Annotated in this window: 43 protein-coding genes and 1 pseudogene (1 of these 44 cut by a window edge); 17 read left to right on the forward strand and 27 right to left on the reverse strand. The window is 67.3% G+C overall.

The features are described from left to right. Positions 1 to 99 carry the 5' portion of a non-homologous end joining protein Ku gene (ku, locus tag J0F76_RS04400; protein WP_207466145.1) on the reverse strand. The gene continues 708 nt to the left of window position 1, outside the view, so only the first 99 of its 807 coding nucleotides appear in the window; its start codon is at positions 97 to 99; the stop codon falls past the left edge of the window. A gap of 162 nt (positions 100 to 261) precedes the next feature. Here ku and J0F76_RS04405 point away from each other — a divergent pair, with 162 nt between their 5' ends. Beyond that, entirely contained in the window at positions 262 to 1014 is a 753-nt protein-coding gene (locus tag J0F76_RS04405) for an SDR family NAD(P)-dependent oxidoreductase (RefSeq protein ID WP_207466147.1), read from the forward strand. A 38-nt stretch (positions 1015 to 1052) separates the two neighbouring features. Here the strand turns inward: J0F76_RS04405 and J0F76_RS04410 are convergent, their stop codons facing one another. From J0F76_RS04410 to J0F76_RS04465, 12 genes are all read right to left on the reverse strand, one after another. After that, positions 1053 to 1499 (reverse strand): DUF421 domain-containing protein, encoded by a 447-nt coding sequence (locus tag J0F76_RS04410; protein ID WP_207466149.1) that lies wholly within the window; start codon positions 1497 to 1499, stop codon positions 1053 to 1055. Positions 1500 to 1507: 8 nt separating this feature from the next. Then, entirely contained in the window at positions 1508 to 2023 is a 516-nt protein-coding gene (locus tag J0F76_RS04415) for a hypothetical protein (RefSeq protein ID WP_207466152.1), read from the reverse strand. A 69-nt stretch (positions 2024 to 2092) separates the two neighbouring features. Continuing rightward, complete coding sequence (locus J0F76_RS04420; protein WP_207466154.1) at positions 2093 to 2260, reverse strand: hypothetical protein; 168 nt, start codon at positions 2258 to 2260, stop codon at positions 2093 to 2095. Continuing rightward, positions 2257 to 2460 carry a hypothetical protein gene (locus tag J0F76_RS04425; protein WP_207466156.1) on the reverse strand — a complete coding sequence of 68 codons (204 nt, stop codon included), beginning with the start codon at positions 2458 to 2460 and terminating at the stop codon, positions 2257 to 2259. Before J0F76_RS04425 ends, J0F76_RS04420 begins: the two co-directional genes overlap by 4 nt. Before the next feature lie 4 nt (positions 2461 to 2464). Beyond that, a complete protein-coding gene (locus J0F76_RS04430) occupies positions 2465 to 3652 on the reverse strand; it encodes a zinc-dependent alcohol dehydrogenase (RefSeq protein ID WP_207466158.1) in 1188 nt (395 codons plus the stop codon). Further along, complete coding sequence (locus J0F76_RS04435; protein WP_207466160.1) at positions 3652 to 4269, reverse strand: SRPBCC family protein; 618 nt, start codon at positions 4267 to 4269, stop codon at positions 3652 to 3654. The genes J0F76_RS04430 and J0F76_RS04435 overlap by 1 nt, the downstream gene beginning before the upstream one ends. Before the next feature lie 52 nt (positions 4270 to 4321). Then, positions 4322 to 5257: a manganese catalase family protein gene (locus J0F76_RS04440; protein WP_207466162.1), complete on the reverse strand. Its 936-nt coding sequence runs from the start codon at positions 5255 to 5257 to the stop codon at positions 4322 to 4324. Positions 5258 to 5358: 101 nt separating this feature from the next. After that, positions 5359 to 6333 (reverse strand): LysR substrate-binding domain-containing protein, encoded by a 975-nt coding sequence (locus J0F76_RS04445; RefSeq protein ID WP_207466164.1) that lies wholly within the window; start codon positions 6331 to 6333, stop codon positions 5359 to 5361. Positions 6334 to 6394: 61 nt separating this feature from the next. Next, positions 6395 to 7282: an NAD(P)-dependent oxidoreductase gene (locus J0F76_RS04450; RefSeq protein ID WP_207466167.1), complete on the reverse strand. Its 888-nt coding sequence runs from the start codon at positions 7280 to 7282 to the stop codon at positions 6395 to 6397. 7 nt (positions 7283 to 7289) lie between these two features. Beyond that, a complete protein-coding gene (locus J0F76_RS04455) occupies positions 7290 to 8549 on the reverse strand; it encodes a TRAP transporter large permease (protein ID WP_207466169.1) in 1260 nt (419 codons plus the stop codon). Continuing rightward, positions 8546 to 9112, reverse strand: a complete 567-nt coding sequence (locus J0F76_RS04460) for a TRAP transporter small permease (RefSeq protein WP_207466171.1) — start codon at positions 9110 to 9112, stop codon at positions 8546 to 8548. Before J0F76_RS04460 ends, J0F76_RS04455 begins: the two co-directional genes overlap by 4 nt. A 1-nt stretch (position 9113) precedes the next feature. Next, entirely contained in the window at positions 9114 to 10088 is a 975-nt protein-coding gene (locus tag J0F76_RS04465) for a TRAP transporter substrate-binding protein (RefSeq protein ID WP_207466174.1), read from the reverse strand. Between the two features lie 296 nt (positions 10089 to 10384). On the opposite strand from J0F76_RS04465, the gene J0F76_RS04470 reads away from it, so the two are divergent. Genes J0F76_RS04470 through uvsE form a run of 6 tightly spaced genes read left to right on the forward strand, consistent with a single transcriptional unit; the run spans position 10385 to position 16155 of the window. Then, positions 10385 to 11239 (forward strand): transketolase, encoded by an 855-nt coding sequence (locus tag J0F76_RS04470; protein WP_207466176.1) that lies wholly within the window; start codon positions 10385 to 10387, stop codon positions 11237 to 11239. 5 nt (positions 11240 to 11244) lie between these two features. Next, positions 11245 to 12285: a transketolase family protein gene (locus J0F76_RS04475; RefSeq protein ID WP_207466178.1), complete on the forward strand. Its 1041-nt coding sequence runs from the start codon at positions 11245 to 11247 to the stop codon at positions 12283 to 12285. A 23-nt stretch (positions 12286 to 12308) separates the two neighbouring features. Next, on the forward strand, positions 12309 to 13067 hold the full coding sequence (locus J0F76_RS04480) for an SDR family NAD(P)-dependent oxidoreductase (protein WP_207466180.1): 759 nt from the start codon (positions 12309 to 12311) through the stop codon (positions 13065 to 13067). A gap of 47 nt (positions 13068 to 13114) precedes the next feature. Further along, positions 13115 to 13930 (forward strand): sugar phosphate isomerase/epimerase family protein, encoded by an 816-nt coding sequence (locus tag J0F76_RS04485; RefSeq protein WP_207466183.1) that lies wholly within the window; start codon positions 13115 to 13117, stop codon positions 13928 to 13930. A gap of 57 nt (positions 13931 to 13987) precedes the next feature. Continuing rightward, positions 13988 to 15046: a DHH family phosphoesterase gene (locus tag J0F76_RS04490; RefSeq protein ID WP_207466185.1), complete on the forward strand. Its 1059-nt coding sequence runs from the start codon at positions 13988 to 13990 to the stop codon at positions 15044 to 15046. Then, positions 15043 to 16155, forward strand: coding sequence for a UV DNA damage repair endonuclease UvsE (gene uvsE, locus J0F76_RS04495; RefSeq protein ID WP_207466186.1), 1113 nt, complete (start codon positions 15043 to 15045; stop codon positions 16153 to 16155). The genes J0F76_RS04490 and uvsE overlap by 4 nt, the downstream gene beginning before the upstream one ends. A 331-nt stretch (positions 16156 to 16486) precedes the next feature. On the opposite strand, the gene J0F76_RS04500 is transcribed toward uvsE, so the two are convergent. Both J0F76_RS04500 and J0F76_RS04505 read right to left on the reverse strand, forming a co-directional pair. Then, the gene (locus J0F76_RS04500; protein WP_377707155.1) at positions 16487 to 17449 is read right to left on the reverse strand and encodes a helix-turn-helix domain-containing protein; all 963 of its coding nucleotides are present in this window, start codon (positions 17447 to 17449) and stop codon (positions 16487 to 16489) included. Positions 17450 to 17541: 92 nt separating this feature from the next. Continuing rightward, complete coding sequence (locus tag J0F76_RS04505; protein WP_207466189.1) at positions 17542 to 18555, reverse strand: IS30 family transposase; 1014 nt, start codon at positions 18553 to 18555, stop codon at positions 17542 to 17544. A gap of 318 nt (positions 18556 to 18873) precedes the next feature. Here J0F76_RS04505 and J0F76_RS21135 point away from each other — a divergent pair, with 318 nt between their 5' ends. Beyond that, the gene (locus J0F76_RS21135; RefSeq protein ID WP_278250397.1) at positions 18874 to 19122 is read left to right on the forward strand and encodes a hypothetical protein; all 249 of its coding nucleotides are present in this window, start codon (positions 18874 to 18876) and stop codon (positions 19120 to 19122) included. Between the two features lie 303 nt (positions 19123 to 19425). Here the strand turns inward: J0F76_RS21135 and J0F76_RS20840 are convergent. Beyond that, positions 19426 to 20536 (reverse strand): annotated as a pseudogene (locus J0F76_RS20840) (IS21 family transposase); the annotation flags it as partial. A gap of 196 nt (positions 20537 to 20732) precedes the next feature. On the opposite strand from J0F76_RS20840, the gene J0F76_RS21340 reads away from it, so the two are divergent. Beyond that, entirely contained in the window at positions 20733 to 20852 is a 120-nt protein-coding gene (locus J0F76_RS21340) for an IS3 family transposase (protein ID WP_207466193.1), read from the forward strand. Between the two features lie 109 nt (positions 20853 to 20961). After that, positions 20962 to 21576 (forward strand): DDE-type integrase/transposase/recombinase, encoded by a 615-nt coding sequence (locus J0F76_RS04525; RefSeq protein WP_207466195.1) that lies wholly within the window; start codon positions 20962 to 20964, stop codon positions 21574 to 21576. Here the strand turns inward: J0F76_RS04525 and J0F76_RS04530 are convergent. The 6 genes from J0F76_RS04530 to J0F76_RS04555 form a co-directional block, all read right to left on the reverse strand. Beyond that, complete coding sequence (locus J0F76_RS04530) at positions 21570 to 23831, reverse strand: FdhF/YdeP family oxidoreductase (protein ID WP_207466204.1); 2262 nt, start codon at positions 23829 to 23831, stop codon at positions 21570 to 21572. The two genes, J0F76_RS04525 and J0F76_RS04530, sit on opposite strands and share 7 nt — an antisense overlap. After that, positions 23828 to 24916, reverse strand: coding sequence for a catalase family protein (locus tag J0F76_RS04535; RefSeq protein ID WP_207466206.1), 1089 nt, complete (start codon positions 24914 to 24916; stop codon positions 23828 to 23830). The genes J0F76_RS04530 and J0F76_RS04535 overlap by 4 nt, the downstream gene beginning before the upstream one ends. Before the next feature lie 89 nt (positions 24917 to 25005). Next, positions 25006 to 27207, reverse strand: coding sequence for a hybrid sensor histidine kinase/response regulator (locus J0F76_RS04540; RefSeq protein ID WP_242689981.1), 2202 nt, complete (start codon positions 27205 to 27207; stop codon positions 25006 to 25008). 3 nt (positions 27208 to 27210) lie between these two features. After that, positions 27211 to 28347, reverse strand: coding sequence for an FIST N-terminal domain-containing protein (locus J0F76_RS04545; protein ID WP_207466211.1), 1137 nt, complete (start codon positions 28345 to 28347; stop codon positions 27211 to 27213). 81 nt (positions 28348 to 28428) lie between these two features. Continuing rightward, positions 28429 to 29103: a LuxR C-terminal-related transcriptional regulator gene (locus J0F76_RS04550; RefSeq protein ID WP_207466214.1), complete on the reverse strand. Its 675-nt coding sequence runs from the start codon at positions 29101 to 29103 to the stop codon at positions 28429 to 28431. Between the two features lie 25 nt (positions 29104 to 29128). Continuing rightward, positions 29129 to 29710 (reverse strand): rhodanese-like domain-containing protein, encoded by a 582-nt coding sequence (locus J0F76_RS04555; RefSeq protein ID WP_207466216.1) that lies wholly within the window; start codon positions 29708 to 29710, stop codon positions 29129 to 29131. A 142-nt stretch (positions 29711 to 29852) separates the two neighbouring features. Here J0F76_RS04555 and pedF point away from each other — a divergent pair, with 142 nt between their 5' ends. Genes pedF through J0F76_RS04585 form a run of 6 tightly spaced genes read left to right on the forward strand, consistent with a single transcriptional unit; the run spans position 29853 to position 35179 of the window. Next, on the forward strand, positions 29853 to 30524 hold the full coding sequence (gene pedF / locus J0F76_RS04560) for a cytochrome c-550 PedF (RefSeq protein ID WP_207466218.1): 672 nt from the start codon (positions 29853 to 29855) through the stop codon (positions 30522 to 30524). 14 nt (positions 30525 to 30538) lie between these two features. Beyond that, positions 30539 to 31297, forward strand: coding sequence for a quinoprotein dehydrogenase-associated SoxYZ-like carrier (locus J0F76_RS04565; RefSeq protein WP_207466220.1), 759 nt, complete (start codon positions 30539 to 30541; stop codon positions 31295 to 31297). Continuing rightward, positions 31294 to 32235: a quinoprotein relay system zinc metallohydrolase 1 gene (locus J0F76_RS04570; RefSeq protein ID WP_207466222.1), complete on the forward strand. Its 942-nt coding sequence runs from the start codon at positions 31294 to 31296 to the stop codon at positions 32233 to 32235. The genes J0F76_RS04565 and J0F76_RS04570 overlap by 4 nt, the downstream gene beginning before the upstream one ends. Before the next feature lie 42 nt (positions 32236 to 32277). Next, positions 32278 to 34146 (forward strand): PQQ-dependent methanol/ethanol family dehydrogenase, encoded by a 1869-nt coding sequence (locus tag J0F76_RS04575; protein WP_207466224.1) that lies wholly within the window; start codon positions 32278 to 32280, stop codon positions 34144 to 34146. 47 nt (positions 34147 to 34193) lie between these two features. After that, positions 34194 to 34817, forward strand: coding sequence for a pentapeptide repeat-containing protein (locus tag J0F76_RS04580; protein ID WP_242689982.1), 624 nt, complete (start codon positions 34194 to 34196; stop codon positions 34815 to 34817). Continuing rightward, positions 34799 to 35179, forward strand: coding sequence for a hypothetical protein (locus tag J0F76_RS04585; RefSeq protein WP_207466227.1), 381 nt, complete (start codon positions 34799 to 34801; stop codon positions 35177 to 35179). The genes J0F76_RS04580 and J0F76_RS04585 overlap by 19 nt, the downstream gene beginning before the upstream one ends. Before the next feature lie 3 nt (positions 35180 to 35182). Here J0F76_RS04585 and J0F76_RS04590 read toward each other — a convergent pair whose 3' ends face one another. Genes J0F76_RS04590 through J0F76_RS04610 form a run of 5 tightly spaced genes read right to left on the reverse strand, consistent with a single transcriptional unit; the run spans position 35183 to position 40494 of the window. Further along, a complete protein-coding gene (locus J0F76_RS04590; RefSeq protein WP_207466229.1) occupies positions 35183 to 36040 on the reverse strand; it encodes a formate/nitrite transporter family protein in 858 nt (285 codons plus the stop codon). A 24-nt stretch (positions 36041 to 36064) separates the two neighbouring features. Next, positions 36065 to 36496 carry a cyanase gene (locus J0F76_RS04595; RefSeq protein WP_207466231.1) on the reverse strand — a complete coding sequence of 144 codons (432 nt, stop codon included), beginning with the start codon at positions 36494 to 36496 and terminating at the stop codon, positions 36065 to 36067. 12 nt (positions 36497 to 36508) lie between these two features. Then, the gene (nirD, locus tag J0F76_RS04600) at positions 36509 to 36838 is read right to left on the reverse strand and encodes a nitrite reductase small subunit NirD (protein ID WP_207466233.1); all 330 of its coding nucleotides are present in this window, start codon (positions 36836 to 36838) and stop codon (positions 36509 to 36511) included. Further along, positions 36835 to 39264: a nitrite reductase large subunit NirB gene (gene nirB / locus J0F76_RS04605; RefSeq protein ID WP_207466235.1), complete on the reverse strand. Its 2430-nt coding sequence runs from the start codon at positions 39262 to 39264 to the stop codon at positions 36835 to 36837. The genes nirD and nirB overlap by 4 nt, the downstream gene beginning before the upstream one ends. 15 nt (positions 39265 to 39279) lie before the next feature. Further along, complete coding sequence (locus J0F76_RS04610) at positions 39280 to 40494, reverse strand: MFS transporter (protein ID WP_207466237.1); 1215 nt, start codon at positions 40492 to 40494, stop codon at positions 39280 to 39282. Positions 40495 to 41088: 594 nt separating this feature from the next. Between J0F76_RS04610 and J0F76_RS04615 the strand changes: the two genes are divergently transcribed. After that, positions 41089 to 41724 carry a cytochrome b gene (locus tag J0F76_RS04615; protein WP_207466238.1) on the forward strand — a complete coding sequence of 212 codons (636 nt, stop codon included), beginning with the start codon at positions 41089 to 41091 and terminating at the stop codon, positions 41722 to 41724. The last annotated feature ends 6 nt before the right edge of the window (positions 41725 to 41730 follow it).

Below are 41730 nucleotides of genomic sequence, written 5' to 3' on the forward strand. Positions count from 1 at the left end.
GCGGACCTTCTCGCCCTCGGTCGTGGCCGGCATCAGGGTGACGGGGCAGGTCACCAGGGACAGCTTCAGATAGCCTTTCCAGAACGTGCGCGGGGCCATGGCGGATTCCTTCACCGGATGAAAGGCAACGGCGGCAGCCGGGCTTTGTTCCGCAGCGCCACACGCCCGGCCCGGCATGACAAATGTCAACCGGGGCAGGGGCAAAGGAACTGCCGGGCAGCCACGCTGTTGAGGCAGGTCATCAACACGAAGGAAGCCGCCATGAGCGTTGCGCTTGTTACCGGCGCGTCGACGGGGATCGGGTACGAACTGGCCCGCCTGTGCGTCGCCGACGGTCACGACACCATCATCGTCGCCAATGAGCCCGCCATCCACACCGCCGCGGCCGAATTGGGCGCCCGCCCGGTCGAGGCCGACCTGGCGACACGAAACGGGGCGCAGGCGGTGGTCGCGGCCCTGGGCGGGCAGGATGTGGACTACCTGTTCCTGAACGCGGGCACGGGGCTTGGCCACGGCTTCCTGGACCAGGACCTCGGCAGGGTCGAGAATATCGTGATGACGAACATCCTGGGGGTGCTGCGCCTGGCCCATCCGCTGGGCAGGCGCATGGTCGCGCGGGGAAAGGGGCGCATCCTGATCACCGGGTCCATCGTGGGCTACATGCCGGGCGCCTATCAGGCAGTCTACAGCGGGTCCAAGGCGTTTCTCAACAGCTTCTCCATCGCCTTGGCCGAGGAGCTGAAGGACACGGGCGTGACCGTCACCTGCCTGATGCCCGGCGCCACGGAGACCCGGTTCTTCGAACGCGCGGACATGCTGGACACGCCTGTGGGCCAGGCCAGGAAGGACGATCCCGCCGACGTCGCGAAGACCGGCTACCAGGCGATGATGGACGGACGGGCGCAGGTGACGCATGGCCTGAAGAACAAGGCCCAGGCCGCCGCCGCCGAAATTCTTCCGGCCGAGATGGTTGCCAAGCTGAGCACAAGGATGTCCAAGCCCGAGGACGAGTGAGGCCAGTCCACGGCACCGGCAATGGCGCGGGTCCGCGCCTAGCCTTCCTTCGGGATGATGCTGATGCCGCCGCTGACTTCCAGCACCGCCGCGTCGATGTCGCCCAGCGTCCTGAGGCCGTGCTGCGCCCGCGCGGCTTCCAGCAGGTCGCCCACGCCGACCCGGGCGCGGTCCATCGCCTCCTCGTCGATCTTCCCGTTGCTGATGAGCACGGTGGGGTTGCCGTCCAGAATCGACGCCGCCCTGTCCGAGCGCGACTTGACGAAGGCCAGCAGCACATCGGTCGCAAACAGCGTGATGATCAGGATCGCCGCGTTGGTGATGGAGAAATCGTCGCCCAGCAGCGCCTGCTGCGTCGTCTCGGCGATGATCAGCAGCAGGACGAAGTCGAAAGGCGTCATCTGCGCCAGGGTGCGGCGGCCCGACAGCCGGGTCGCGATCAGCAGGACGACGTAGATTGCGATGCCGCGGATGACTGAATCCATGATGGCCCTCAGGGAAGAACGACAAGGTTGATCCGGCGGGTTTCGCCTTCGATGCTCATCTCGAAGCTGGTCCAGCCGAAATGCATGGCGCGCAGGTTGATCGTGACCTCGTGCGGGGCAGGGCCCCGGGCGGGAAAGGTCATCGTCTGCGCGCCTTCGGTCAGGCGGCTGTGGTCGGGTTCGGGCTGGATGCGCTCGATCGAGAAGCGGTCGAAGAAGGGCTGCGAGATTTGCACCTCGTGGCTGTCGGCGGGATTGTCGAAGATGATCGCCACGTCGTCCGAGCCTTCCCACCGGGACACCCGCGGCACCTCGGCCGTGGCATGGGCGAACCGGATCGTCTGCTTCTGGAAGACGCCGCCGCTGCCCGTCATGCCCAGGATCGCCAGCAGCATGATGCCGCCAAAGCACCACCAGGCGATCCGCTGCAGCCGCCAATAGCGACGCTGCCTGTCGCGCGGCTCGTCAAGCTGCAGCCCGTCGGGGCGTATCTCCGGAATGGTAAGTCTTGTCCCCTGGCCCATGGCCGGTCTCCGCAAGCTCTTGCTTCTCAAGCAAAAGCAAGCAGGACGGCTTGCGGTTCCATGCCGGGTTCACGGCCGGCCTTGTTCCGTTTCCGGCGGATCGTCGTGAACCTCGGTGGCGTGCCAAAGATTGCGGCCCAGGAACATCACCAGGACGATGGCGACGATGATCGCCACCGCCGCGATGCCCGCGCGGCCAAGGCGCCGGGGGCCGGGCTTGGGCTCGCGGTTCGTCATGACAGCGCCCAGATCGCGCCCAGGATCACCAGCAGGATCATCGCCACGGGCCAGACCAGCACCTGCCAGGCCAGCCTGCTGCGCACGGGCGCCGTGGCGCGGACGTAATCGGTGTCCGACGGTTCGCCCGCCGCCCCGGCGGACCGGTCGATGGGACCGGCCTCGGTCGTCTTCTCGCCGTCTTCGGTCGTGCCGGGCATGATCCTAGCTCCCTTGTGCCATGCCGGGCTTCAGGACCACCTTGGTCCATTCGTCCTGCTTGCCGTGGAAGTTCCTGTAGCCGGTCGGCGCGTCCTCCAGCGACAGGCGATGCGAGATCAGGAAGGTCGTGTCGATCTCGCCCTCCAGGATGCGGTGCAGCAATTCCTTGCTGTAGCGCTGCACATGGGTCTGGCCGGTACGGATCTGCAGGCCCTTTTCCATCAGCGCGCCGATCGGGAACTTGTCGGCCAGACCGCCATAGACGCCGGGGATCGACACCCGCCCACCCTTGCGCACCGCCATCAGCGCCATGCGCAGGGCATGGACATTGTCGGCGCCGATGCCGACCTTCTGCTTCAGCGCGTCCATCAGCGCATCCGGCGAAAAGCCGTGGCTTTCCATGCCCACGGCGTCGATGACCGCGTCGGGGCCGATGCCGCCGCTCATCTCCATCAGGGCTTCCAGCACATGGGTCTGCTTGAAGTCGATGACCTTGGCGCCCAGCTTGCGGGCCAGATCCAGACGATGGGGGTAATGGTCGATGGCGATGACCTGTCCCGCGCCCATCAGCAGCGCTGACTGGATCGCGAACAGCCCCACGGGGCCGCAGCCCCAGACGGCCACGTTGTCCCCGGGCTGGATGTCGGCGTTTTCCGCGGCCATCCAGCCGGTCGGCAGGATGTCGGACAGGAACAGTACCTCTTCGTCGGACGGCCCTTCGGGGATCACGATCGGGCCGACATCGGAAAACGGCACGCGCACGTATTCCGCCTGCCCGCCGGGATAGCCGCCGGTCATGTGCGAGTATCCGAAGAGCCCGCTCATGGCATGGCCATACAGCAGTTCGGACGCTTCCTGCTTTTCCACCGGATTCGAGTTGTCGCAGGCCGAGAACTGCTGCTGCTGGCAGAAGAAGCACGCCCCGCAGGAAATGGTGAAGGGCACCACCACGCGGTCGCCCTTCTTCAGCGTCGATTTCGGGCCGGTTTCCACCACGCGACCCATGAATTCATGGCCCAGGATGTCGCCCGGCATCAGGCCGGGGATCACCGCGTCGTAAAGATGCAGATCCGATCCGCAGATGGCGGTCGCCGTGATCTCGATGATGGCGTCGCGCGGGTTGACGATCTGGGGATCGGGAACGGTGTCCACGCGGACGTCGTGCTTGCCGTGCCAGGTGAGTGCGCGCATCAGTCTGCCTTTCTGTTGGACGAGGTGGCGATCTCGCCGGTTTCGAGAAGCATCTTCAGGCGCTTCAGTTCCTGCTTGCCGCGCATCTTGGGGTCGGCGCCCCTCAGCCTGGCCGCCCATTGCCCGACGATGCCCGCCCGCGGGCGCCAGGCGATATGCGCCTCGACCTCGGTACCCCGTCCGACGGGCGCGTCGCGCAACTGGACCTTGGCCTCGATGTCGATCTCGGCGCCTTCGACGGACCGCCAGGCCAGGGCCTCGTTCTCGCGGTCCTCGACCAGACGGGTTTCCACGGCCAGATGCCCGTCGGGCGTGTCGATGACCCAGGTCACGTCCTCGCCGCTGACCTGAACGGCGGCAAGGCCCTCCATGAAGTCGGTCAGATGGTCCGGCTTGCGCCACATCTCGTAGATGCGGCTGCGCGGCGCGGCGATGGTGACGGTGCGGCCCGCGACCTGGTAGCCGCCGAAGCCGGAACGGCGCGCGGTGCGGCCCGGCGCGCTGTCCGGCGGGCGCTTGGGGCCGGTCTTCAGGATCGCGCTTGCGGCAAGGCCCGCGCCCACGGTCAGGGCAAGCACGGCGGCGGCAAGGGGCAGGTCGGTCTGGCGACGGTGCATCGGAAAACTCCGTGAAACAGGGCGGCCGCCGGAGGACGGCCGCCGTCCTTTGTCAGCGTGATTTCTGGTAAAGCTTGCTGGCGATCTCGAACATCTCCTCGGGCGCGTAGTCCGGGGTGAAGGCCGAGGGGACGCCCGTCAGGTCATGGATCTTGCCGCCCTCGGGCAGGCCGTCCACCACCTCCAGCTCGCCCGGCGGATCGTCGGGCAGGGCGGTTTCCCCGCCGCCGCCCCAGATGCCGCGCATCTCCTCGTAGTCCGAGGGGCTGAAGGTATAAAGCCGGCGGTGCGAGCCTTCGGCCAGATACTTCTGGCATTCCGGAATGTTGCCCAAGGGGATGTTCGGCGTGGGCAGGAACTTGTCCAGATCCACACCCGTCAGCTTCTTCAGCGCCAGGGCATAGGCATGGGCATGGACCGATCCGCGCACCAGCAGATAGCCGCAGACCTCGCGCCCGGTAATGTTGGCGTCGGTCAGCGATTCATAGACCCGCAGCTTGTGCAGCCGCGCGCCGCATTCCAGGTGGAAATTGTGCAGAAGGTCCACGATCACGTTGCCGGTCGTCGTGACCATGTCCGCGTTCCAGGACATCGAGTTCGAGTTGACCGGAACCGCGCCCCCCGCATGGCTGAAGAACGAGGCGGCGGACCGGATGTCCTTCATCTCCTCGAACGGCGCTTTTGAGATGTCGCCGCCGTCGCCCTCGTCACCGCCGGGCTTGTCGGGGCCGTTGGCCAGCATCGCCACCCCGTTCGAGACCAGTTCCACATGGCCCAGTTCCTCGGCCGTGATGGCGGCGACCAGGCTGTAGAAGGGGCGCAGCTTGGATTTGCTGCGGAAGTTGAAGCTTTGGAACATGTAGTTCCCCAGCGTCGACATCTCGCCATACTTGCCGCCAAGCAGTTCCTGCAGGGCGGCGGCGGCGTTCGGGTCTTGTCGCTTGGGGGCAGGCAATTCGACTTGCAGCTTATCGACGCGCAGGAACATGGCTGTTCTCCGGGTGTGGGATGCGAGACAGAAACCCGTGCTGTCTCTTTCCGTTCCCCCGGAGGACCTGAACAAAGGTTAATCGCGCCAGATACCGCCTGTCACAGCAGGCCCGGTTCCCCCGGGGTGGCGGGACGGATGGCGCAGCCCGCGTCCTCGACGGATCGCCGCGACGCGGCCTGGAAAAGGGCGCCGCGGTCGCGAAGCCAGTCGATGAACAGCCGCACGATGCGGCGGTTCATGTGCCGCGTGGGGCAGACGATCCAATAGGCCGGGAACTCGACCGCGGGAAAGCTGGACGACAGGGGCACCAGCGTTCCGCGCTGCAATTCGTCATGGGCCAGCGTCACCGAATCCAGCACCACGCCCGCCCCGTCCCGCGCAAGCTGGATCGCCATCGAGGATCGGTCGAACCGCAAGGGCGCCTGCTCGACCGGCATGTCGATGCCCTGGACGGCCAGCCACAAGTCCCATTGGTAAAGCGCCTTCACGGAATGGATCAGCCGCGACGCCGCAAGCTGCCGCGCGGGGTCATCCGAGACATCCCGCATCCGGTCGCGGTAATCCGGGCTGCAGAGCGGGATGACATAGTCGTTGATGACGCATTCGGAATGCAGCCCCGGCCAGTTGCCCGATCCATAGCGCAGGTCCAGATCCATCGCCTCGGTCTCGAAATCCGAGAAGTCGGGCGAGGCATCGACCCGCACGCCCCATTCCGGGTTGAGATCCAGGAAATCCTTGAGTCGGGGCGTCAGCCAGCGCACGGCAAAGCTGGGGCTGCAGCGCATCGACAACTGGCGGCTGTCGCTTTGGCGCAGGACGGCGGACCTGGCGCCCCGGATCATGCGAAAGGCGGCGGTGGTTGTCTGGAACAGCATCTCGCCGTCCAACGTCAGGGACAGGCGACGGTCCTGGCGGCGGAACAGCTTGACGCCCCATTGCTCCTCAAGCTGCTTCAACTGCTGGCTGACGGCGGCGGTGGACACGCCAAGCTCGGCGGCGGCGTCGGTGACGCGCCCGGTGCGGGCCACGGCCTCGAAATAGGCCAGCGAGTTCAGGTTGGGGTTCAGCGGCATCGGGTCCTCCGACGCCACAGGACCGATTGCGGGGGCGCCCGTCAAGACGCCCCCGCCTGTTTCACGCGATGCCGTTCAGGCGGCGATAGGCGGCGATGACCTGGCTGTCGTCGGCCAGGCCGTTGCCCCACCCGCTTTCGGCCAGGAACATCTGGTGCGCGGCGGCAGCCAGGGGCAGGGCCATGCCGGAGGCACGACCGGCGGCAAGGGCGATACCCAGGTCCTTGACGAAGATGTCCACCGCGCTTGTCACGGGCGGGCTGTCCTGCAACATGCGCGGGCCGCGATCCTTCAGCATCCAGCTTGACGCGGCTGACCCCGACACGATCTCCAGCAGGGTCGCGCCATCGACCCCGGCCTTGCGGCCAAGGGCCAGCGCCTCGCCCGCGGCGGCCAGATGGACGCCGCAGAGAAGCTGGTTGATGGCCTTGACCGTCGCGCCCTGGCCGGGGGTCTGGCCCACGTGGTACAGCTTGTCGCCCATGATGCGCAGCACCGGCGCCACGGCGTCGAAGCTGGCCTGGGGGGCGGCGGCCATGATGGTCAGCGTGCCGCCCTGCGCACCGACCACCCCGCCGGAGACGGGGCAGTCGATCAACTCGCGCCCCTGCGCCGCCACGTCGGCAGCCAGACGCGTGACATCATCCGGCGGGCAGGTCGCCATCAGGCAGACCCGCGCGCCTTGGGGCAGGGCCGCCAGCGCCCCCGCGTCGAACAGCACCGACCGCGCCTGATCGGCATTGACCACCATCAGCACCAGCAGGTCGGCGCCCTCGCAAGCCCCGGCCAGATCGGCGGGGCGGGTGCCGCCCTGCGCGGCCAGCGTGTCCATGGCGGCGTCGCGCATGTCGAAGCCGCGCACCCGGTGCCCCGCCTTCACGAGGTTCCCCGCCATGGGCAGGCCCATCGAGCCCAGGCCCACGAAGGCGATTGTCTTGGTATCGGTCATCGGGGCCTCAGTAGATGGTGAAGGCAGGGACATAGGACATCAGGATCAGCACCACGAAGGCCACCAGGTAGAAGGGCCACAGCTCCTTCACCACGGCGCCGATCGGCACCCGGGCAATGGCCGCGCCGATGAACAGCGTGGTGCCGATGGGCGGCGTGAACAGGCCGATGGACAGGTTGATGCAGATCATCACGCCCATCTGGATCGGGTCCATGCCGATGGCCGCGCCGATGGCCACGAAGGTCGGACCCAACAGCAGGATCGCGGCCGGCAGGTCCAGGAACATACCGACGATCAGCATGATGATGTTCATCATCAGGATGATCAGCACGGCGGTGCCCAGCGTTTCCTGCGCCCAGGCGGCGACAAGGGCCGGGATGCGTTCCGTGATCAGGACATGGCCCACCAGGCTTGACGCGGTGATGACCAGCATCACGACGCCCGTGGTGATGACCGTGCCCACCAGCGCGTCCTTGATCCGCGCCAGCGTCAGGTCGCGATACAGGACCGCGCTGACCACCAGGGCGTAGAAGACGGCGATGACGCTCACCTCGGTCGGCGTGGCGATGCCCGCGCGCAGCAGCACGATGATGAAGAAGGGCATCGCCAGGGCAGGGGCCGCCGAGACCAGCGACTTGCCGAAGCCCATCATCTGCGACCGGTCGGTCAGGCGCGGAAAGCCCCGCAGCCGCCCCGAGAAGTAGCAGACCAGCATGAAGCCGAAGGCCAGCATCAGCCCCGGCAGGATCGCCGCCGAGAACAGCGACGCGATGGAGGCGTTCGACACCGTCGAATAGAGGATCAGCGGGATCGAGGGCGGGATCAGCCCGGCGATGGTCGAGGACGAGGCCGTGACGGCGGCGGCGAAGCCCGCCGGATAGCCCTCGCGCTTCTGCCAGGGGATCAGCATCGACCCTAGGGCCGATGCCTCGGCCACGGCGGAACCCGAGACGCCGCCGAAGATGGTCGAGCCCACAACCGTCACCTGGCCCATGCCGCCGTGATAGCGGCCGACAAGGTTGGCGGCAAAGGCCACCAGCTTCTGGCCCAGCGTGCCCGACATCATCAGCGAGCCCGACAGGATGAAGAAGGGGATCGCCAGCAGGGGAAAGCTTTGCGTGGGCTGGAACAGCTTGACCACGGCCAGGACCGTGGGCGTGCCGCCCTGCCACAGGATCGCGGTGCCCGACGCGATGATCAGCGCGTATCCGACCGGCACTGACAGCACCAGGAAGACGGCGAAAAGGGCGGTCATGACGAAGGTCATGTCATGTGCTCCATGTCAGTGTGGTCGAGGGCGCCGGGGTCGGCGGCATAGGCCACCCGCACCGCGTTCACCAGCGAGGCGATGGCGATGCCGCCAAAGCCGAACAGCATCGAGGTATAGGCCCATGCCTGCCCCAGCCCGGTGATCGGGAAGACCTGCGTCTTGGTGATGGAAATCACCCCCAGCGACAGCCAGGCCAGCGACGCGAAGACAACCGCGACCAGCAGGTGGATCGCCACCATCAGCAGGCGCAGTTGCGATTTCGACAGGTGCCCGCGGATGAATTCCGCCGCGATATGGGCGCCGCGATGCGCGCCGATCACGATGCCGCCCATGATCAGCCAGGGGAACAGCACGTTCGGCACCTCGTTCGGCCAGCCAAGCCCGGCGCTGGTGAAATAGCGCACGACGACCTCGGCCATCAGCGCCAGGAAGATGATCACGACCGCCGTGGTGGCGATCGCGACGGCGATGCGGTCGAGCACAAGCCCGACCGCATTGGCTGCGCGCAAGACGGTGGGGTCCGCCTTGCCGTTGCCCAGGGGAACGCCCACCGTCTGCATGTTACCGGCCCGCCGCCTGCGCGGCCGCGACGATCTCGTCCACCAGTTCGGGGAACTGGCCCCGCCACTTTTCATAGACAGGCTGCGTGGCCTCGATGAACGGTGCGGGATCGACGTCGTTGAAGGTGACGCCGGCCTTTTCCATTTCGCCCTTCAGCGACTCGGTCTGCTCGCGCACCATCTGGCGGTTCAGCGTGCCTGCCTCGGCGGCGGCGTCGCGGATGATCTGCTGGTCCTCGGGCGAGAGCGTGTCCATGATCATCTTCGATGCCAGAAGCGGGGTCGCCTCGTACTTGTGGGCGGTCATCGAGATGAAGGGCTGGACCTCGTGCAGCTTGGACGAGTGGATGTTGATCAGCGGGTTTTCCTGGCCGTCCACCACGCCCTGCTGCAACGCGATATACAGTTCCGAGAATGCCATCGGCGTGGGCGAGGCGCCAAGCGCGGTGAAGATGTCGATGGTCATGGGATCGGGCGGCGTGCGGATCTTCATGCCGGCCAGATCAGCGGGCGTGGTGATCGGCCCTTTGGAGTTCGACACCTCGCGGATGCCGTTGTTCCACCAGGACAGCACGACCAGGCCCTGCGCCTCGGCGGCGGCCTCGATCTTGTCGCCGACGGGGCCGTCCATCACGGCCTCGGCCTGGTCCAGGTTCTGGAACAGGAAGGGCAGGCCCAGCAGCGCCATTTCCGGCACCACGGCCGAGGTCGCGCCCTGAGAGTTGGCGGAAAACGCGATGGTGCCAAGGCGCATGTTGGTGATGGTTTCGGCGTCGTCGCCGAACTGGGCCGCGCCGCCCACGTCCACGTTCAGCCGGCCGCCGGACTTTTCCTTGACCAGTTCCGCGAATTTCTCGGATGCGACGTCCTTGGGATTGCCCGCCGCCGCGTTGTGCGACAACTGGAAGTTCTGGGCCGCGACCGGTCCCGCGCAAAGCGCGATCGCCGTGGCGGCAAGGAAATGACGAAGTTTCATGTGGCCCCTCCCAGAGCTGTTGCTGTCCGGCAAGAGGAAGGCAGGCCCCGGTGATGTGCAACGGTCCTGACATGAAGGCGCGAACGGCCCGCGACATTCAGGATCGGCTGCGTGCGATTGGGGGCCAAAGCGTCCTCCTCGCTCGGCTATCCGAAACCCTGTCCGATTTCCATCACTGCGTCATCTAAGTTTTGCTTAGCAAACCCGCAGGAAAACTTAATTGCAACCGCCGGGCTTTGGCGCTTCCTAAAAGACGCCGTGGGTCCCGACAGGGTCCACTGCTAGGGAGAGGAATCATGCAACATGAACGCTCGGCAGCCACGCTGTCGAACACCAGTCTTGCACGCCGCGCCTGGGAAATCCGCCGCAAGGCGGTCCGCATGGGCGAGGTGCAGGGGCAAGGCTACGTCGGACAGGCGTTGGGCGTCGCGGACGTTCTGGCGGTGTCCTATTTCCACGCGTTGAACTATCGCCCCGCCGACCCCGAATGGGAAGGCCGCGACCGGTTCCTTCTGTCCATCGGCCATTACGCCATCGCGCTCTATTCCGCGCTGATCGAGGCGGGCATCCTGCCCGAGGCAGAACTGGAAACCTATGGCGCCGACGATTCGCGCCTGCCCATGTCGGGCATGGCCGCCTATACGCCGGGGATGGAGATCACCGGCGGGTCGCTGGGCCAGGGCCTGGGCATCGGCGTCGGCATGGCGATGGGCCTGAAGGCCAAGAAGAACCCCGCCTTTGTCTATAACCTGATGTCGGACGGCGAGTTGGGCGAAGGATCGACCTGGGAAGCCGCGATGGCCGCCGCCCATCACAAGCTGTCAAACCTGATCTGCATCGTCGATTTCAACGACCAGCAGGCCGACGGGAAATCCACGGAAACCCTGTCCGCCGAACCCGTCCACGACAAGTGGGCCGCCTTCGGCTGGCACGTGCAGCGCGTGGACGGCAACGACATCGACGCGCTTGTCGCGGCCTTCGACACCGCCCGGAACCTGGCCGACGACCGCCCCCGCGCCATCGTCTGCGACACGGTGATGTGCAAGGGCGTGCCGTTCCTCGAAGCGCGCGAGATCACGCATTTCGTCCGGGTCGAGGCCGACGAATGGCAGAAAGCCCTGTCCGTCCTTGACGAAACCAAGCCGGAGTGACGCCCATGACCATCCAGCACCGCTATGACCCGCACCGCAAATGGGAACCGCGCCAGCCCGGCACCGGCGGGGGCAAGACCTCGGCCATGATCGCCTCCCTGGCGGCGGAAGGCTATGACGCCGTGCCCGCACCCTTCGGCCACGCCCTGGTCGAGGAAGCGAAGAAGAACGACCGCATCGTCGGGCTGACGGCGGACCTGGCGAAATACACCGACCTGCACGTCTTCGCAAAGGCATTTCCCGACCGCTTCTATCAGATGGGCATGGCCGAACAGGTGATGGTCTCCGCCGCCGCCGGCATGGCGCGCGAGGGCTTCATCCCCTTCGCCACCACCTATGCGGTCTTTGCGTCGCGCCGCGCCTACGACTTCATCGCCATGGCCATTGCCGAGGAATACCTGCCGGTCAAGATCGTCTGCGCCCTGCCGGGCCTGACCACCGGCTACGGCCCCAGCCACCAGGCGACCGAGGATCTGGCGATCTTCCGGGGCCTGCCCAACCTGACCATCGTGGACCCCTGCGACGCCATTGACGTGGCCGAGGCCGTGCCCGCGATCACCGCCCATCCTGGCCCGGTCTACATGCGCCTTCTGCGCGGCAACGTGCCGTCGGTCATCCACAAGCACTGCCCCGACTACAGGTTCGAACTGGGCAAGGCGAAGCTTCTGCGCGACGGGACGGATGCGCTGATCATCTCGTCCGGGTTCATGACCATGCGCGCCCTTGATGCGGCCGTGGCGATGGAAAAGGACGGCACCTCGGTCGCCGTGCTGCACTGCCCGACGATCAAGCCGCTGGACACCCGGACCATCCTGGCCGAGGCCGGAAAGGGCGGCCGCCTGATCGTCACCGCCGAAAACCACACCGTCGTCGGCGGCCTGGGCGAGGCGGTGGCATCCACGCTGCTGACCAACGGCGTCACGCCGCAGTTCCGCATGATCGGCCTGCCCGACCAGTTTCTTGACGCGGGCGCGCTGCCCTCGCTGCACGACCGCTATGGCATCTCGACCGAGGCGATCATCCGCCAGGTCCGCGGCTGGCTTTGACTGACACCCAAGGGAGGAAACCCATGACTACCGCTTTGCTCGACGGCAAGTTCGCCGTCATCACCGGCGCCGCATCCAAGCGCGGCCTGGGCCTTGCCACCGCGCGGCTGTTCGCCAAGCATGGCGCCACCGTCGCGATCCTGGATCTGGACGAGGCCGCCGCCAAGGAAGCCGCCGCCGAATTGGGCGAAAACCACGTCGGCATGGCCTGCAACGTCACCGATCAGGACAGCGTGAAGCAGGCGATGGACGCGCTGATCCAGAAATGGGGCCGCATCGACATTCTGGTCAACAATGCAGGGATCACGCAGCCTCTGAAGATCATGGAGATCGGGCCCAAGAATTACGAGGACGTTCTGGACGTGAACCTGCGCGGCACGCTGTATTGCAGCCAGGCGGTGATCCCGCACATGCGCGAGAACAAGTCGGGCAAGATCGTCAATATGTCCTCGGTTTCCGCGCAGCGCGGCGGCGGCATTTTCGGTGGACCGCATTACTCGGCGGCCAAAGCGGGCGTCCTGGGCCTGACCAAGGCGATGGCCCGCGAACTGGCGCCCGACAACGTGCGCGTCAACGCGATCTGCCCCGGCTTCATCGCCACTGACATCACCGCCGGCAAGCTGACCGACGAGATGCGTGCCTCCATCAACGCGGGCATCCCGATGGGCCGTCCCGGCACCGCCGACGAGGTCGCGGGCTGCGCGCTGTTTTTGGCCTCGGACATCTCGTCCTATGTCACCGGGTCCGAAGTCGATGTGAACGGCGGCTCGCTGATCCACTAAGCATTGCGGCGCCGGGCGACCGGCGCCGTTCTTATGGGGGGAAAGACATGAAACTCGGCCTTGGCAGCTATGCCTTCCGCTGGTCCATCGGCATCAAGGACAAGCAACCCGCCACGCCCATGACGGCAATGGAGGTGCTGGAGATCGCGCACGGCCACGGGTTGTCGGTCGTGCAATATGCCGACAACCTGCCGCTGGACCGCCTGTCCGCCGACGAACACCTGGCACTGAAGGCCCGCGCCGACGCATATGGCATGACGCTGGAACTGGGCACGCAATCCTTCAATGCCGACGAACTGGCCCGCTACATTCCCATCGGCCAGCGGATCGGCTCGAACATCCTCCGCGTCGCCCTGGATGCCGAGGACGCGCTGATCCCCGTCCCCGACCTCGCCGCGCAACTGCGCGAACTTCTGCCCGACGGCAAGGCGGCGGGCCTGCGCTTCGCCATCGAGAACCATTTCAACTATCCCTCCCCCCGGATGGTGCAGTTGCTGGACGCGGTGGCCGACGACGCGCTTGGCGTCTGCCTGGACGTCGCCAACTCGATCTGCGCGGGCGAATGGCCGATGGAGACGGTGCGGATGCTGGCGCCCTATGCCATCAACCTGCACTTCAAGGACTACCAGATCACGCCAGACCCCTACGGCGTGGGCTTCCGCATCCATGGCACGCCGCTGGGCGAGGGACGCGCCGAACTGGCCGAGGTCCTTGACGCCCTGTCCCACTGCGACCCGGACATGAGCGTCATCTTGGAGCACTGGCTGCCCCACTCTGACGACATGGAGGCCACGCGCGCCCTGGAGCATGACTGGCTGGACCGCACGGTCGCCGCGGCGAAGCGGATGGTTGCCGGACGATAGCCGCCATCAGGATTTCACGCGGCATGAAACCCGACGCCCCCCGCACCGTTGAGGAGCATGTCCCTTCGCCGCGCCGAGAACCCTGCCAGTGTCGGGCCCGTTTTCCGGGCGGCACTTGATCACTTCGACCCGGACCGGCGCCCGCTGATCCTGGGTCACTTCGATGCCGACGGGCTGTCGGCCGCGGCGATCCTGGCGCAAGCCATGGACCGCGCGGGACGTCCGGCCGACATCCGCATCATGGGCAAGGGCGAAAACCCCTGGTCCCCCCACATCCGCCGGCAACTGGAGGAACGCCAGCCCGGCGGCCTTGTCGTGACCGATCTGGGCATGCAGCAGGGCGACATCCTGCCGGGCGTGCCCACGATCCTGGTCGATCACCACGTCCCCACGGGCAAGCCGGGCGGGACGGTCGTGATCTCGGGCAACGGCTGGCTGCCCGAGCCGACCTCGTCCCTGCTGGCCTGGTGGTGCGCCAACGGGGTGGGGCAGGGCGACGACCTTCTGTGGCTTGCGGCCATGGGGCTGATCGGCGACATGGCGGACGGCGATTTTCCGGAACTGGCCGAGGCGCAGGCCCGCTATGGCAAGACCGCGCTGCGCGACGCCGTCTCGCTGGTGAATGCGCCGCGCCGGACCGCTGCGGCCGATGTCGGCCCGGCGCTGGCGCTGCTGATGAAATGCGACTCGCCCAAGGAACTGCTGCGGGGCGGGCATCCCGAAACGGCCGTGCTGCAGGCCGCCAAGGCCGAGGTCGCGGCGGAATTGGAAGGCGCCAAGCGCGTGGCCCCGAAGGTGCGGGGCGATATCGCCCTGATCCGCTTTTCATCGCCCTGCCAGATCCATCCGCTGGTGGCCCAGGCATGGCGCGGACGGCTGCGGGACAAGATCGTGCTGGCGGCCAATACGGGCTATCGCCCGGGCTGGGTGCACTTTGCCGCGCGCAGCGCCACCGGCACGAACCTGATCGGCTTTCTGGCAAGCCACCGTCCCGCCGGCGCGGGCACGGAATACGGCAGCGGCCATGCCCAAGCCACGGGCGGCGCGCTGCAACCTGCCGACTGGAACGACTTCGCCGTCCGGATCGGCTTTCCCGAGGAACAGGTGCCCTTATGAACGAACGCCCCCTGCGTCTGGGCTTTCCCGTCAAGGTGATGGGACGGCCCGGAATGAAAAGCAACGACACGCGGCGCTGGAGGCAGAACCCGCATCTCAAGACCTCGCTGGAATACGTCGACGCGATCCTGGACTACCTTGTCGAGGTCGGCATCGACATGTACCGCATGTCCTCGGACCTGGCGCCCTATGCGACCCATCCCGACATGCCGCAGTTCCATTCCATGGTGGCCGAAAGCGATGCCGAACTTGCGTCCCTGGGCCGCAAGGCACGAGCCCTCGACATGCGCCTGTCCTTTCATCCGTCGCAATTCGTGCTGCTGAACAGCCCGGACCAGGCGCTGACGACGAAAAGCATCTGGGATCTGGCCTCGCAGGCCGAGATTCTGGACCGCATGGGCATGGGGCCGGAAGGCGTCCTCGTGACCCATGTGGGCGGGGTCTATGACGATCGAGAGGCAAGCCGCGCCCGCTGGATCAAGGGATACGAGCAGTGCCCCGACCATGTCCGCCGCCGCCTGGTCCTGGAAAACGACGACATCCGCTTTTCCGCGGCCGACGTGCTTTGGATCCACGAGCGCTGCGGCGTACCGCTGATCTTCGACTACCAGCATTTCTGGTGCCTCAACCCCGAAGGATCGGCGCTGCGCCCGACCGTGGAACGCTTCATCAAGTCCTGGCCGGAAGGCGTGCGGCCCAAGATTCACTTCTCGTCCCCGCGCACCGAACTGCGCGAGATCAAGCGAAAGATCACGGACAAGGAACGCGCCACCCTGAAATCCGCCGCGCCCGCCAAGGGTGGCGCCCTGACCAAGGCCGTGGTCAAGCCCACGTCGCGCTTCAAGACCGTCCTGCTTCCCCCGATCTGGACGGGGCACGCGGATTTCACCAACCCGTTCGAATTAGCGACCTTCATGCGCGATGCGGAAGGCCTGGACTTCGACGTGATGCTGGAGGCAAAGACCAAGGACCTGTCCTTGCTGAAGCTGAGGGGGGACCTGTTCCGCTACGCCCCCGACGTCGCGACACGCTTCGGGATCGGCTCCGACGACACGGCGGAAGACATGCTGGATCAGGGCATGGAGGCAGAGGAAGCGTCATCAGATTAGGCTTCGTCTGTCTGCCGCCAGCGCTCGATCTTGCGGCGCTCGGAAAGGGAAAGGTGAGAGAACCGAACCTTCATTCCTATGATCCTTTCATGGCTCAACCCATTGTTGAGCACAGAAAGTCGCATTTCAGGATAGCGCGTCCCCCCTCTACAGGCTCTGTTGTCACCAAGTTAAAATGTCGCCTGGTGCCATTTAGAAATGTCGCATGGGGCTGGAGCGATAAGCCGGCCCCGGCCCGCTCTCCAGCACAAGGGCCGTAGGGACGGGGCCGGCGACAGCGCGCCGTTTGCAGGTTTCGGTTATCGTGGCTGAGGGCTATGTGAGCCCATCTTTATTGTGCAGGTGGTTGCAGGATCTGCGCAGCCTGAACTTCTGCCGCGCGTCGTTCGGCGCGCTTGTCGAGCCAGCTCTTCCGACCAGACCCGCGCTTGCCGGTCGGCGTGTAGCGCGTTCGCTGCTTGCCGATCGGGCCGATTTCGGGTGACGCGGCCTCTTGCCGGGCCATCACCCAGGACAGAACCTCGCACAGCCGCTTGTTCTCGGTGATGCTGGCATGGGTGGCGCGCTGCTGGCTTGGATCGAAGGCGCGATAGGGCAGAGAAACACCTTTCCAGCGGATCTCCAGCCCCCGGTCGGCATGAGCATAGGTCTCGACATAGTGGCCGATCGCACTGCGCGCGTGGGGGCTGTCTTCGAGGATGAACTTCCGGCGTTCATAATGCACGACGAGATTGTGGCCGACCTGGCGTTGGTCGCGGGCGCAGAGGATGTTCTTCAGCCGGGACGCGGCCATGTTCAGCGGCCGGTGCAGGTCATCGGACCGGGCAGGAGCATAAGCAAACCGCCCATTGTGGCGCGCCATGAAGCCGGGAAGAAAGGCGTTGGCGGCTTCCATGTCGGAAATGCCGGCAAGCCGCAACTCCTTGACCAGGCGATCCTGCAAGGTGCGGTTGGCCCGCTCGACACGACCCTTGGCCTGAGAGCTGTTGGCGCACAGGATCTCGATGTTCAGTTCGCAAAGTGCTCGGCCGCATTGCGTCATGCCATGGCCGGACTTCGCCTCATTGGGTGCACGGCCGCGTGCGCAATGTGTCAGACCAGCGACGCCTTCGGTGCCGAACCGGACCAGCAGCCGGTGCAGCTGACGACGGCTGAGGTTCAGCACAACCGCCGCGTCGCTGGCGCGCAACCGTCCAGCTACGACATCTCGCAAGACCGCTGCGCGGCTCAGGTCTCGTTCGCTCATCATCACCCATCCCATGTCCACGCTCCCAAGGATCGACACGATGCTCATCCGAAGGAGTGTGACATTCCTGAATTGCCAAGGTGAGACATTTTAGCTTTGCATGTGAACTCACGCCGAAGCGCAAACCCTAGCTTTTCTTTCTATTCCAGTCTGTTTCTGATGGCCATCAGGTTGCTTTCGAAGACCTCCGCAGGTGTCCGGTAGCCCAGGCACTTCCGGGGCGTGGCGTTCAGGCGCTGACACATCATCCTCATCGAACGCGGCGTCAACTGCAACACAGCAGTGTCTCGAGGCAGATAGCGGCGTAGCCGCCGGTTTATGTTCTCGACCGAGCCCTTTTGCCACGGCGCTTGCGGGTCGCAGAACCAGGCCTTCGTGCCCATGCCACTCTCCAACTCGCGCCAAGCCACGAACTCCAGGCCGCGGTCAAAGGTGATCGAGCGCCGCGCCTCGACGGGCAGGGGTGACATCTCATGAATCAGTCGGTTCATGAGAGGCTTGGACTTCCGGTCATTGTTGCGCAGCAGAACGGTGTAGCGGGTCTTGCGTTCGATCAGCGTCGCCACATTGGCGTCGCCCTGAGCCCGCTCAAAGATCATCAAGTCGCCCTCCCAGTTGCCGAACTGGCTACGATTGTTGATCTCGGGCGGCCGGTTGTGAATGCTCGTTTCCACAGGAAAAACCCGGTTGTGGGGGGTGCGGGCATAGCGCGGCTTCCGCTTACGGCGCCGCTCGGGCAGGAGGCGGGCCAGCTGCGCTGACTGTCCTTCGGCAGAATAGACATACTGGTAGATCGTCTCATGGCAGAGCCTGTGCGGGGCGCCGGGTTCAATCCTGAGCCGGCCTGCAATCTGTTCCGGCGACCAGCCTTCGTGCAGGCAGCGGATCACTTCGGCACGCAGATCCGGAAGACGCTCGAGCTTGCGCCGACGCGACCGCCTGCGGTCGGCTTGGGACTGAGCCGTCACATGCCAGTAGCCATCAGCCTGCGGCACGTCCTTGTCATGCCACCAGTTGCGTTTGACTTCGCGGGTGATGGTCGAGCGATCACGGCCGAGCATCGCCGCAATCTTCGTCTTCGGCACCTTGGCCTGCAACATACGCGCTATCACGCGGCGTTCATCGAGCGTCAGGTTGGTGAAAGGGCGCCTCATCACATCCTCCTGAATAGCTTCAGGAAACTATCGAGTGATGCATTCCAGAATGGAATGTGCCCGCCTACAAGCTCAGACATTTATAAGCATAGTTATGGAGCAAAAACAGCGCTGATCCTATATCAGCGTCACAGCTTTCAGTGTGTCCAGTAGTCTTGTTTTCGACACGCGTTCTCGGGTTCCGCAATCACTTGCAGCGCGCTTGGCTGTGGTGGCCGACGCAACCCCGATAGCGCACCAGCACGACCTCGTGCCGGTCGGCGCCGTTGAGGAAGTCGTGGTTCTGCGGAACCTATAGCGCGGCAATCCGGGTGTGACTTGCGCGACGGTCCGGATGAGCTTCCATGCCGCGGCGTCGCTGAGGTTGTCACGCTGGTTGTCGCCGGCAACGTCGCCGTCACATTCTGGTTGCCGCGCCGCGTCAGGCTTTGGGGTGTTCCTGATTGTCGCGCGGGCCGCCGGACGGCCCCGCTGGCGTTTGCCCTCGAGGGCCGAGCGGCGTCGATGGCGTTCGACGTTCATCCCGAAGATGGTGGCGTGGTGAACCAGGCGGTCGACGGCTGGTGAAGAGGACGCGCCAGCCGTTCTCGATCAGCGCAAGGCCGGGTGCGCCGCGAGATGCCTCCTGCCGCCTCCTGGCGGGCCGGACATCCGCCCGGCGGCCCCCTTGGCAAGCCGGCTGTCGCCGGCGGCCATGGCCATCGCCCGAGCCTTCGCGCTCATCGGGACCGCCTCGGCGGCGAAGCTGTCGAGCGTCCTTCCAAGGCGGCAGGCGAGCGTCCGCCAGGTGCCTCGTGATCCTGCGCCGCGAATGGATGACAAGGGGGGTCGTTCACCACCCGGCCAGGCTTGCCAGTGGCCCCCGCGCGTCCCCCGCGGCAGGGTCGGCAGATGCGTTGCGCCGATGAGGACCTCCAGCCGGTCATCGGACAGGCGCACCCGCAGCCGATGTCCGACCAGACGGGAGGGCACGGTGTGGAAGACCTTGCGCAAGGTGGAGCCGCCCGGGCCGGAGACGCTGACGATCACCTCCTCGAAATCGGTGCTGCGGCGGGCCGGAAGGTCCTGCAGGGGGGCCGTTCGGCCGCGATCCCCTTGCCGCGGGCGGCATTCCCGCGCCCGACGATCATCGTCGATGACGGCGCGGCAGTTGCCGAGGTCAGCGAAGTCGGAACTGCCGCGCATCAGCAGGGCATCCCGGATCGCCCCCCTGAAAGGGTCGTGGGCGCTTTCGACCGACCCGTTCTCATGGGCGGCGCCCTTGTTGTTGCGCGTCGGGACCATGCGGCCGGGGGTGCACGGAGCCTCGCATCGCGTCGCTAGGCCGGTCCGGGCCTCGGCGTCGGGAGTGCGGAAAGGGTGAGGAGGACCGGCGGAAGGTCCGGTGGACCCTGCCCGGCGCGCGAAAGGCTGACGGTGCGACGGGACGCCGGGGCGCCGCCTGCCGTCCACAAGACGTTCCGAAGCCCTTCGGCCAGGGCCACAAGGCGCTCGCCGCCGGGAAGGACATGGGCCTGCTCGAACCCCGGCCACGGCAGGCGGACGTGGGGGAGCAGATGATCAGGCCGTTCGCCCGCGACCGTGACCCCGAGCGCCCCTGTCGGTGAAATCCGGCCGGCCGAGCCGGCCCGGTCCGTGGACCTGCCGGAAGATCACCTCCCGGTCTTCCCCGTGCAGGGCCCGCCAGGCCCGGATCCGGCGCTCCGGCGTCCGGCGGATGCCCGGCCGCAACCCGGGATGACGGCGCAGCATCTCCTCGAAGATGGCGAGGGGCCGTAGCCCGGGTGCAGCCTGCAGCGGCGGCATCGCGACGGCGGCCACGGGGCGCCCCCTTCCGCGAGGGCAGACGCGTATCCTGCGCGATCCGGCAGCCCGTCGCCCGGCCCGGGCCCGCCTTTGCGGCGGCGGCCCCGATCGAATGGTCCCGTCCCGGCTTCATGACAGGCCTCGCCTGAGGATCGGTTGCAGGGCGCCCCGGCACAAAGGTGGTTCTCCAGTCCTGAAAAACCACCAGCGCAGGGCGGCGACCGCGGTCACAGACCCGGGAAGTCCGGCCGCAACGCCTCATCCTCATCGACGCCGAACCTCATCCCGTCCGTCGCGCAGCAGCGCGCCTTCAAGGCAAGGAGCGTGATCCGGAACTGGCCTCGGGCCGGGCCGGGCAGGATCGGCTGGGCATGGCGGCCATCAAGCAGGCCTTCGATGGCAGCCGGGGGCGACACGGCGCGCGAAAGGTGTGGCATCAGTTGCGCCGCGAGGGGCGCGCCATCGCCCGGCTCGCACGGTGGAACGGCTGATGAAGGCGATGGGATTGCAAGGTGTTGTCCGCCGGGGCAAGAAAGTCGTCACGCCGATGCGGCTCAGCCCTGCCCGGACGACAAGGTGAACCGGGCCTTCGTGGCGGACATGCCGGACCAGCTCTGGGTCAGCGACCTCACCTCGCTCTCAAGCTGGCAGGGCCCTCGCCATGCTCTCTCGGACCAGGGGCGTTCCCATGGCTCGATCCATGTCGCCCTCGTGATCGACGTCCTTGCCCGCAAGATCGTCGGCGGGCGCGTCTCGACTTCGATGGCCACCGGTTTCGTCCTTGATGCCCTGAACCAGGCGATCTGCCGGCGGGCGCCATCCGAGGCTGGCAAGCTGGTCCATCACGGCGACCGGGGCAGCCAGCATCTGTCGATCCCATACACGGAACGGCTGGCCGAGGCGGGCATCGACACCTCGGCCGGCAGCGTCGGGGGCTCCCATGGCAACGCTCTGGCTGAAAGCATCATCGGCCTGTTCAGGACCGAGGTCATCAAGTTCCTCGGACCTTGGAAGTCCGTCGGTCAGGTCGCGTGGGAAACCCTGAAGCGGATCGACTGGCATCACACGACGGGCCTGCACCGCGCCATCGTTTGCGTCACCCCGAACGAAGCAGAGGGGGCCGTCCACGCAAGCTTGAACGCTGACGAAAAAGCAGCCTCATCAATGAAACAGAAACGCTCCGGCAAACCCGGGGCGGTTCACTCAGGTCATTGAGCCTCGATCCGCACCGGCGCGCCCTTGTAGGCCGGCGTCTTCGAGGCGATGTCGTGATGGGCAAGCGGAACAAGGGGATTGGCCTCGGGATAGTAGGCGGCGACGCAGCCGGCCGGCAGGTCATAGGGCACCACGGTCAACCCCTCGACGCGGCGGGTGATGCCGTCCTCGACCGCGGATACCAGGCTCACGCGCTGGCCTTCGGCGACGCCGGCGCGGGCCATGTCGGCGCGACCGATCAGGACGATCATCCGGTCGCCTTCCAATCCCCGCAACCGGTCGCGATAGCCGTAGACCGTCGTGTTGAACTGGTCGTTCGACCGCAGCGTGACCAGCGTGAAGGCCCCCTCCCCCGGCTCCGATCCCAAGGCCGACAGGCTGGGCGGCACCGTGAACTCGGCCCTGCCGGTTTCGGTCTTCCAGTCGCGCCTGCGGGCCGAGTTGCCGCGGTAAAAGCCGCCGGCCTTGAACAGCCGTTCGTTGAAGCCGTCGAACTGGTCGGGATAGGTTTCCTCGATCAGGTCGCGGATGCGGCCGTAATCGGCGATCCAGTGGTCCCAGCGCACCCGAGGGTTTGGCGGCAGCGTCGCCTTGGCGATGCCCGCGACAATGGCCGGTTCCGACAGAAGGTGGCGCGAGGCCGGGGACCGCCGCCCCATCGAGCCGTGGATATGGCTGAGGCTGTCTTCCATCGACACCGCCTGCGGCCCGGTCTTCTGCTGGTCGCGTTCGGCCCGCACAAGGCAGGGCAGCAGCCACGCGCTCCCGCCCACCAGCAGGTGCGATCGGTTCAGCTTGGTGGCGATCTGCACGTTCAGATCCAGCCGCGCCCAGGCGGGCTCGGCCCGGTCCAGGTCGGGAATGGCCCGCGCGAAGTTGCCGCCCAGGCTGACGAAGCCCTTGACGGTGCCGTCGATGACGCCCTGGACCACCTCGACGGTGGTCATGCCGGTGTCGCGCGGCGGGTCGAAGTCGAACATCTGCGCCAGCCTGTCCAGCGGCACCAGTTCGGGCTTTTCGGAGATGCCGACCGTGCGCTGGCCCTGCACGTTGGAATGGCCGCGCACCGGGCAGATGCCGGTGCCCGGCCGACCGATATGGCCACCCATCAGCAAAAGGTTCACCAGCATCCCCACGCTGTCGCCGCCATGGACATGCTGCGTCAGGCCCATGCCATAGACACCGATCACGCGCTTCGAGGCCGCGAAAAGCCCCGCCACCTCGGCCAGATCGCCCTGGCTCAGGCCCGAGGCGGCCTCGATCCCGGCCCAGGACTGCGCGCGGACCCAGGTCTCGAAGGCGTCGAAGTCGTGGCAATGCCGGTCGATGAAGTCGCGGTCCAGGGCGCCGTGGTCGAACAGGTGCTTGCAGATGCCCGCGATGGCCGCGATGTCGCCGCCGGGGCGCAGTTGCAGGTAGATGTCGGAAATGGGCGTCCCCCGTCCCGACAGCATCTCGGTCGGGCTTTGTGGGTTCATGAACTCGACCAACCCGCGTTCGCGGATCGGGTTGAAGGTCACGATCCTGCAGCCGCGCTTTACCGCCTGCTGGATCGGGTGCAGGAACCGCGGGCTGTTCGACCCGGTGTTCTGGCCGAAGAACAGCATGAGGTCGCAATGCTCGAAGTCCTCCAGCACGCAGGTGCCGACCGGCGCGCCGATCGTCCGTTTCAGGGCCACGCTTGTCGTCTCGTGGCACATGTTGGAACTGTCGGGCAGGTTGTTGTGCCCGTAGAGCCGCGCAAACAGCGCATAAAGATAGGACGTCTCGAGGCTGGCCCGGCCCGAGGCGTAGAAGACCGCCTTTTTGGGGTCCATGGCCTTCAGGCTGGCGCCGATGGCCGCGAAGGCCTCGGGCCAGGTCGCCTCGACATAGCGGTCGCTGCCTGCGTCATAGCGCATGGGATGGGTCAGGCGGCCCACGGCCTCGAGGTCGTGGTCGGGCCAGTCGCGCAGTTCGGCCAAGGTGTGGCGGGCGAAGAAATCCGGGGTGCAGCGGTCGCGGGTCAGATCCCACAAGGTCGCCTTTGCGCCGTTTTCGCAGAATTCGGCCAGGTGGGGCGACGGCGGCTTGGCCCAGGCGCAAGAGGTGCACATGTGTCCGCCCGGCTTGTTCTGGCGGCGCAGGGTTTCAAGGGTGCCCAGGCGGATGCGGTCCTGGGTGGCATGGCGCAGGACGCTTTTCAACGACCCCCAGCCGCCGGTCGGCGCATCGTAGAAGGGCGTGGTCGGGTCCTGCTCGCGTTCGCCGGTCATGGCGTCACTCCCTCGGCAGCGGCGGGTTCATGGATCGGGCAGCCGTTGAAGCCGGCCCGGAACGCGGCGGACATCCGGTAGGGCTCGCGTCGCGCACGGTTGATCGCGCCAAGCGGACGATGGGCCTGGATGCCCGTCCAGACCGAGAAGCGCATATGTTCATCGACCAGACCGGCGGCATCCTCGCTCCATCCCGGCTGGGCCAAGGCATGAAGGCGGGCCACCGTGACAAAGGGGCTGAGTGTTTCGTCCCAAAGAACCGACGGATCCTCGACCGGCATCCTGTCCAGGTCGCGGCACAGTTGCACGCGCAGGTTCCAGACGGCATCGCCCGCCTGCATGTCGGCGGCCATCGTCTCGCGCAGGGCATCGGGGCGGCCCCTGGTGTCGATGATTTCCCCGCGGTGCCGCGTCAGCGTGTCGGAGGCGGGCTCCAGCGACAGCTTGGCGATGTGATCACCATGGCGGAAAGGTGTCTGGGTATAGTAGGTCTCGCCCAGGGGATGCACGTTCGGCGCGCCGCCCAGGGTCTTCAGCGTGGCACTTTCGCCGCCCACGGCCTCGACGGCCTTTTCCGCGCCCCGCAGGACGGCGGACAGTCCCCGCTTGGCCCATTCGGCGCGGTCGGTGGTCCTGGCCAGCAGCTTCAGGCTTTTCAGGAAGGTGGCGGGATCGGGGGCGGAAAAGACTGGCCCGTTGACGAAGATGAAGTCTTGGGTCCGTCCCTCGGCCCCGTCCAGACGCTCGCCTTCCACGCCCATGATCTTCAACGCGACCCCGCGCGGGACCGAGATCCCGTCGTGCAGCAGATCGCCCGGATTGGTCGAGATGCGCAGGATCGCCGGATGACGGCCGGGTTTCGCGAACAGCCCTTGCGCCAGTTCGGGGGAAAGGCCGGGCAGGATCTCCAGCTCTCCCCTGATGATGCCGTGGCTTTTCGCATGGACCGCGCGGACGGCGTGGCCGTAATCCCTGGACGTGGTTTCAAGGATGTCGCGCAGGGCGTCGGACAGGCCGCGGATCACCTCGGCCTCGTCGGTGGACACGGTTTCCACGTCGGGGGAATAGCGGACGGCTGGCTGCATGACGGTTCCTTGCTGCGGTGGGCGTGGCAGGAAACAACAGCCGTCCGGGCGGATGCGTTCCGGCGCCGGGGCCGTCACGGGATCACAAGTCAGGCAATCGCGGGATTCACGTTCGACAGGAAGTGGTACAGCGCCTCGGTGTCCAGGGGTTTCGGCATCGGGAAAAGCCCCATGCGCGCGCAGCGTTCCCGCAGGCCGGGCGAGCGGTCGGCCGAGATGATGCGCGCGGGCCGCCAGCCGAAGCGCCGCCGCAGCATGGCGACAAGATCCAGCCCGTCGGTGTCGTCGTTCAACTGGTAGTCGATCAGCATGGCGTCGGGAACGAAGTCCATCTCGTCGATCAGGGCGATGGCGTCCTCGGGGCCCTCGGCGTCCAGGACGGTGATCCCCCAGCCTTCCAGAAGCGCGACCATGGCGCGGCGCAGTTCGTGGTCGTTGTCCACCAGCAGGACAAGCAGCCCTGTCCCTACAAGCGACGGCAGGTGACGCGGGTCGCCGCCGTCCGGGCTTGCCCCTGACCGCGTGGCGGCAAGCGGAACCGTCACCCGGAAGACGCTGCCCCGGCCGGGGCGCGACAGCAGATCCAGCCCGTGGCCCAGCCGGGCGCAGGCGCGTTCGACGATGGCAAGCCCAAGGCCCATTCCCTCGGACGCCGAGGCGCGGCGGTGAAGGCGGCGGAACTCCTCGAAGATCACGGCCCGGTCCTCGTCTCGGATGCCGGGGCCGGTATCCCAGACCTCGATGCAAAGGCGATCGCCCCGACGGCGCGCGCCGACGACGACGCCGCCCTTTTCGGTATAGCGGATCGCGTTCGAGATCAGGTTCTGCACGATCCGTTGCAGGTACAGCCCGTCGCTGATCACATGCGCATCGGTCGGATAGACGCGAAAGCGCAGACCCTTGGCCGCCGCAACCGGCGCAAAGCTGGAGGCAAGCGAGGACAGGATGTCGTTCAACGCCAGGTCGCCCTGCTGAAGCTGTTCTTCCTCGGTTTCCAGGCGCGAGATGTCCAGCAGCGCCTCGATGATGCGCTCCACATGGGTCAGGGCCTCGCCCGCCTTCTGGACATTGGCGTTGCTGCCGGCGGCATCGGCGGCGGACAGGTACAGCTTGGCCGCCGACAAGGGCTGCAGCAGGTCGTGGCTGGCCGCCGCGACAAAGCGCGACTTCGAGGCGTTGGATCGTTCGGCCCGCGCCAGCGCGTCGCGCAATTCGTCGGTGCGGGCGGCGACGCGGGCTTCCAGATCCTCGTTGGCGCGGGCAAGGCGGCGCAGCGCGTCGCGTTCGGCGGTCACGTCGGTCAGGGACAGCACGAAGCCGTCATCGGGCAGCCGTTGCGCGAAACCGTCCAGCGTCATACCGCCGTCGCGCCCCGCCAGTTCGAAGGACAAGGCCCCTCGGGCGCCCCCGTCCTGCATCCAGGCGGCGATGCGGGCGGCGGAGTCGTGGTCGGCCAGGCGGAACAGTTGCTGCAACTGCTCGGTCACGCGCTGGAACCGGGTGCCCAGCGTGAAGGTCTGCGGCGGCAGCCCGGTCAGGATGCGAAAGCGCCGGTTCCAGCCCGCCAGCAAGCCCTGCGCGTCGAAGATCGCCACGCCTTGCGCCAGGTGGTCCAGCGTGGCGCGGATGATGCGGCCCTGGTTGTCCAGCAGGCGTTCGCGTTGTTCCCGTTCGGCCCGCATCAGGTCGGACACGTCGGTCTGCACGATGGCGGTGCCGGAATTGGCGGTCCGGTGCTCAGACACCTGCATCCAGCGGTCGTCCGTCAGCGCCAGGTTGAAGATGACGTGATCCCGCCGGTGCCGCTGCATCCGCGACCGTGCCCAGCTTTCCGGCGTCGTGTCCGCCGGAAGCTGCAGCGTGGGCGACAGGCTGACGACGCGGATGTAGTCGGCAAAGGCCATGCCGGGGCGCAGTTGCGCGCGCACGTCGGGCATCTGCCAGCAGAAGCGGCCGTTGAACAGCAGCAGCACGTCATCGACGCCGAACAGGGCAAAGCCTTCCTGCACGGCCTCGATGGCGCTGGCGAGGTCCCGGCGCGCGGCCTCGATCTCGGCATTGGCGGCCGACAGGCGGGCATTGGATTCGTTCAGCAGCCGCAGGGCGCGTTCCAGTTCCTCGGTCCGGCGGCGGACCTGGTCTTCCAGGACCACGGCGTGTTCGAACTGCGAATAGGCGGCGCCGTCGCGGTCGGTCTGCGCCTCGACCCGGCGCATCAGGACCTGGCTGATCTTCTTCAGCCGGGCCATCTGCACCTCGACGGGTTCGGAGGGATCGACCAGGTTGTCCATCACCTAATCCTCGGGGGCATAAAGGGCGACGCCGGTCATGGTCAGGTTCACATGCATGGCGCCGAACTGTTCGCCATAGGTGGAAAAGCCCGTGACGTTGTGGCGGGCCAGCACCTCGGACACCTCGCGCACCTGCTGCTTCTGCTGCGCCTCGATCCGGCGCAGGATGCAGTCGCAGGCCAGGATGCTGTCGGGCGGACCCGCCGCAGCCAGCCCGGCAAGGTTGTCGTCCAGCGACCGGGCGATGTCGCGCGGGGTGGCCAGCGTCAGCACCACGCCTTCGTCGATGGCGCTGAAGAACACCAGGTCGGTGCCGTTTTCCACCCGCTGGATGGACCGGACGTGATAACGCCCCCCGACCCGCACGACCAGGGGATGGGCCGCGAAGGTGAAGGGGTCTAGTTGCCCGGCGGGCTTGCCCAGCAGGCGGGCGTATTCGATGGCGGCGGGGGCGGCGTTGATCTCCCGCACCTGGCGGCGGGCGGGGTCGGCGCCGGTCACGACCATCTGGCCGGTGCCCACGTCCAGGTGGTCGAAGCTGAACACCTTGACCGGGCAGCGGGTGCGCACGAAGGTCAGGAACGCCGCGTTGGTCAGCACCCGCGCACCCTGCGCCACATAGCTTTGCCCGAACCGCGCCCCGTCCCCCGCCGATCCGCCGAACAGCGGCACGGGGCCAAGGCCATAGCCCAGCGCCGCCATCAGCGCGTCCTCGCGGAAATGGCTGCCATCGACCATCAGATAGGCGAATTCGTGGACAAAGCCCGGATGGGCCGCCGCCAGGAACTGGCGGGCGCGGATCATCCGGTCCACCAGGGCCGAGGGCTCGATGCGGTCCAGATCGGCGATGGCGATGGTCTCAACGGCGAAGTCGCGGCTGGGGAACCCCACGGCGACGATCCGGTCCTCGACATAGCCGCCCGCGATTTCGCCCGCTGTGGTGCAGCCCAGGGTCGGCGTGTCGCCGAAGGCTTGGCAGGCCGCCGCCATGGTCGCCGCGAAATCCGCCGTGGGCGAGGCAAAGACCAGAACAAGCGCCAGCCCCGGCCCCAGTTCGGCCGCCAGGTGCCGCATCGCGGCCGGATCACCGGCGGCAGCCTGCCCCCGGCGCAAAACCCGTCCGGCCGCACCCCTGCCCATGCCCGTCGTCAGGGTCGCTGTCGGACCCCCTCCATCCATGCCCATGTCGCCTGTTCGCGCCTCTCCCAGGGGGAAAGGATGTCACCGCGCTGCAAGGCTGTCAAATCGCGCGGCCTGCGCCGCCAGCACCGCCTGGGTGCGGTTCTGCACGCCCAGCTTGCGCATGATCACGGTCACATGCGCCTTGACGGTGGATTCCGCGATGTCCAGGTCATGGGCGATCTGCTTGTTCAGCTTGCCTTCGGAAATCAGCGACAGGATCTTCGACTGCTGCGCGGTCAGGCTTTCCAGCCTGTCCCGCGTCAGGGCCAGCGGCTTCGCCCCCGCGGGCTCGGCCGTCGCGAAGCCGTCCGGCAGGTAGATCTCGCCCCGCCCGATCCGCGCCAGGGCGTCCTGGAACACCTGCCGCTGGCTGTGCTTGGGGACATAGCCCGATGCCCCGAACTCGATCGCCGCGCTCACGATGGCGGGACTGGTCAGCGACGACACGATCAGCAGCGCCGCGTCGGGCGCAGCCTTGCGCACCTTCAGAAGCCCGTCCAACCCGTCGGCATCGGGCAGGTTCAGGTCCAGGAACACCGCATCGGGCTGCGGCCCAAGGGCCAGTTGCCCCAGGCATTCCGCGATCGAGCTGCTGGTCCGCACGCTGCTGATGCCGCCCACGATCTGCAGCGTGATCGACAGCGCGTCCGAGAACAGCGGATGATCCTCGACGATCAGGACCGAGGCGATGGGACGGGACGGTGTCTGGTTCATGGCGGGATGCCCTTCGCGGTTTCGGTCAGTCTAGGGCGGTCCGGGGCGCCGCGTCCATGCCGCAAAGGTCGGTCCCCAGGGCCAGCGGTTCGACCGGCTGCAACGGTCGCCCCCCGTCGGCCCAGTCGTCCACACCGCCCGGATACCAGCCGATGTCGCGGAACCCCAGGGCAGCGACATGCTGGACGGCGTTCCAGCTCATCCAGCAGTCGGTCTTGCAGAACAGGACAATGGGCCGCGTCGGCGGGCAGTCGGCCAGGGACGCGCGCAGTCCGGCGGCGATGCGGGGGTCGGGACGGCCGCGCCCGATCTCGGGCAGCCAATGGGCGCCGGGGATGGTGTCATGCGGCTCCGCCACGATCCAGGCGCCGTCGGGCGCGATGCCGTGGCCGGGCGCCGCCATGGCGTCGATCAGCAGCGCCCCATCCGCGACCAGGCCAACCACCGCTTGGGCATCCACGACGCGTCCGCCCGGCACCCGGTCCGGCACCGGCGCGCGATAGGCGCCGATGCGCAGGCCCGTCGTCGCGTCGAAGACCGCCTCGGCCCCGGCGGTCGGTGGCGTCAGCGCGATCAGCGCGGCCGGGATCAGGCGCGGAATGTTCATTGCCCCAGCTTTCCACAGCGCCCCGCACCCACCAATTCGACCTTCCGCCTAAGACCCCCCTCCCCCCGGCCGACCATTGGAGAATTGCCGCAAGCCGCCCCCTGCCCCGATCCTGTGACCAACTGCGAGGAGGGACACGGACATGCGCAAGGCAACGATCTGGGCCGGTTTCGGCATCATTCTGGGGGCGGCCGCCGCGCTGGGCCATGGCGACACCGCGCCGCAATCGGTGGACACGACCGGCCTGCCCGACCTGCCCACCGAGATGGCGACCGAGAACCCTTGGCGCGAGGCCGATCCGGCGGTCCTGTTCAAGGCGGTCGAGGTCGGCGCCAAGGGCTTCAACAGCAACTGCGCGCGCTGTCACGGGCTTGGCGCGATCTCGGGCGGGCTGGCGCCGGATCTGCGCTATCTGGAAGCCAACGAGTTCGGGGACGAGTGGTTCCTGGACCGCATCCTGCACGGCTACGAACAGAACGGCGCGGTCAAGATGCCGCCCTTCGAGGGCATCCTGAACCAGCAGGCCATCTGGGCAATCCGCACCTATGTCGAGACCCGCGCCGACGAGGTGGAGATCGCCGACCAGAAGGACAAGCTGACCGCCATGCGCGACAAGCTGGCCGCCGCCGCCGAAGACCCGGCCACCGCCACGGCACTCGCCCCCGAACTGGCGGCGGCGGGCGAAGGGTTCGAAACGCTGTCGGGCGCCCCCCGCGCCGTGACGCCCTTCGACGAGGCCGCGTGGCAGTTGTCGTCCGAACCGCCCCACATCAAGGCGGCCATCGAAACCTTGTCCGCCGCCGTGCGGAACTGACGGGAACCGGGGCCGTGGCCGCGATCCTGTCCCGCAGGCTTCCGGGGGGCGACGCCGGGCTAGTGGCCTTCGGGTCCGGCGTGACCGCGCCCGACCTGGACCGCGGCATGTGGGACAGCCATCGCGAGGGCCTGCTGGGCGCGCCGGACGCATGGCGCAGCGATCCCGGCCTGTGCCTGCTGGCCCCCCGCAATGCCGAGGATGCGCGCCACGTCCCTGTCCTGGCGGACGCGACCGGGCTTGGCCCCGTGGAGCGCATCGTCGTCACCATCGACTACAGCCCCTTTCCCCTGGCCCTCGTCTTTCATCCCGGCCGCGCCCTTCCCCTGCTGGGCTTCGGCGTCAAGTACGAGATCGCCGGGCCGATCCGCGCCTCTGCCCTGACAGGGGCCGAATGGATCATGGGCGGCGCCTTTATCGACGCCATGGGCGGCGGCTGTTCCGCACCCGCCGCGACCCATGCCCGCCCCGACTGGCAGGAAGGCTTCGGGGAAATGCGCGCCCGGCTGTGGCCCGACACCGGGCGGCTGCGCGTCGGCATCCGGCACCCGATGGACACCGGGCTGGCGGATGGCGTGCCCGCCCATCACCTGACCGACCTGACCCTAACCGACGCGCGCGGGGACGAGATCGCCCGGCTGGAGATCCACGAACCGCTGGAGGAAAACCCGGTCCTGACCTTCCTGCTGCCGCCCGCCCTGGCGCAAGGCCCGGTCCGCATCGCCGCACGCGACACCAGCGGCTTCCGCTTTTCGGGTGAGGTAGCGGCATGATCCTGACCCGCCGCCAAATCCTGCTGGGCGGCGCCGCGGCGCTGCTGCCGGTGCCCGCAATCGCCGCGCCAGAATACCGGCTCATGCCAAGGCAGGTGGCGGATGGCGTCTGGCTGGTCGAAGGCGCGCAGGAGAGCATCACGCGCCAGAACGGCGGGGCGATCTGCAACATCGTCCTGCTGGAAACGGCTCAGGGCGCGGTTGTCGTCGATACCGGCGGCACCCACCGCCACGGCGCGGCGCTGCGGGCCTTTGCCGATCAGCGGCTTGGCGGGGTGGCGGCATCGTTGAACACCCACCACCACCCCGACCATTGGTTCGGCAACGGAGCCTTTGCCGACCGGCCCATCCACGCCCTGCCCGGCACCATCGACGCGCAGAGGGCGGGGGCGCAGGCGCTGTCGGACGGGCTTTACAAGATCCTCGGGTCGTGGATGCAAGGCACCGCGCCCTTGCCCGCGACCATCTCCGTCGAAGGCGACCTAGCCCTAGGCGGGCGCGGCCTGGCCGTGATGGCGCTGTCCGGCCATACGGGGGCCGACCTGGCGCTGATCGACCGGCAGACCGGCACCCTGATCGCGGGCGACCTGCTGTTCCTGGACCGCGCGCCCAGCTTTCCCGATGCCGACATCGCCGCGTGGCGCAAGGCGCTTTCCACCCTGGGCGGCCTGCCCATCAGCGGCACCATCCCCGGCCACGGCCCCTTTCACCGCAACAGCCGCGCCGTGGCGCAGACGCTGGCCTATCTGGACGCCTTCACCGCCCGCATGGACGCCGCCGCCGGCCTTGGCCTCACGCCCGCCGAAACGCTGGCCGCCGGCCCCATGCCCGACTTCGCCCATCTGGTCGCCAACCCCGCTGAATATTGCCGCGCCGTTGTCCAGCAATGGCGCGCCCACGAGATCAGCGCCCTGCCCGTCATCGGCGGCAGCGTCTGAAGGACAACCGAGAAACACGTTTGCGACAGAGGAGGAGAGACGATGCGCAAATCTTTCACCATTCCGTCCGTCAGCGCGCTGGCGCTGCTGGTGGCGGGCAGCCTGTCGGCCGCCATGGCCAAGGATGTCACCTGGGAGGACATTCTGAACGACGAGACCACCACCGGCGACGTGCTGATGTACGGCATGGGCAACAACGCCCAGCGGTTCTCCACGCTGAACCAGATCAACGCGGACACCGTCAAGCACCTGCGTCCGGCCTGGGCATTCTCCTTCGGCGACGAAAAGCAGCGCGGCCAGGAAACCCAGGCCATCGTCCATGACGGCACCATCTACATCACCGGCTCCTACAGCCGCATGTGGGCGCTGGATGCCAAGACCGGCGAACGCAAGTGGAAGTTCGAGGCCCGCCTGCCCGACGACATCCGCCCCTGCTGCGACGTGATCAACCGGGGCGCGGCGATCTATGGCGACAAGGTCTATTTCGGCGCCTTGGATGCCAGCGTCTATGCGCTGAACAAGGAAACCGGCAAGGTCGAATGGCGCGAGAAGTTCGCGGACCACAAGGTCGGCTATACCTTGACCGGCGCGCCGACCATCATCAAGGACGCGGAATCCGGCAAGGTGATGCTGATCCACGGCAGTTCGGGCGACGAGTTCGGCGTGATCGGCCGCCTGTTCGCCCGCGATCCCGACACGGGCGAGGAGTTATGGATGCGGCCCTTTGTCGAAGGGCACAAGGGCACGCTGGCGGGCGCGGAAAGCACGCCGACCGGCAACCCGGATGCGCCAAGCTGGCCGGTCAATCCCGACGGGTCCAAGGTCGAGGCCTGGCACCATGGCGGCGGCGCCCCTTGGCAGTCGGCGGCCTTCGACGTGGCGACCAACACCATCGTGGTGGGCACCGGCAACCCTGCCCCCTGGAACACCTGGGCGCGGTCGCAGGACGGCAACTTCAAGGATTACGACAGCCTCTACACCTCGGGCCAGGCCTATGTGAACCCGACGGACGGCGAGGTCGTGGGCTTCTATCAGCACACGCCCAACGACGCCTGGGACTTTTCCGGCAACAACGAGATCATCCTGTTCGACTATACCGACAAGGATGGCAACACGCACCGCGCGGGCGCCCATGCCGACCGCAACGGCTTCTTCTACGTGACCGACGTGGAGGCGCTGTCGAAGCGCGGCGAGGAGATCAACAAGCCCACCGCGCTGCTGAACGCCTTTCCCTTCGTGGACAACATCACCTGGGCCAAGGGCATCGACCTTGAAACCGGCCGCCCGATCGAGGTCGAAGGCCAGCGTCCGCCCCTGCCCGAGGAAGGCGAGACGAAGGGCGCCACCATCCAGGTCTCGCCCCCGTTCCTGGGCGGCAAGAACTGGAACCCGATGGCCTATTCCAAGGACACAGGCCTGTTCTATGTCCCCGCGAACAACTGGACCGAGGACTACTGGACGGAGAACGTGACCTACCAGGCGGGCGCCGCCTATCTGGGCCAGGGCTTCCGCATCAAGCGGATGTATGACGACCACATTGGCACGCTGCGCGCCTTCAACCCGGCCACGGGCGAGAAGGTCTGGGAACACAAGGAGGAATTCCCGCTGTGGGCTGGCACGCTGGCCACCGGAGGCAACCTGGTCTTCACCGGCACCTCGGACGGCTATGTCAAGGCGTTCAACGCCCAGACGGGCGAGGAACTGTGGAAGTTCCAGACCGGGTCCGGCATCGTCAGCAGCCCGATCACCTGGGAAATGGACGGCAAGCAATACCTGGGCATCGCCTCGGGCTATGGCGGCGCGGTGCCGCTGTGGGGCGGCGACATGGCGCAGCTGACCACGCAGGTCAGCCAGGGCGGGTCGTTCTGGGTGTTCGAGATCCCGAACGAACTGCTGGCCTCGGCCCAGTAAGAACCACGGCGGGGGCGCGCAGCCCCCGCCTTTCCGTGGGAGGAACCATGTATCGCCATTCCATCGCCTTGGCCCTGCTGCTGGCCGCGCCGTCCGCCCATGCCGCCATGGCCGACCCGCTGGCGGGCGCGGGCTATCCGGTCATCACCGACACCGACGACCGCCCGGATGGTCCGCAGACCATCAACGGCTGCGAGTTGAAGCCCGGCGCGTCATGCCCCGGCGTGGACCTGTCGCACCAGGATCTGTCAGGCATGTCGCTGAACGGGGCGGACCTGACCGGCGCGCGGCTGGTCCGGGCCAACCTGCACGGCGCGTCCCTGAAGGGCGCCGCGCTGACCGGGGCCGACCTGCGCGGGGCGGACCTGTCGGAGACCTACCTGCAAGGCGCCACGATCCGCGACGCCGACCTGACGGGGGCGGATCTGGATTATTCCCGCATGGCCGGGATCGACCTCAGCGGATCGAACCTGACCGCCGTGTCGATGGAGGCCGTCTGGGCCAGCAAGGGCCGCTTCGTCGGGGTGACGCTGGTGGCCGCCGACCTGTCCGAGGCGAAATTCTACAACGCCGATCTGGCGGGCGCGACTCTGGGCGACAACACCAACCGCTTCACCATCTGGGAAGGCGTGCACATGGAGAACTGCACCGGATGCCCGGTCGATTGGTGATCCTGGCGGCCTTGGCCGTCAGCGTCGCCCATGCCGACCTGCCCGCTTGCCGCGCCCTGCCCGACGATGGGGCGCGGCTTGCCTGCTACGACGCCCTGCCCCTGCCCGCCGCAACGGCATTCAGCGGCAATGGCAGCGGTATGGCGGGGCCGTTCACCATCACCGCGCCGCGGATGCTGGGCTTCGCCAGCGACGACGCGATCCTGGTGGCCTATCTTCTGGACGACGCCACCGGCGCGGTCGTCCAGAACCTGCATCACGGAGGTGCCGGTGCCGGGCGCTTCCTGATCGAAGCGCCCGGCACCTATCGCGTCCAGGTCAATGCCTCGGGCGGCTGGCGGATCGAACTGTACCTGCCTTAGGGTTTACTCCGCCGGAACGGCGACCGGCGCGGGGGCCGCATCCCGGTCCAGGGCGCGGTCCCGTTCGGGCGAGGTCTTGTGGTGCGTGGCATAGATCATCGCGCCCACGAAGGTCAGCCCGCCGACCAGGTTGCCGATGACGGTCGGGATCTCGTTCCAGATCATGTAGTCCATGATGGTGAAGTTGCCGCCCAGCAGCAGGCCCGCCGGAAACAGGAACATGTTCACGATGGAATGCTCGAACCCCATGTAGAAGAAGATCAAGATCGGCATCCACATCGCCATGATCTTGCCCGACACGCTGGTGGACATCATCGCGGCCACGACGCCGGTGGACACCATCCAGTTGCACATCACCGCGCGCACGAACAGCGTCAGCATCCCGGCGGCGCCATGGGCGGCATATCCGACCGTGCGGCCTTCGCCGATATGGCCGATCTTCTCGCCGACGGCGTTCGGCGCCTCGGACCAGCCGAAGGTCACGATGATCGCCATGAAGATCGCCACGGTGAAGGCCCCCGCGAAGTTGCCCGCGAAGACCAAGCCCCAGTTGCGCATCATGCCGCGCAAGGTGACGCCCCGGCGCTTGTCGATCAGCGCCAGCGGGACCAGCGTGAAGACTCCCGTCAGCAGGTCGAAGCCCAGCAGGTACAACATGCAGAAGCCCACCGGGAACAGAAGCGCGCCGATCAGCGGGTTGCCGGTGTTGACGGTGACGGTCACGGCAAAGGCCGCCGCGAGCGCCAGGATCGCGCCTGCCATGTAGGCGCGGATCAGCGTGTCCTTGGTGGACATGAAGACCTTGGCCTCTCCGGCGTCGATCATCTTCTTGGCGAAATCCGCCGGGGTGACATAGGACATGATGCGTTTTCCCTGTTGTTCTTCTTACCAGCTTGAATAGGCGAAGCATTTTCCGGACATGGTCAGCCTGACGCGGTCGCCCCTGGGATGGGGTCCGCGTTCCAGGTGCATGGAAAAGTCGATCGCGGACATGATGCCGTTGCCGAACTCCTCGTTGATCAAGGCCCTGATGGTCGTGCCGCAGACGCCGACGATCTCGTGAAGGCGATAGATGTAGGGATCGGTCGGATCGGACTGGTCCCAGATCTTCAGCGGGCTTTCGGCCAGGATCTCCACCGCGCCGTCAGGCAGGCCCAGCAGGTCGGCCAAGGCGCGGGAATCGTCTTCCGGAAAGGCGTTCATGCCGGTCGCGGCGGAATGCAGCCAGACGGGCGACATCCCGACGCGCTTCTTGGCGCGCAGGATCATGGCGGTCAGATCGTCCCGGTCCGGTTCGCCAACGATCATCTTGTCCATGGCCGTTTTCCCCTAGGCCGCGTTTTGGTGTCGGCTTGTGTCCAGCATGACGCGCCCTGCGTTGACGTGGACGGGGTAGGTCTGGAGCTGTCCGGTGTCGGGGGCCTGGGCGGTGCCGGTGTTGAGGTCGAACACCCAGTTGTGGAGCGGGCAGGTCACGGCGGTGCCGTGGACGATGCCCTCGGACAGCGGCCCGCCCTTGTGAGGGCAGCGGTCGTCGAGCGCGAAGACCCGGTCGTCCAGGGTGCGGAACACCGCGACGCAGCCCCCTGCCGTCTTGACCACGCGCGCGCCCTGGCGCGGGATGTCGTCCAGGGATCCGATGTCGATGAAAGGGCTCATTCGGCGGCCTCCAGGGTCAGGTCGGCCAGGGGCGCCCAGCGGGGCGTCTCGGCGGGGGTGGAGAGATCGGCCCAGGGGTCGCGGCGATAGACCGACTGGCTGGTCTCGAAGCGTTCGACAAGGGCGCGGCGGTTGTCGGGGTCATCCACGACCTGCGCCTTGATCCAGTCGAGGCCCACCCGGCCCATCCATTTCCAGACCCGGTCCAGGTAGCGGGCGTTCTCGCGGTAAAGCTGGGTCACGGCCAGGATGATGGCGATCGCCTCGTCCTCGGACGGGGTGGATGCGAGGGGCACGGTCTCCTTGACCTCCATGCCCGCGGCGCCGCCGATGACGATGCTGTAGCCGCTGTCCACGCAGACCACGCCAATGTCCTTGCAGGTGGCCTCGGCGCAGTTGCGGGGGCAGCCCGACACGCCCAGCTTCAGCTTGTGGGGCGTCCAGGACCCCCACATCCGCTTTTCCAGCTTGATCCCCAGGCCCGTCGAGTCCTGCGTGCCGACCCGGCAGAACTCCTTGCCGACGCAGGTCTTGACGGTGCGCAGGCCCTTGGAATAGGCCGCCCCCGACACCATGCCCGCGGCGTTGAGATCCGCCCACATGTGCGGCAGGTCCTCCTTGCGGACGCCCAGCAGGTCGATGCGCTGCCCGCCCGTGACCTTGACCATCGGCACGCCGTACTTCTCGGCCGCATCGGCGATGGCGCGCAGCTCGGCCGGGGTGGTGACGCCGCCCCACATGCGCGGGACCACCGAATAGGTGCCGTCCTTCTGGATGTTGGCGTGGTTCCGTTCGTTGACGAAGCGCGACTGGCGGTCGTCCTGGTACTCCAGCGGCCATTCGGCCAGCAGGTAGAAGTTCAGCGCCGGGCGGCAGGAATGGCAGCCGCCGACGGAGGTCCAGCCCAGCTCCTGCATCACCGCCGGGATCGACTTCAGGCCCAGCGAGCGGATCAGCCGGCGCACGTCCTCGTGGCTGTGATCGGTGCACTTGCACATGCCGGCGGGGGCATCCGCCACCGCGCCGCCCAGGGCCAGCGCCATGACCTGCTGGACAAGCCCCGTACAGGTCCCGCAGGACCCGCTGGCCTTGGTGCAGGCGCGCACCTGGTCCAGCGTGCAGGCCCCGCCCGCCACCGCCTCGAGGATGGTGCCCTTGGAGACGCCGTTGCAGCCGCAGATCTCCGCCTCAGGCGGCAAGGCTGCAACGGCCGCCATAGGGTCCGGGGCGGCACCCCCCTGGAAGGCCGGGCCGAAGATCAGCGTCTCGCGCATGGGGCCGATGTCGGTGCCGTCCTTCATCAGCCCGTAAAACCAGGCGCCGTCGGCGGTGTCGCCATACATCACCACGCCGGTGATGCGGTCGTTTTCCAGCACCAGCCGCTTGTAGATGCCGCGCCCCGGATCGCGGAACACGATGTCCTCGCGCCCCGGCGCGTCCGCGAAGTCGCCCGCGCTGTAGAGATCGCAGCCCGTCACCTTCAGCTTGGTCGCAGTCTGCACGGGGGCAAAGACCGCCTCCTGATCCAGCAGCGTCTTCGCCAGCACCTTGGCCTGGTCGTAGAGCGGCGCCACGAGCCCGAACAGCTGGCCGCGATGTTCCACGCATTCGCCAAGCGCGAAGATGTGCGGATCCGAGGTGCGCAGCGCGTCGTCCACGACGATGCCGCGCTCGACCTCCAGATGCGCGTCCACGGCCAGCCGCGTCTCGGGGCGGATGCCCACCGCCATGCAGACCAGGTCGGCGGGGTAGACGGTGCCGTCCTCCAGCAGCACGGCCTCGGCCTGGGTTGTGCCCAGGATCGCCTTGGTGGCGCCCTTGCAATGGACGGTGATGCCGCGCTTTTCCAGATCCTTCTGCAGCAGATAGCCCGCCGCCGGGTCCAGCTGGCGCTCCATCAGGTGGCCCATCAGGTGGATCACGGTCACGCGCGCGCCCCGCGCGGCCATGCCCGCCGCCGCCTCCAGCCCCAGAAGCCCGCCGCCGATCACCACGGCGTCCTTGCCCGCGGTGTCCATCATCGCCCGCGTGTCCTCGAGGTCGCGATAGGCCACCACGCCCGGCAGGTCGCGGCCCGGCACCGGGATGACAAAGGGCGCCGACCCGGTGGCGATCACCAGGGCATCGTAAGGCGCGCCCCCGCTGCCGGAATACACCACCCGGTTGGCCCGGTCGATCCGCACCACCGGCTCGCCAAAGCGGCAATCGACGTTGTGGGCGGCGTACCAGGCGTCGTCATGGGTGACGATCTCCTCGTAGCGCTTCTCGCCCGACAGCACCGGCGACAGCATCAGCCGGTTGTAGTTGCCCCGAGGCTCGGCGTTGAACAGCGTCACGTCCCAGGCACCCGGCCCAGCCTCGAACACCTGCTCCAGCAAACGACCAGACGCCATCCCCGCACCAATGATGACAAGCTTCTTCTTCATGGCTGACATCCTTTCTCAGGCGGCTTGCAGGGCGGTGCGGGTCTGGCGGATCGAGACGTGCATCCACAGCGTGCAGGCGGCCACCAGAAGGAACAGGACGGCAAAGCAGCTGGACCAGCTTCCGGTCGCGTCCTTCAGCCAGCCGAACACCAGCGGCAGGAAGAACCCGCCCAGGCCCCCGATCATGCCGACCAGGCCGCCGACTGCGCCCACGTTCTGCGGGTAATAGCTGGGGATGTGCTTGTAAACGGCGGCCTTGCCCAGGCTCATGAAGAAGCCCAGCGCGAAGATCACCACCAGGAACGCGGCCACCGGCAGGCCGGGCATCAGCGCCAGGATGCCCGTCGCGGCCAGCGACACCAGGAACGTCGCATACATCACGGCGCGCGCCCCGATCCGGTCCGACAGCACGCCGCCGTAGGCGCGGAAGACCGAGGCCGGGATCGAATAGGCCGCCCCGATCATCCCGGCGGTCTTCACGTCGAAGCCATAAACGCCGATCAGGTAGTGCGGCAGCCACAGCGCCAGCGCCACGAAGGCGCCGAAGCTGAAGAAGTAGTAGGCCGAGAAGCGCCAGACGCGCAGGTTCCCCAGCGGCGCGAACTCGGCCCGCAGGCTGCGCAGGGGCGCACGGGTGCCGCGCCGGACGGCGGTCACGGGGTCGTCCTTGGACAGCGCCCAGAAGGCCAGCGCCGTCAGCGCCAGGACCCCCGCCCAGATCTGCGCGGTGGCCTGCCAGCCCAGCGCGATCATCACGAAGGGCGCCGCGAACTTGGTCACGGCGGCGCCGACATTGCCGACCCCGAAGATGCCAAGCGCCGTGCCCTGCCGCGCCCCGTCGAAGAAGCGCGAGACATAGGCCACGCCCACGGCGAAGGAGCCGCCCGCGATGCCGACGCCCAAGGCCGCCAGCAGCATCTGCGGATAGGTGGTGGCCCAGGACAACAGGAACGTAGCGGCGGCGGCGGCCAGCATGGTCAGCGTATAGACGGCGCGGCCGCCGATGCGGTCGGTGGCGATGCCCAGGACGATGCGGACCAGCGATCCGGTCAGGATCGGCATCCCGACCAGCAGGCCGAACTGCGTGTCGGTCAGGGAAAGCTGCTGCTTGATCTGGATGCCGATGATGGAAAAGATCGTCCAGACCGCGAAGCAGACCGTGAAGGCGGTGGTGGACAGGCTCAGCGCGCGGCGCGCGTCGCCGGGGGCGGCAGGGGACATTGCGGACATGGGTTCTCCGATGCGGGCCGGGTTGCAGTGGCTGTCGGAAGGCGCGCGGCATCATTGCCCCACAAGGGCCTTGCCGGATCGTCACGCTTCCAGAAGATGCCGCATCGTTGCGAGCGGGCCGGTGGCGCGCCATTGCGCCGGGCCATGATCCCGTCCTAGCGGATCATCCGCGCCCGCCCAAGATCTCCGTGCCGATCAAGAGTGGCCCGAGCCTCGTCCTGCCGCAAACGCGACACGTTTGCGCGCGCCTGCCCGCGCTTTCATCAGTTTGCGAAGCAAACGACAGCGGAATCGGACCGGAAGCGCACAGAACGCGACCCCCACCGAAGGAATCACGGAGCCGTTCCCCCGGTCGCGGGACCGGCGCGCCTGCCGCGGGAGGGAGAGGGCGACCCTTCAGCCAGGGCGGGTCGCGCCGTTCGTGCTTCATGCCAAGCCGGCACGGGCGTTCCGGCCGCCTGCCGTCGACGCCGCGACATCCTGCATATCCAGCCAGCCACCCCGCGATTTGCGCACAGCGCCTGTGCGCCCCGCGCCATTCAGTCGCGGCGCAAGTCCCGCTAGATAGGCGGCATGGACGGTTTCGGAGGCATCATGCCAGGCAATACCCTGCACAGCTATGGAAAGATCGCCCGATCGCTGCACTGGCTGACCGCGCTGATCATCCTGGCCAATATCGCATTGGGGCTCGTGGCGGTGCGCCTGCCGATGGACGCGCTTGATGCCAAGGTCGGGCTGTTCTCGGTCCACAAGACGCTGGGCATCGCGGCCTTCACGGTTGCCCTGATCCGGATCGCCTGGGCGCTGATCCAGCCCCGGCCGGTGCCGGTCCATCCCGAACGCAGGATCGAGACGTTTCTTGCCGAAAGCGTGCACTGGGTCCTTTATGCCGCGCTGGTGCTGGTGCCCCTGAGCGGCTGGATCGAACATGCCGCGACCGAGGGCTTTGCTCCGATCCTGTGGCCGCTTGGCCAGGGCCTGCCGCTGGTCCCGAAATCGCCCCAGCTTGCCGAAACGATGGCTTCGGTCCACGGCATCTTTGCCTGGCTCCTGATCGGCGCCATCGCGATGCACGTGGCCGGCGCCCTCAAGCACGCGGTCATCGACCGTGACGGCGTTCTGGCGCGGATGCTGCGCGGCAGCCCCGCAGGCGACGCCCCGGCGCGACGCCACCGTGCCCCCGCCCTTGCGGCGGTTGCGGTCTTCGCCCTGTCTCTTATACACATCTGACGCTGC

The organism is Paracoccus fontiphilus (assembly GCF_017356265.1).
In the GTDB taxonomy this organism is placed as follows: domain Bacteria; phylum Pseudomonadota; class Alphaproteobacteria; order Rhodobacterales; family Rhodobacteraceae; genus Paracoccus; species Paracoccus fontiphilus.

What these genes read in the sequence shown, in the direction of transcription:
- J0F76_RS04405 (WP_207466147.1), top strand. Translation starts at nt 262, where the DNA reads ATGAGCGTTGCGCTTGTTACCGGCGCGTCGACGGGGATCGGGTACGAA.
- J0F76_RS04410 (WP_207466149.1), bottom strand. Translation starts at nt 1,499, where the DNA reads ATGGATTCAGTCATCCGCGGCATCGCAATCTACGTCGTCCTGCTGATC.
- J0F76_RS04415 (WP_207466152.1), bottom strand. Translation starts at nt 2,023, where the DNA reads ATGGGCCAGGGGACAAGACTTACCATTCCGGAGATACGCCCCGACGGG.
- J0F76_RS04420 (WP_207466154.1), bottom strand. Translation starts at nt 2,260, where the DNA reads ATGACGAACCGCGAGCCCAAGCCCGGCCCCCGGCGCCTTGGCCGCGCG.
- J0F76_RS04425 (WP_207466156.1), bottom strand. Translation starts at nt 2,460, where the DNA reads ATGCCCGGCACGACCGAAGACGGCGAGAAGACGACCGAGGCCGGTCCC.
- J0F76_RS04430 (WP_207466158.1), bottom strand. Translation starts at nt 3,652, where the DNA reads ATGCGCGCACTCACCTGGCACGGCAAGCACGACGTCCGCGTGGACACC.
- J0F76_RS04435 (WP_207466160.1), bottom strand. Translation starts at nt 4,269, where the DNA reads ATGCACCGTCGCCAGACCGACCTGCCCCTTGCCGCCGCCGTGCTTGCC.
- J0F76_RS04440 (WP_207466162.1), bottom strand. Translation starts at nt 5,257, where the DNA reads ATGTTCCTGCGCGTCGATAAGCTGCAAGTCGAATTGCCTGCCCCCAAG.
- J0F76_RS04445 (WP_207466164.1), bottom strand. Translation starts at nt 6,333, where the DNA reads ATGCCGCTGAACCCCAACCTGAACTCGCTGGCCTATTTCGAGGCCGTG.
- J0F76_RS04450 (WP_207466167.1), bottom strand. Translation starts at nt 7,282, where the DNA reads ATGACCGATACCAAGACAATCGCCTTCGTGGGCCTGGGCTCGATGGGC.
- J0F76_RS04455 (WP_207466169.1), bottom strand. Translation starts at nt 8,549, where the DNA reads ATGACCTTCGTCATGACCGCCCTTTTCGCCGTCTTCCTGGTGCTGTCA.
- J0F76_RS04460 (WP_207466171.1), bottom strand. Translation starts at nt 9,112, where the DNA reads ATGCAGACGGTGGGCGTTCCCCTGGGCAACGGCAAGGCGGACCCCACC.
- J0F76_RS04465 (WP_207466174.1), bottom strand. Translation starts at nt 10,088, where the DNA reads ATGAAACTTCGTCATTTCCTTGCCGCCACGGCGATCGCGCTTTGCGCG.
- J0F76_RS04470 (WP_207466176.1), top strand. Translation starts at nt 10,385, where the DNA reads ATGCAACATGAACGCTCGGCAGCCACGCTGTCGAACACCAGTCTTGCA.
- J0F76_RS04475 (WP_207466178.1), top strand. Translation starts at nt 11,245, where the DNA reads ATGACCATCCAGCACCGCTATGACCCGCACCGCAAATGGGAACCGCGC.
- J0F76_RS04480 (WP_207466180.1), top strand. Translation starts at nt 12,309, where the DNA reads ATGACTACCGCTTTGCTCGACGGCAAGTTCGCCGTCATCACCGGCGCC.
- J0F76_RS04485 (WP_207466183.1), top strand. Translation starts at nt 13,115, where the DNA reads ATGAAACTCGGCCTTGGCAGCTATGCCTTCCGCTGGTCCATCGGCATC.
- J0F76_RS04490 (WP_207466185.1), top strand. Translation starts at nt 13,988, where the DNA reads ATGTCCCTTCGCCGCGCCGAGAACCCTGCCAGTGTCGGGCCCGTTTTC.
- uvsE (WP_207466186.1), top strand. Translation starts at nt 15,043, where the DNA reads ATGAACGAACGCCCCCTGCGTCTGGGCTTTCCCGTCAAGGTGATGGGA.
- J0F76_RS04500 (WP_377707155.1), bottom strand. Translation starts at nt 17,449, where the DNA reads ATGAGCATCGTGTCGATCCTTGGGAGCGTGGACATGGGATGGGTGATG.
- J0F76_RS04505 (WP_207466189.1), bottom strand. Translation starts at nt 18,555, where the DNA reads ATGAGGCGCCCTTTCACCAACCTGACGCTCGATGAACGCCGCGTGATA.
- J0F76_RS21340 (WP_207466193.1), top strand. Translation starts at nt 20,733, where the DNA reads ATGGCGGCCATCAAGCAGGCCTTCGATGGCAGCCGGGGGCGACACGGC.
- J0F76_RS04525 (WP_207466195.1), top strand. Translation starts at nt 20,962, where the DNA reads ATGCCGGACCAGCTCTGGGTCAGCGACCTCACCTCGCTCTCAAGCTGG.
- J0F76_RS04530 (WP_207466204.1), bottom strand. Translation starts at nt 23,831, where the DNA reads ATGACCGGCGAACGCGAGCAGGACCCGACCACGCCCTTCTACGATGCG.
- J0F76_RS04535 (WP_207466206.1), bottom strand. Translation starts at nt 24,916, where the DNA reads ATGCAGCCAGCCGTCCGCTATTCCCCCGACGTGGAAACCGTGTCCACC.
- J0F76_RS04540 (WP_242689981.1), bottom strand. Translation starts at nt 27,207, where the DNA reads ATGGACAACCTGGTCGATCCCTCCGAACCCGTCGAGGTGCAGATGGCC.
- J0F76_RS04545 (WP_207466211.1), bottom strand. Translation starts at nt 28,347, where the DNA reads ATGGGCAGGGGTGCGGCCGGACGGGTTTTGCGCCGGGGGCAGGCTGCC.
- J0F76_RS04550 (WP_207466214.1), bottom strand. Translation starts at nt 29,103, where the DNA reads ATGAACCAGACACCGTCCCGTCCCATCGCCTCGGTCCTGATCGTCGAG.
- J0F76_RS04555 (WP_207466216.1), bottom strand. Translation starts at nt 29,710, where the DNA reads ATGAACATTCCGCGCCTGATCCCGGCCGCGCTGATCGCGCTGACGCCA.
- pedF (WP_207466218.1), top strand. Translation starts at nt 29,853, where the DNA reads ATGCGCAAGGCAACGATCTGGGCCGGTTTCGGCATCATTCTGGGGGCG.
- J0F76_RS04570 (WP_207466222.1), top strand. Translation starts at nt 31,294, where the DNA reads ATGATCCTGACCCGCCGCCAAATCCTGCTGGGCGGCGCCGCGGCGCTG.
- J0F76_RS04575 (WP_207466224.1), top strand. Translation starts at nt 32,278, where the DNA reads ATGCGCAAATCTTTCACCATTCCGTCCGTCAGCGCGCTGGCGCTGCTG.
- J0F76_RS04580 (WP_242689982.1), top strand. Translation starts at nt 34,194, where the DNA reads ATGTATCGCCATTCCATCGCCTTGGCCCTGCTGCTGGCCGCGCCGTCC.
- J0F76_RS04585 (WP_207466227.1), top strand. Translation starts at nt 34,799, where the DNA reads ATGCCCGGTCGATTGGTGATCCTGGCGGCCTTGGCCGTCAGCGTCGCC.
- J0F76_RS04590 (WP_207466229.1), bottom strand. Translation starts at nt 36,040, where the DNA reads ATGTCCTATGTCACCCCGGCGGATTTCGCCAAGAAGATGATCGACGCC.
- J0F76_RS04595 (WP_207466231.1), bottom strand. Translation starts at nt 36,496, where the DNA reads ATGGACAAGATGATCGTTGGCGAACCGGACCGGGACGATCTGACCGCC.
- nirD (WP_207466233.1), bottom strand. Translation starts at nt 36,838, where the DNA reads ATGAGCCCTTTCATCGACATCGGATCCCTGGACGACATCCCGCGCCAG.
- nirB (WP_207466235.1), bottom strand. Translation starts at nt 39,264, where the DNA reads ATGAAGAAGAAGCTTGTCATCATTGGTGCGGGGATGGCGTCTGGTCGT.
- J0F76_RS04610 (WP_207466237.1), bottom strand. Translation starts at nt 40,494, where the DNA reads ATGTCCGCAATGTCCCCTGCCGCCCCCGGCGACGCGCGCCGCGCGCTG.
- J0F76_RS04615 (WP_207466238.1), top strand. Translation starts at nt 41,089, where the DNA reads ATGCCAGGCAATACCCTGCACAGCTATGGAAAGATCGCCCGATCGCTG.